14 protein-coding genes, 16 tRNA genes, 2 rRNA genes and 3 pseudogenes (2 of these 35 only partly in view) are annotated in these 57671 nt (G+C 37.5%); 34 read left to right on the top strand and 1 reads right to left on the bottom strand.

Annotated features, from left to right (window positions below; translation table 11 throughout):
• From ACMX2I_RS17325 to ACMX2I_RS17220, 22 genes and pseudogenes are all read left to right on the top strand, one after another.
• A 23S ribosomal RNA gene (locus tag ACMX2I_RS17325) occupies positions 1 to 2652 on the top strand (it extends 276 nt beyond the left edge of the window).
• Between the two features lie 110 nt (positions 2653 to 2762).
• Positions 2763 to 2878, top strand: a 5S ribosomal RNA gene (gene rrf, locus ACMX2I_RS17320).
• A gap of 8 nt (positions 2879 to 2886) precedes the next feature.
• Positions 2887 to 2961: transfer RNA gene (locus ACMX2I_RS17315), tRNA-Asn, on the top strand.
• A 5-nt stretch (positions 2962 to 2966) separates the two neighbouring features.
• Positions 2967 to 3058: transfer RNA gene (locus ACMX2I_RS17310), tRNA-Ser, on the top strand.
• A gap of 34 nt (positions 3059 to 3092) precedes the next feature.
• Positions 3093 to 3164: transfer RNA gene (locus ACMX2I_RS17305), tRNA-Glu, on the top strand.
• 9 nt (positions 3165 to 3173) lie between these two features.
• A tRNA-Val gene (locus tag ACMX2I_RS17300) sits at positions 3174 to 3249 on the top strand.
• A gap of 7 nt (positions 3250 to 3256) precedes the next feature.
• A tRNA-Met gene (locus ACMX2I_RS17295) sits at positions 3257 to 3333 on the top strand.
• A 61-nt stretch (positions 3334 to 3394) separates the two neighbouring features.
• A tRNA-Asp gene (locus ACMX2I_RS17290) sits at positions 3395 to 3471 on the top strand.
• A gap of 12 nt (positions 3472 to 3483) precedes the next feature.
• Positions 3484 to 3559, top strand: a tRNA-Phe gene (locus ACMX2I_RS17285).
• A gap of 5 nt (positions 3560 to 3564) precedes the next feature.
• Positions 3565 to 3637: transfer RNA gene (locus ACMX2I_RS17280), tRNA-Thr, on the top strand.
• A gap of 21 nt (positions 3638 to 3658) precedes the next feature.
• Positions 3659 to 3743: transfer RNA gene (locus ACMX2I_RS17275), tRNA-Tyr, on the top strand.
• A 7-nt stretch (positions 3744 to 3750) separates the two neighbouring features.
• Positions 3751 to 3824, top strand: a tRNA-Trp gene (locus ACMX2I_RS17270).
• Positions 3825 to 3848: 24 nt separating this feature from the next.
• A tRNA-His gene (locus ACMX2I_RS17265) sits at positions 3849 to 3924 on the top strand.
• A gap of 9 nt (positions 3925 to 3933) precedes the next feature.
• A tRNA-Gln gene (locus ACMX2I_RS17260) sits at positions 3934 to 4005 on the top strand.
• A 49-nt stretch (positions 4006 to 4054) separates the two neighbouring features.
• A tRNA-Gly gene (locus ACMX2I_RS17255) sits at positions 4055 to 4129 on the top strand.
• Between the two features lie 5 nt (positions 4130 to 4134).
• A tRNA-Cys gene (locus tag ACMX2I_RS17250) sits at positions 4135 to 4205 on the top strand.
• A 7-nt stretch (positions 4206 to 4212) separates the two neighbouring features.
• Positions 4213 to 4301, top strand: a tRNA-Leu gene (locus tag ACMX2I_RS17245).
• 278 nt (positions 4302 to 4579) lie between these two features.
• Positions 4580 to 4661 (top strand) — tRNA-Leu (locus ACMX2I_RS17240).
• Between the two features lie 173 nt (positions 4662 to 4834).
• Positions 4835 to 5814: pseudogene (locus ACMX2I_RS17235) on the top strand (tyrosine-type recombinase/integrase).
• A 960-nt stretch (positions 5815 to 6774) separates the two neighbouring features.
• Complete coding sequence (locus ACMX2I_RS17230) at positions 6775 to 7278, top strand: DNA topology modulation protein (RefSeq protein ID WP_394716881.1); 504 nt, start codon at positions 6775 to 6777, stop codon at positions 7276 to 7278.
• Between the two features lie 93 nt (positions 7279 to 7371).
• Entirely contained in the window at positions 7372 to 7767 is a 396-nt protein-coding gene (locus ACMX2I_RS17225; RefSeq protein WP_414957642.1) for an NUDIX hydrolase, read from the top strand.
• A 129-nt stretch (positions 7768 to 7896) separates the two neighbouring features.
• Positions 7897 to 8640: an HNH endonuclease gene (locus ACMX2I_RS17220; protein WP_414957640.1), complete on the top strand. Its 744-nt coding sequence runs from the start codon at positions 7897 to 7899 to the stop codon at positions 8638 to 8640.
• Positions 8641 to 9318: 678 nt separating this feature from the next.
• On the opposite strand, the gene ACMX2I_RS17215 is transcribed toward ACMX2I_RS17220, so the two are convergent.
• Entirely contained in the window at positions 9319 to 10209 is an 891-nt protein-coding gene (locus tag ACMX2I_RS17215) for a tyrosine-type recombinase/integrase (RefSeq protein ID WP_414957638.1), read from the bottom strand.
• Between the two features lie 417 nt (positions 10210 to 10626).
• Between ACMX2I_RS17215 and ACMX2I_RS17210 the strand changes: the two genes are divergently transcribed.
• The 12 genes and pseudogenes from ACMX2I_RS17210 to ACMX2I_RS17155 all read left to right on the top strand — a co-directional run.
• Entirely contained in the window at positions 10627 to 10908 is a 282-nt protein-coding gene (locus tag ACMX2I_RS17210) for a helix-turn-helix domain-containing protein (RefSeq protein ID WP_394716884.1), read from the top strand.
• A gap of 3 nt (positions 10909 to 10911) precedes the next feature.
• Positions 10912 to 11202, top strand: coding sequence for a hypothetical protein (locus tag ACMX2I_RS17205; protein WP_414957636.1), 291 nt, complete (start codon positions 10912 to 10914; stop codon positions 11200 to 11202).
• Positions 11203 to 11610: 408 nt separating this feature from the next.
• Positions 11611 to 12216 (top strand): TetR/AcrR family transcriptional regulator, encoded by a 606-nt coding sequence (locus ACMX2I_RS17200; RefSeq protein ID WP_394716887.1) that lies wholly within the window; start codon positions 11611 to 11613, stop codon positions 12214 to 12216.
• Between the two features lie 1008 nt (positions 12217 to 13224).
• Positions 13225 to 14196, top strand: a complete 972-nt coding sequence (locus ACMX2I_RS17195) for an acyltransferase domain-containing protein (protein ID WP_414957634.1) — start codon at positions 13225 to 13227, stop codon at positions 14194 to 14196.
• The gene (fabD, locus tag ACMX2I_RS17190) at positions 14193 to 16475 is read left to right on the top strand and encodes an ACP S-malonyltransferase (protein ID WP_268399756.1); all 2283 of its coding nucleotides are present in this window, start codon (positions 14193 to 14195) and stop codon (positions 16473 to 16475) included. The genes ACMX2I_RS17195 and fabD overlap by 4 nt, the downstream gene beginning before the upstream one ends.
• Positions 16450 to 21000 (top strand): annotated as a pseudogene (locus ACMX2I_RS17185) (SDR family NAD(P)-dependent oxidoreductase); the annotation flags it as partial. The gene fabD and the pseudogene ACMX2I_RS17185, both read left to right, overlap by 26 nt.
• 27 nt (positions 21001 to 21027) lie before the next feature.
• Positions 21028 to 22656 (top strand): annotated as a pseudogene (locus ACMX2I_RS17180) (type I polyketide synthase); the annotation flags it as partial.
• 39 nt (positions 22657 to 22695) lie between these two features.
• A complete protein-coding gene (locus ACMX2I_RS17175) occupies positions 22696 to 24366 on the top strand; it encodes a polyketide synthase dehydratase domain-containing protein (protein ID WP_414958350.1) in 1671 nt (556 codons plus the stop codon).
• Positions 24341 to 32419 carry an SDR family NAD(P)-dependent oxidoreductase gene (locus tag ACMX2I_RS17170; RefSeq protein WP_414957632.1) on the top strand — a complete coding sequence of 2693 codons (8079 nt, stop codon included), beginning with the start codon at positions 24341 to 24343 and terminating at the stop codon, positions 32417 to 32419. Before ACMX2I_RS17175 ends, ACMX2I_RS17170 begins: the two co-directional genes overlap by 26 nt.
• A gap of 15 nt (positions 32420 to 32434) precedes the next feature.
• Entirely contained in the window at positions 32435 to 43384 is a 10950-nt protein-coding gene (locus ACMX2I_RS17165; RefSeq protein ID WP_414957630.1) for an SDR family NAD(P)-dependent oxidoreductase, read from the top strand.
• A 19-nt stretch (positions 43385 to 43403) separates the two neighbouring features.
• Entirely contained in the window at positions 43404 to 53870 is a 10467-nt protein-coding gene (locus ACMX2I_RS17160) for an SDR family NAD(P)-dependent oxidoreductase (RefSeq protein WP_414957628.1), read from the top strand.
• Positions 53854 to 57671, top strand: partial view of an SDR family NAD(P)-dependent oxidoreductase gene (locus ACMX2I_RS17155; protein ID WP_414957627.1) — the beginning only. Its footprint extends 4846 nt past the window's final position; 3818 of the gene's 8664 nt are visible here — the first part of the coding sequence; its start codon is at positions 53854 to 53856; its stop codon lies beyond the right edge, outside the window. The genes ACMX2I_RS17160 and ACMX2I_RS17155 overlap by 17 nt, the downstream gene beginning before the upstream one ends.

The following is a 57671-nucleotide window of genomic DNA, read 5'->3' as shown; positions in this document are numbered from 1 at the left end:
CAAGAGGCTTGCCTCTTGGGGTTGTAGGACACTCTGTACGGAGTTACAAAAGAACGAGGTAGATGAAGAGGTCTGGAAAGGCCCGCCATAGAAGGTAACAGCCCTGTAGTCAAAACTTCGTTCTCTCCTGAGTGGATCCTGAGTACGGCGGAACACGTGAAATTCCGTCGGAATCCGGGAGGACCATCTCCCAAGGCTAAATACTCCCTAGTGACCGATAGTGAACCAGTACCGTGAGGGAAAGGTGAAAAGCACCCCGGAAGGGGAGTGAAACAGATCCTGAAACCGTGTGCCTACAAGTAGTCAGAGCCCGTTAACGGGTGATGGCGTGCCTTTTGTAGAATGAACCGGCGAGTTACGATCCCGTGCAAGGTTAAGCAGAAGATGCGGAGCCGCAGCGAAAGCGAGTCTGAATAGGGCGCATGAGTACGTGGTCGTAGACCCGAAACCAGGTGATCTACCCATGTCCAGGGTGAAGTTCAGGTAACACTGAATGGAGGCCCGAACCCACGCACGTTGAAAAGTGCGGGGATGAGGTGTGGGTAGGGGTGAAATGCCAATCGAACCTGGAGATAGCTGGTTCTCTCCGAAATAGCTTTAGGGCTAGCCTCAAGGTAAGAGTCTTGGAGGTAGAGCACTGATTGGACTAGGGGCCCCTACCGGGTTACCGAATTCAGTCAAACTCCGAATGCCAATGACTTATCCTTGGGAGTCAGACTGCGAGTGATAAGATCCGTAGTCGAAAGGGAAACAGCCCAGACCGCCAGCTAAGGTCCCAAAGTATACGTTAAGTGGAAAAGGATGTGGAGTTGCTTAGACAACCAGGATGTTGGCTTAGAAGCAGCCACCATTTAAAGAGTGCGTAATAGCTCACTGGTCGAGTGACTCTGCGCCGAAAATGTACCGGGGCTAAACGTATCACCGAAGCTGCGGACTGTTCTTCGAACAGTGGTAGGAGAGCGTTCTAAGGGCTGTGAAGCCAGACCGGAAGGACTGGTGGAGCGCTTAGAAGTGAGAATGCCGGTATGAGTAGCGAAAGAGGGGTGAGAATCCCCTCCACCGAATGCCTAAGGTTTCCTGAGGAAGGCTCGTCCGCTCAGGGTTAGTCGGGACCTAAGCCGAGGCCGAAAGGCGTAGGCGATGGACAACAGGTTGATATTCCTGTACCACCTCCTCACCATTTGAGTAATGGGGGGACGCAGGAGGATAGGGTAAGCGCGGTATTGGATATCCGCGTCCAAGCAGTTAGGCTGGGAAATAGGCAAATCCGTTTCCCATAAGGCTGAGCTGTGATGGCGAGCGAAATATAGTAGCGAAGTTCCTGATTCCACACTGCCAAGAAAAGCCTCTAGCGAGGTGAGAGGTGCCCGTACCGCAAACCGACACAGGTAGGCGAGGAGAGAATCCTAAGGTGATCGAGAGAACTCTCGTTAAGGAACTCGGCAAAATGACCCCGTAACTTCGGGAGAAGGGGTGCTCTGTTAGGGTGCAAGCCCGAGAGAGCCGCAGTGAATAGGCCCAGGCGACTGTTTAGCAAAAACACAGGTCTCTGCGAAGCCGTAAGGCGAAGTATAGGGGCTGACGCCTGCCCGGTGCTGGAAGGTTAAGAGGAGCGCTTAGCGTAAGCGAAGGTGCGAATTGAAGCCCCAGTAAACGGCGGCCGTAACTATAACGGTCCTAAGGTAGCGAAATTCCTTGTCGGGTAAGTTCCGACCCGCACGAAAGGCGCAACGATCTGGGCACTGTCTCAACGAGAGACTCGGTGAAATTATAGTACCTGTGAAGATGCAGGTTACCCGCGACAGGACGGAAAGACCCCGTGGAGCTTTACTGCAGCCTGATATTGAATGTTGGTACAGCTTGTACAGGATAGGTAGGAGCCTTGGAAACCGGAGCGCTAGCTTCGGTGGAGGCATCGGTGGGATACTACCCTGGCTGTATTGACCTTCTAACCCGCCGCCCTTATCGGGCGGGGAGACAGTGTCAGGTGGGCAGTTTGACTGGGGCGGTCGCCTCCTAAAAGGTAACGGAGGCGCCCAAAGGTTCCCTCAGAATGGTTGGAAATCATTCGCAGAGTGTAAAGGCACAAGGGAGCTTGACTGCGAGACCTACAAGTCGAGCAGGGACGAAAGTCGGGCTTAGTGATCCGGTGGTTCCGCATGGAAGGGCCATCGCTCAACGGATAAAAGCTACCCCGGGGATAACAGGCTTATCTCCCCCAAGAGTCCACATCGACGGGGAGGTTTGGCACCTCGATGTCGGCTCATCGCATCCTGGGGCTGTAGTCGGTCCCAAGGGTTGGGCTGTTCGCCCATTAAAGCGGTACGCGAGCTGGGTTCAGAACGTCGTGAGACAGTTCGGTCCCTATCCGTCGCGGGCGCAGGAAATTTGAGAGGAGCTGTCCTTAGTACGAGAGGACCGGGATGGACGCACCGCTGGTGTACCAGTTGTTCTGCCAAGGGCATCGCTGGGTAGCTATGTGCGGACGGGATAAGTGCTGAAAGCATCTAAGCATGAAGCCCCCCTCAAGATGAGATTTCCCATTCCGCAAGGAAGTAAGATCCCTGAAAGATGATCAGGTTGATAGGTCTGAGGTGGAAGTGTGGCGACACATGGAGCTGACAGATACTAATCGATCGAGGACTTAACCACACTTTGAATGTGTCACATCTGTTATCTAGTTTTGAGAGAACAAGTTTTTTCAAAAAAACACTTGATTTTCTTAAGAATACATAGTATAATGTTAAATGTCACTGAAATTGTCTGGTGATGATGGCGAAGAGGTCACACCCGTTCCCATGCCGAACACGGAAGTTAAGCTCTTCAGCGCCGATGGTAGTCGGGGGGTTCCCCCTGTGAGAGTAGGACATCGCCAGGCAGATTTATTCCGCAGTAGCTCAGTGGTAGAGCTATCGGCTGTTAACCGATCGGTCGTAGGTTCGAATCCTACCTGCGGAGCCATCATTGGAGAGCTGTCCGAGTGGTCGAAGGAGCACGATTGGAAATCGTGTAGGCGGTCAACTCCGTCTCAAGGGTTCGAATCCCTTGCTCTCCGCCACTGATACTTATACATAATTATAATTAAAAGTCTGGGCCCGTTGGTCAAGCGGTTAAGACACCGCCCTTTCACGGCGGTAACACGGGTTCGAATCCCGTACGGGTCATTATATGATGGAGGATTAGCTCAGCTGGGAGAGCATCTGCCTTACAAGCAGAGGGTCGGCGGTTCGAGCCCGTCATCCTCCACCATTATCATCGCGGGGTGGAGCAGTTCGGTAGCTCGTCGGGCTCATAACCCGAAGGTCGCAGGTTCAAATCCTGCCCCCGCAACCAAATTATATGAATGAAATAAGGAGTGCCCGAAGGGTGCAACCAAAATAATTCATTTCAATATGGTCCGGTAGTTCAGTTGGTTAGAATGCCTGCCTGTCACGCAGGAGGTCGCGGGTTCGAGTCCCGTCCGGACCGCCATTTGAATAATAAGGCTCGGTAGCTCAGTTGGTAGAGCAACGGACTGAAAATCCGTGTGTCGGCGGTTCGATTCCGTCCCGAGCCGCCACTTATGCCGGTGTAGCTCAATTGGTAGAGCAACTGACTTGTAATCAGTAGGTTGGGGGTTCAAGTCCTCTTGCCGGCACTGTTTTTCAAAACTTAATGTGGAGGGGTAGCGAAGTGGCTAAACGCGGCGGACTGTAAATCCGCTCCCTCAGGGTTCGGCAGTTCGAATCTGCCCCCCTCCACCATTTTTATAGGGGCATAGTTTAACGGTAGAACAGAGGTCTCCAAAACCTCCGGTGTGGGTTCGATTCCTACTGCCCCTGCCAAATTTATGACATCTTGAGATTATGGCGGTTGTGGCGAAGTGGTTAACGCACCAGATTGTGGCTCTGGCACTCGTGGGTTCGATTCCCATCAATCGCCCCATATTATCATTGGGCTATAGCCAAGCGGTAAGGCAACGGACTTTGACTCCGTCATGCGTTGGTTCGAATCCAGCTAGCCCAGTATCACTTTTTTATATCAATTGCATATCATGTATTAAGTCCCTTAAGATGCGGAAGTAGTTCAGTGGTAGAACACCACCTTGCCAAGGTGGGGGTCGCGGGTTCGAATCCCGTCTTCCGCTCCAATTACGGCGGCATAGCCAAGTGGTAAGGCAGAGGTCTGCAAAACCTTTATCCCCGGTTCAAATCCGGGTGTCGCCTTTCTTTTGCCGGGGTGGTGGAATTGGCAGACACACAGGACTTAAAATCCTGCGGTAGGTGACTACCGTGCCGGTTCAAGTCCGGCCCTCGGCACCAATTTTACTTACATGATAAGTCGAATTGGTGTTTTTGTTTTATCATTATAACTAATCATATTAATGATCTACACAAGTGGATCATTTTTTTATTGCTTTGATTTATCATAAACAGAAGTTCTGATACATGATCATAAAGCTACTTTACCATTATGTTTAGCCAAGTCTCTTAACACTTTTTTTTTATTATCTTTCCAAAAAAACTTTTTTGAAATACGTTGACACTTAATAAGATCCGTGATATATTTATATTCGTCGGTTAGATACGACGTAAAACTTGCCGGTGTGGCGGAATTGGCAGACGCGCACGACTCAAAATCGTGTTCCTTCTGGAGTGTCGGTTCGACCCCGACCACCGGTATCGATTTTCAAAGTTTAATAATCGGTAATTGAACGTGAATATACCGTCAAATCAACGTTTCTCCATTGTGGGGAAGCGTTTTTTTGTGTTTAAAATATGTTAGTTTATAGTGTTTTCCTATCGTCTCTAATCGTGTGCGTTAATCGTGCGAATAGTTACGAAGGGGGTAAGCTATGGCAAGACGTAAAAACAATCTAAATGAACGTGAATTATCAGTAGTCCGAAAAAGTGAGAAGTCGTATGCAGAAACGTTCAAAGAAGCGTTGCAACTCTTTATTGATGATTGTGATTTACGTAATTTAAGACCATTTACTATCCGTTATTATCAAAATGAAATTCAAGCGTTTCTTAATCAATTAGAAGAACAAGGAATAGATACAAGGGAGTTAAAGCCGTATAACGTAACGGAAGAACATATCCAAGAGAATGTTATTCGTTATATGCGTATCTACAAAGGGATAAAGATTGTTTCAATCAATACCCGCTTCGTTCGTTCTTCAATTTTCTTTACAAGAAGAAGCATATTCCTAAGAATCCAATGGAAAATATAACTTTATTGAAAGATAGGAATCATGTAATTCCTACGTTCTCAAAAGAACAATTAAATACGTTGTTCAATCAACCCGATTTAACGACGTTTACGGGAGTTCGTGACTATACGATAATGATGGTTTTCCTTGAAACGGGAATACGCGTAAATGAACTTGTAGGGCTATCACTTGCCGATATTCAATGGGAAGATAGTCTATTGAGGATAAGGAACGCTAAGACGTATAGAGAACGCTTTGTCCCTATTCAAAGCGAAATGAAGAAGCAATTAAAGAAGTATATCTCCATTAGGGGAGTAGTCGAAAGTGACGCTTTATTTATAACCATAGACGGAACACCTTTGTTAAGAAGGTCAGTACAACAACGAATCGACATATACGGGGTGAAAGCCAAAATAAAAGACGTTCGTTGTAGTCCTCATACATTCCGCCATACGTTTGCAAAGTTAAGTGTCCAACAAGGGGCTAATATCTTCGAATTGCAGACCATTCTAGGACATACAAGCATGGAAATTGTTAAGACCTATGTAAACCTATTCGGAAATGATGTTAGAGAAAGGCATAAGGATTTTTCACCTTTGAAGGTGTTAAAGAAAAGAAGATAAAAGAAAAAGCCACGCGGTGCAACGCGTGACCAAACTTAGCTACAACTAAATACGGATAACCGTCTTAGCTACTTACATATATTAACGAAAAAATTAGTATATGCAAGGCTTATTAAGTAATGCCTTTTTTAGCAGCCATGCAGGTTTTCCCGTCGTGGATTGCCGACTAATACGACGATAATATAACCTAGAAAGGTTCGCCCTGCCGACGCAATAACAAGGGCTAGGACACAATTAAACGTTCCCTATTGCGTTTTGTGTCCGAAGGGTGAAAGCTACCTCTAAGTGCTGAACGAAGGAAGGGTAGACCGTTTACGGACGGTGTAGGACAAGCCACAACTAACATAGAATCCATTTCTAGTCCCACAATAAAAGGGTGTCGAATTAGCTAACTGAAAAGCCAAAGCGTAAGGTTAGGGGCTGTGTGAACCTGCTAGGGCTACTTGTTGCAGTAGGCTTGTTAAGGAGAAATCTTTTCGTTTAATAGGGATACACTACGGAAACCTCAGTAATTCCTGACGGATGTTGACCAAGTATAAGCGACTATATCTTATAGCAGATAATTATTTTATCTAGCTTATAAGGTAGTCGTTCTTATGCCTTCCGTTTTCCTCGACTAGCCTTCAAGATGTTGCCTAAGAGAAAAACAAAAAGCAAGGATAAAAATGAAATAAGCATAAGAAAACTTAATAAGATTTACAAGTGTTAGGAATAGCTTATTCAGTTATAAAACTTAAGAGGGCTATGTAATTCCAATTCAATATGAAAACGGAAGAGGAAGCCGAGGAACCTAGGACATGATTGATAAAACGAATTATTAGAATAATAATTTCAGTTCGTAAATATTTCAAGTAAGACCTAGAAAATTGGTTTTTTATGTTAAAATGATAGTAGTACATTACAAAGTTTGTGAATTGGTGCACTTACACTAATGAATCAGGATTGTTATAAGGGGGATTTATGAAAAAGGTTGTACTTATTGGTTCAGGGGGTTCAGGAAAATCCACACTAGCTAGGCAATTAGGAGAAAAACTAAATATAAATGTTTATCACCTAGATTCTTTATTTTGGAAACCTAATTGGGTAGGGGTTCCAAAGGAAGAACAAAGAAAAGTTCAAAATGACTTAGTAAAAAAGGAAGATTGGATTATTGATGGAAACTATGGTGGGACAATGGATATTAGACTAAATTCAGCAGATACAATAATTTTCCTTGATATTGATAGAAAAATTTGTACCTACCGTGCTTTCAAAAGAATTATAAAGTATCGAAATAAAACAAGACCAGATATGGGAGAGGGCTGCGAGGAAAGATTTGAGTTAGACTTTTTTAAATGGATATGGAATTATCCAAAAACTAAAAGACCAGTCATTTTAAAAAGACTTGAACAATTGTCTGAACATAAAGAAGTTATCATTTTAAAATCCCCGAAAGAGGTTCAAAAGTTTTTAGAAAATGTTTAATGGTGGCGAATATTGAACAAGGGTTTTCGTCTTTTCTTTTTGAATTAAGTGGAAGAATTCTTCAATAAGACTTAGTCATAAGGGGTTATCGTAATGCGAGATAGAGGTTCGGTAGTAATAGTAGATAAAGAAAAGGTTGGACTAATTCAAAGAATTAGAGATGGTTCTATTTATTATGTTTTTCCTGGTGGAGGATTAGAGGATGATGAAACACCAGAAGAAGGTGCGAAAAGAGAAGCCTTTGAAGAATTGGGGGTAGAAGTAAAGGTTAATGAGTGCATAGCAAAAGTTGAATTTAATGGAACGCAATATTTTTACTTATCCGAAATTGTAGAAGGAACATTTGGAACTGGGCAAGGCGAAGAGTACACCAACGAAAAGAGAGATAGAGGAACATATTTGCCAATGTGGATAGATATAGAAAAGTTAACGTCTATTGATGTTAAACCGAAAGAAGTCGCATTAAAAATTCAATCATTATTCAATTAAGGCAGGACATAGTATTTTTTTGAACACTTTCATGGGGTGTTCTTTTTATTTGCTAAACAAATATCGTAAACTTGCCAAGTGAATAATACTAATTGAAATATAGTTCCTATCAAGGGAGGATTACATAGTATGAAAGGTGAAGTTTATCGAAGTGGTGAATCTATTTATATAAATAAACCCAAAGCAAACAAACTAGCATACACTGAATACAATGAAGAATTATTCAATATTTTAAAGTCTTATATTTGGACGGTTAAAGGGGATTATCTCTATTCTAACAAGCTAAAGAAATACCTTCATAGATATGTGATGGAATTCTATTATGGCAAAGAAGCAATAGACGAAGCAAATAAAAAGAACTTTGTTGTTGACCATATAGACAATAACGGTTTCAATTGTCGAGTAAGTAATTTATGTTTTATCCCTAACAACTTGAATAAGGCTAAAGGATTAACTTTCGACAAAAGAAGAATCGAAATGAAAGAGGACATGACCTTAACTTTCTATAAAGACTTCAGTACGGGACAATTCCAGATAACAATCGCTTTCCATAAAGAGTATTTTTACATTGTTAACGAAAAAGCTATTCAAGTTGATAAAGTTTATTTTGTTTATGAGGATGACTTTGAACTTGTATTAAATGATTCAGGGAAAATTCTACAACAAGTAAATAAAAACGGGGAGTTCGACGAAAATAAGTTAAGTTGTAAAAAAATGCTATATCACCCCTCAACCTATATTAAGCTAACACCCGAGGAAAAGGGAAGCCCTATAATCGAAAGGGATGGAAAGCAATATTTAATTCTAAATGAACATACCCGTTTAGGAGAAATTCCACCTGATAAAAATTTATATGATGAGGACAAAATATAAAAAATGATTGATAATTTTAAGGGGACGTTTTAGAAAAACTGATATGAAATGTTTCTAATGTTATTAGTCACAAATACCACTTGTTTTGAAGAGGTATTTAAAGAAAGGAAGTAATTTCCTACAAATGTTACGACCCTTTGTCACAAAGATTTAACAATTGCTATAACCGTTGGGGAACAAGGGGTTTAGCCGTTTTGAAGAAAGTGCATAGAATTTTTTTAATTCAGCACTTGTATTTTAGCCCAATACAATGCCTATATAATAGAAACATACGATAACTTACAAAGTTAAAGTTAATCGTTGTTAAAACAAATCGCGTTAGCGATTCGGCGAAGCCGATAAGGGTTTAAGGCGAAGTATATTCTTTTGTAAAGAATCAAAAGAGATTACGCCTTCGGCGTGTTACTCACTTCGTTCGTAACTGAATTTATACAAAAATAGATATTAAATAATTATTGTTTACAATATAAAAGAATAAGACGGGTTATCCCGTTTTATATAGTCAAGTGTTTAAAAGCCTTCGCCACAAGCCCCATGCCCCACATGGAAACGGCGGGGGCTAACACTTTTAATTATTCTTGTTATATCTTTATGTGAGTGTTTACATGGTATTATTTCTCCTTTCAAAGACGAAGAAACCCCCGTTTCCTTAATTGGATTCGGGGGCTTTTTTCATGTCTAATAATCTAGTTTGTTGACGGAATCTAATAGGTTTTCTTGACTTGATTTTACATAACGGGCGGTCATTAACGTATTTGGAGTTCCGTCATTCCTCATATGTCCAAGCAGAACGGCGACTTCCTCAATAGAAACCCCTTTATTAACTAGCGACTTAGCGAAAGTGTGTCTTAGCATGTGGGCGTGTAGCTTTTCTATTGTAACCTTTCCTTTTGAATCAGATACACCGTTGAACTTTGTTAATAAATGATTAACGGCACGGGTTGTCATTTTGTCGCTTCGGTTTGTATCAAATAAATAGCTTCCCTTCGGCGTGTATCCTTCTTTATATGCTTTTAAATCCTTGTATAGACTATCGTTAATAGGAACTTCGCGGAATACCCCGTCTTTACCGTTCCGAACTCTTATAAAGCGTTTATTTAAAACAACGTCCTTAGATTCTAGGTTCGTTAATTCCTCAACACGTAAGCCCGTATAAAGTAGCGCCGTTATTACCGTATATTCTCTTAGCTTCGGGCGTTTACGGTCTAAGAACTCTATATAAGCCGAACGTAAAAGTAAATCAGTTTGTTCACCAGATAACCACTTCACGGACGTATTAACTTCACGTTTCATTTTAACTTGCTTCGTAATATCTTCCTTCATGTGTCCATTAACTTCTAACCATTTAAAGAACACCTTTAGGCGTTTAACATGCGTGTTAATAGTTCCTACGGTTCTTCCATCGTCTACTAATTTCTTTTGGTACTTTGTTATATCGCGAGGAATTAAAGCCTTTATATCGCTTCCAACGGTTTCTAGGAAGTCGTTAAGTGTTGCCTTATGTCCTCTTATTGTATTGTGGCTTTTATTTTCCGATTCTAAGTATTTAAGGTATGTATTTACTAGCATTAAGACAATTCCTTTCAGTCATTTAATGATTTAATTATATATGGGAATCAGACGAAAATCAACTAATAGAATTTTTGTCACAATATCTCTAATAAAACCACAACTATAACTAAGGACGTTATAAACGTTCACATTTAAGACAAATTTAATAAAAATTTTTTCTCCTTACACTTGTATTTTAGCCCGTTACAAAGCTAATAGAGTGAGGAAAAGAAATCACCTTTTCCTACGGTTAATAACTTTTTTCTGCGAAGTGTTTAGACCGATTAAAATTGGCATTTTGTGTTTCTTTGGAACGGATATAAAACGGAGGTTGAGAGAATGGGCGTTTTTAACACCTTCCTTCGTTTTTTGTCATTCTCTTTTTTTACTCTAAGTTGCACAAAGTAACACATTTAATAAACGGGAGGTATTGGAATGAAAACAAATCAAGTTGACGGTGCGTTAACTATGGATAGCAACGTGGTTATTCGAGGAAAAACAATTAAGGTTCTAAGAACAATTAAAAACCAAACATTAACGGACATGAGGGAAGCAACGGGTTTAAATATCTCAATGCTTTCAGCTATGGAGAATGAAAAGCGTTCGCTATCAGCTAGAAATCAAATAAAACTATCAAGGTATTTAGTTCGCGACTTAGGATATACGGCGGACGAAATTATCGTAATTCAAGCATTCATAAACAATAAGGAGGTTTAAAACATGGCTAAAGATTATCGCGAGTTATCGCCCAAAGATATTGAAGAACTAACCGAGATTTACCAACGGCGATTCCAGGGCGAAACAATTGTTTCTATTTGTAAAGAACTAAACGTTGACCGTCGGACATATTACCGAAAGAAGGAACACCCACAATGGAAGAAAATCGAAAAGGAACTAACCGACAAGCTAATTGATAACGCCTATGACGAAATCATGCAGACGGTAGTACAAAAGGCGATTGGACGTAATCATATGGAATGGAATAATAACATTCGATCAATTTGGATGTGATAGTTCAGTTGAACTTTGCTTATTTCCAATCCGGAAGTTTGTAACGTGTTTGAGGAAGCTGTTGAAGGTAGGATTTCTCTTCTTTCCTGAACACTTTTTACAAGAACCTGGTCTTTTTTTGATATTTAAATGCATTTCGTTGTCCTCTATAAAACTTGAAAAGTAATTTTTTGGAATAGGGAGTAATTTAATATTAGTAGTTATTTAACTTAAAATTATTTCTATAATTTTTTATGAGTAATAAGCCGTGTTTGAGCTGATTAAAAAAGGAAGTATGTTGACAATAGCGTATGATAAACGTATTATGAATATATGAGGATAGTAATTATATATTCATATAAATAAAATATATTGGGGCTGTCTTTAGTGGAAAATTAGGCTATCTCAAATGTAGAGGAGGGAAAATATATGGCAAGAGGTTTTACCCATCATGAGAAAGAAGTCATACAAGAGGCTTTGTTAAAGCAGGGACAAGAGCATTTTATCCGTCATGGTTTTAAAAAGACAAATATAAGTGAACTGTCAAAGTTAGCTGGGATTGCTCAAGGTACTTTTTATAAATTTTACGATTCAAAAGAAGCCCTATTCTTTGATATATTAAATAAGGAAGAAGCTAAGGTTAAAAAAATACTATTAGATGAAAATATGACGGGAGGCGAGATAACTCGTGCGTCCTTTAAAAAGTTCTTGATGAAAGCGTTGGACCTAATTGATAATAATCCTTTCATTCAGATGATATTTATTGGTGGTGAATATGATAATCTTTTCAGAAGACTGTCACCTGATCAGATGCAAAATCATATTGACCGAGACGAGAAACAACTTATTCCTCTTGTGGAAATGTGGCAAGAAAGTGGTAGGTTAGTGCAGGAGGAACCACATGTTATCGTTGGGACTTTGCGTGCATTCTTTCTGTTATTCTTACATAAGAAAGATATAGGTGAGGAGATTCATGATCAGACTATGGAATTTATGGCCACATGCCTATCTAATAGTTTAATAATTGAAGATTGATAATACTTCAGCAACAGGCAACAAAATGTATAATATGGTAAATATTCCACTTAAGCTGGTTATCAAATATAGTATTTCTGTTGGGATTACTTTTATTATATACTGAAAACTTTGTTTTTAATAAAATAATATAATATTCAATTTACAAATCCTAGGTATAACTTCAACGGTCTCTAGATAGTATTAGCTTTTTAGTCCTATCTTTAATTGTCCATATTAAACATGAGATGGAAGTATGGATGAATATAGAAAAGTAGCCATGAAGTTTATGTATCAATCATGTTATTGATTATATGGATAACTAAATACAGATATAAGGTCTTCATTGCCGGATAGCTAGAAGAGCAAAAGAACTAATCAGGTAAGAGTTCGAAGCGAAAAGAATTACACATGAACAGGGTAGTATTGAATAAATTCATATTCATTATTACTGCCAGAACACCAAGTTTATCGCTAGTTAAATATTACAAAAACTTAAGGGCGATCATCAAGATTACTGAGAATGAATTTTCAGAAATGAAGAAAAAATTGAGAACAACACCACTTATGAGTAAGAGGTTACTTTTGTGCCAGTAGGAACTGTAGCAGAAGAAACAACCCGTAACTACACTGCTAATCAGCTCCATGAACATAAAGATGAAATATTCAAGATTGATAAATGATTTCAGTCAGTCTTGTGTCTATTAACCCCTGGCCATACTGCTGGAGGAATGTGTTTCTTGTTATCAGATCATATTATAACAGGGGGGTACAGTTTTTATTGAAGGATGTGGCAAATGTAATACTGACGGTGGATCAGCAGTAGACATGTTTAATAGCTTCCAAAAGATGAGAAATATGGTTCCTTTAGATGTCCAGGTCATTCTTATGGGAAAGAAACCGGGTTAACGTTTAAAGAAGTCCTAGAATACAATCTTTATTTTCAGATTAGTAAGAAAGAACATTTTGTAAGGTTTAGGATGCGTAAGTATCAAACTGGATTGTATGAGTTTAAGTAGGGGGAATAATATGGAACAACGTGTTGTTTTTATGTTCTCAGGTCAAGGTTCACACTACTACCAGATGGGCGAACAACTGTTCAATCACAATAATACTTTTCGTGAAGTGATGATCGAGCTTGATGGGATGGTTAAGAAGCTGATTGGTGAATCTATTATTAAAAAAATATATCAAAAAAATAAGGGAATGATGGATTCGTTCAATCGTCTCATTTATACCCATCCAGCGATTTTTATGGTTGAATATTCATTAACTCAAATGTTGATACAGAAAGGAATAAAGCCAGACTGTGTTTTGGGCGTTAGCTTGGGGGAATATTCCTCTGCTACCATAGCGGGAATATTAAACGTCGACGAAGCATTGGAATCAATTATCGTACAAGCTAATGCGGTTGAAAGAACGTGTCCTGCTGGCAAGATGCTGGCGGTACTAGGTCCCTTCAGTATTTTTGAAGACCCTAAGGTGAATCAAAATAGTGAACTAGTTTCAATTAATTATGATTCTCATTTTGTCATTTCTGGTGAAAGTAGAAAGCTTGATAAAATCGAGCGATATTTACATAATAAAGGGATATATATCAGTAGATTACCAGTTTTGTTCGGCTTCCATTCATCAGCAATTGATCCTATTTCTCAACAATTCAAAAACTACTTAGACTATAAATCTATTCAATTACCACAGATTGATTTTATTTCCGGATTATATGGCGAAAAAATGGAACAAATCAATACTGATTATTTGTGGGACGTCATTAGACAACCAATGAAATTTTCTGAGGCTATTCGTTTTCTTGAAGACAAGTGTGACCATTTATATTTGGATGTCGGTCCTTCAGGTACCTTATCGAATTTTGCTAAACATCATATTAATTGCCATTCACACTCAAATACATATAGTATTATGACTCCTTTCAAAAGAGAATTATATAATTTGGAATATCTTGAAAATGAAATAATACGAGAAAGGATGGGGAAGAGATGAAAGCGTTTATTTTCCCTGGTCAAGGTGCGCAGAAAAAAGGCATGGGTGCCGGTTTGTTTGAACAGTTTAAAGGCAAGGTAGCATTAGCTGATCGAATATTAGGTTATTCTATTGAAGAGCTTTGTTTAGAGGATCCACAAAATGTACTAGGGCAAACTCAATATACACAACCCGCTCTTTACATTATAAATGCCTTTCATTATTTTAATAAAGTTGATGATTCAGGGCAGCTACCTGATTTTGTTGCGGGTCATAGTTTAGGAGAATATAACGCTTTATTAGCCGCCGGAGCTTTTGATTTTGAAACAGGGTTAAAACTTGTGAAAAAAAGAGGCGAACTGATGAGTCAAATCTCTGGAGGAGGTATGGCTGCTATAGTGGGACTAAACGTGGAACGTGTGGAGCAACTACTTCGAGAAAACTATATACAAAATATTGATATTGCTAACTATAACACACCTTCTCAAACGGTTATTGCTGGACCAATTGAAGATATTGATCGAGTAAAACCCATTTTTGAAGATGCTGGCGGGATATATATTACCTTAAAAGTAAGCGGTGCTTTTCATTCAAGATATATGAATAAAGTAAAGGAAAAATTGTTAGTATATTTAGATGGTTTTGAATTTGACGATCTAAATATACCCGTCATTTCCAATATTCATGCTCAGCCCTATCGTACCAATGAAATCAAAACAAACTTAATTGAACAAGTTGATCATCCTGTAAAGTGGACGGACAGCATCCGATATCTTCTTGGACATGGCAATATTGAGATTGAAGAGGTAGGGCCAGGTCAAGTTCTTTCTAATATGGTTAAGGGAATCAAGAAGGAAGCAAAGCCGTTAATAATACCAGAAAAAACAAAACCAAAGCTAGATAAAGAACCACAAAAACAACAAGCGATTATTACCGCATCCTCCTTGGGAAGTGAAAGTTTTAAAAATGATTACAACATTAAGTATGCTTATGTTACGGGATCAATGTACCGAGGTGTAGCATCTAAGGAATTAGTGGTCCGTATGGGTAAAACAGGGTTGATGGGATATTTCGGATCCGGTGGGTTGAAAAAGTCTGAGATAGAAGATGCTATTTTATATATAAAACACGAATTAAAAAATGGACAAGCTTACGGTATCAATCTTTTATCAACACCTGATAATCCTCAAAAAGAACAAGATATCGTGGATTTATTGCTTAAATATAATGTTAAAAATGTAGAAGCTGCAGCTTATATTAGTATGGGACCTCAACTAGTCAGATATAGAGCTCATGGATTAGTTAGAGATAGAGATGGAAAAGTAATATCAACTAATAGGATTTTAGCTAAGGTATCTCGTCCAGAAGTAGCTGAAGCATTTTTGAGTCCTGCCCCAGAGAGAATTGTACAAAGATTACTTCAGCAAAATGTCATCACACAGCAACAAGCTGCTATGTTGAAGGAAGTTCCGATGGCAGATGATATTTGTGCGGAAGCGGATTCAGGTGGGCATACAGACCATGGAGTGGCATTTGTTTTACTACCAGGTATGTTACGTTTGCGAGATGAAATGATGAAAAAGTATCAATATACAAAGAAAGTAAGGGTTGGGGCTGCTGGAGGAATTGGAACAGCGGATGCCGCCGCTGCAGCCTTTATACTAGGGGTAGACTTTATTGTAACAGGTTCGATTAACCAATGCACGGTAGAATCAGGTACGAGTGACGAAGTAAAAGATATGTTAAATAACATGGATATTCAAGATACGGCGTCTGCACCTGCAGGTGATATGTTTGAAATAGGTGCACGTATTCAAGTGTTAAGAAAGGGGCTATTTTTTCCAGCAAGAGCAAACAAACTGTATGACTTGTATCGTAGTCATCAATCTTTGGAGGAGATTGATGAACATACGAAGGTACAAATCCAAGAAAAATATTTTAAAAGAAGTTTTGAAAGTATATACGAAGAAGCTAAGAAAAAGATGCGTCCTGAGGTAATTGTCAAGGCAGAACGTAATCCCAAAAGTAAAATGGCGCTGGTTTTCAAATGGTATTTCAATCATACCTCACAACTCGCCTTAAATGGTGATCCAGACCATAGAGTAGATTATCAAATACACACGGGGCCAGCGTTAGGAGATTTTAACAGATGGGTAAAAGGAACTGCATTGGAACATTGGAAAAACCGTAATGTTGACATTATAGCCGAAAAAATTATGGAAGATACGGCGAAAATACTGAATGAACGGTTTAAACTCTTGACCGAGACAGGTAATGGAGGGGGTGAACTTTATGCATAAATATACAGGGGGTATTGCAATAGTAGGGATGGCTTGTCGTTTTCCTGATGCGATTAACTATAACCAGTTTTGGAATAATATTCGGAACGGGGTTCAGTCTGTAAAGGATATCCCTCAGGAAAGATGGGATAACGACCAGTTTTATTCGGATGATATAAACACTCCAAATAAGATGAATATTCGTCAAATGGCCATGCTAAAGGGAATTGATTTGTTCGATCATAATTTCTTTAACACTTCCCCAAGAGAAGCGAAGAATATGGATCCGCAACAAAGAATATTATTGGAAGAAGCGTGGCATTGCATAGAAGACTCAGGAATTTCACTAGAATTGTTGCAACAAGCAGTTACTTCGGTGTTTGTAGGTGTCATAAATACTGAATATCGTCATATTATTACCGAAAATGAAGCAGATATTGACAGTTACATGAACCTGGGGACGTTTGAATCTGTATTGGCCAATCGTATATCTCACATATTCAATTTTAGTGGGGCAAGTATGCCAGTAAACTCAGCTTGTGCTGCTTCTCTAGTTGCTGTGCATGACGCAATGCGATCGTTGAGGTTAGGAGACAGTGATTATGCACTAGTAGGAGGAGTTAACGTAGCATTAGATCCTGGTAGATACATTTCCTATAGTAAGGCTAGAATGTTAAGTCCGGATGGAAAATGTAAAACGTTTGATAAAGATGCTAATGGTTTTGTGCCGGGTGAAGGTGTTGGGGTTCTTCTTTTGCAACGCTTAGAGAATGCGCAATCACAAGGTAATTATATATATGGAGTTCTAAAAGGATCAAATGTAAATCATTCAGGAAAAACAGCATCAATTACAGCTCCAAGTGTTGCGGCTCAGAAAGATCTAATATTGGGAGCATATGAAGATGCAAAAATCAGTCCTGATACCGTCTCATATATCGAAGCACATGGAACAGGGACTAACTTGGGAGACCCAATTGAGATGGAGGCACTGATTCAATTGTTCCAGGAATATACGAATCGAAAGCAATATTGTAAAGTCGGGTCAGTAAAAACAAACATTGGACATTTGGAGTCTGCATCAGGAATAGCAGGGCTTATTAAAGTGGTAATGATGATGCGTTATAGAAAAATAGCTCCTACGTTAAATTGCAATAACATAAATCCGATTATTGATTTTGAATCTTCGCCATTTTGTTTAGCCAATGAGCTAGTTGATTGGCATCCTACACAAGGACACTTACCCCTCCGGGCAGGAGTGAGTTCGTTCGGTTTTTCAGGGGTCAATTCCCATGTACTTGTTGAAGAATATACAAATCATGCAATTACTAAAGTTACAGAAAAAGACGATGAAATCTTTATATTATCAGCTAAAACGGCTAAAAGCTTGGAAGGGCAAATTGAAGAATGGCAATCATTTGTTGAAGAAGATATATTTAAAAACAATAATTTGAAAGATATTTGTGCCACTTTACAAACAGGGAGAGGGGCTTTTGCATACCGATATGGGGTTCAGATTAATAGTAAGGATGAGTTAATGTCTCAGCTAAAAAACGCGACTATATCTAATGTAGAAGATAAACCATGGCACTTATGCATAGGGGAAGTCGACTTAACGGGGTATTCAGAAGAGATTGAAAAACTTATTAATGGTAACTATAGGTTTAATAAACACTTGACTCATGTCTTATCACTGGTAGATAGCAAAGAATTCTGGAATAAACATTGGAGAAATGAAGTTCGTTCACAATATTCGTTTGCAGTATATTATGCATATGTACAAATGTTGATGGAAATCGATTTTATACCTGATTTGATTTCATCGAAGCAAAGTGGTTTATGGGTTAGTATGGCCATAAGCAATATTTTGAAATTAGAAGATGTTTTGGATATATTAAGTGGTAAAAAGGGAGAAGAAAAGGTGGCATTTTATCGGCCAACAATGCCTTTTTATGATTTGGTCGATAATAAAGTTGTTTTGCCATGGCATTTTAATGAGGATTATTTACTACAGCTGCGATCAAGGCTATTCGAAGATGAAAACTTATACCTTAAATATGTACCAACATATATTGAAAAAGCTCGGCTACTCTTAACAAGTCAGTTTACTTTCAAAAGATACATTGAAGAATGGAATGAATATACGAAAAAAGAATTGGGATTGGATCTTATCCTGTTTTTATATGATGATTCATTACTTCATGTTAAATCTAAGGAAAAAGGTATTAAAAGATTATTGTTGATGACCATCATGAGTTCCTTAAATAAGTTGAATCTTAAATGGGGTTTATCAGAAAAAAAGCAATTTGAACATGATGCTTTTTATGAATTACTTCATTTAACTATTGATGAAGTGTTAACAAAACAGAGGTTTCTTCAATTTCTTATGGGTTCAAATATACATTACAGAGAGATTGCCGAATCACTAAACGAACGCCAAAGTAATCTGAATAGAGATCGTGAATACCCTTTGGCTAAAGCATTAAATAAGAGGGTTACGGAATTTGGTAATGCTTCTAAATGGTTGTTAAGTGCAATTTCTGAAACAAACATTCACGTTAATGAAGATATGCACAATATTGTACTGGCAAACCATAATAATAGAACCTATGATTCGGTTAGTTGTGGGATTAACCTGAATATGAAATCTACATTTCTTCAACTTTGGCAGAAAGGGGTTAACATAGAATGGAATAGACTCTATGAACAAGAGGACTTCCAAAAAGTACCGTTACCTGTCTATAACTATACACGTCGATCATTCTGGCCATCTAATGGTAATAAATCTGTTCCTCAACCAATTAAAAAAGATAGTCCAAATGACGGGCATTCAGTTAGGACATATTATCAAACAATATGGAAGGAAACTGATTTAAGGGCTGAGATGTCCCCTGACAAGTTTAAGGGTACCTTGCTCTTATTTGATGATCAGACTAAATTGTTTGATACGTTAGATGAACAACTAAAAAGTAATTTAGAAGCACAAATTATTCTTGTTCAACCAGGAACTAAATTTGTGGATAAAGGAAATAATAAATATGAAATAAACCCAATGCAACAAGAAGATTTCACACAATTATTTAATCACCTAAAACATAGGATGCTCATTCCTTCCGCATTTATTCATCATACGTCTTATACTACATCCTTTGCTGAAGAAAATATATTACGCCAACAACTTTATCTGGGGTTTTATCCATTATATTACATGACCCAAGCATTTATGAATTACAAACTAGATAAAATCACACTACTGACTTTGTCAGCAAAGAATACTTTTCATCCACAGCCTCAGCATGAAGCTTTAAGCAGCTATATTAAAACAATTCAACAAGAAAATCCATCGTATACATGTAAATATGTACAGATTGATAGTTCATATGAACTGGCAGATTGGAGTCAAATTATTTGGAATGAATTATTCATTTCCGGGGATACGGCCAATCATATTCAATACACAAAAAATAAGCGGTTAATAAAAAGATTTGAAGAAGTGGAAGTTGAAAATCAACGAACCTCACATATTCAACTTCACGAGGATGGAGCATATATCATTACAGGAGGTCTAGGTGGGCTGGGATTAATCATTGCCGAGCATCTGACCAAACAATCAAAAGTATCGTTAGTACTGACTGGGCGCTCTCCTTTAGATAAAGTAAAGGAACAACAGATAGATAAATTAAGAAGACTTTGTACTAATGTTACCTATATTCAGGCAGATGTTTCGGATAAATCTGATGTAATTAAGTTAATAAAACAAGTCAAAAAACAATTTAATTGTATTCGAGGTATTATACATTCTGCTGGTTTACATAAAAGCGGAATAATTATGAATAAGACTATTGATGAAATAGAAGAGGTACTTGCACCAAAAGTCTGGGGTACCTTTTACCTCGATGCATACACAAAAGATGAGCCATTAGATTTTTTTGTTATGTTTTCTTCTATAGTTAGTGTCGTAGGGGAAGTTGGTTTAAGTGACTATGCTTATGCTAACAGCTTTATGGATCACTATACAGAATGGCGAGAAATGCAACGGCAAAAACAGCAACGTTCAGGAAAAACACTGTCAATTAGTTGGCCAATATGGGAGGAAGGGGGAATTCAATTATCAAAGATTGTAAATCAACAATTTTTCGAGCAAACAGGTCTTAACCCTCTCCCTGCACAACAGGGCACTCAGTTTTTTCATAATCTAACATTTAACGCAGCAACTTCTACTCATTGCTTAGTAGGCTATGGTGATAAAAATAAGGTTCAATATTTTTTGGATAAACATTTTGGTCAAGAAAAAGTACTTGTTCAAGAAGAACAACAAGTACAACATGAACAGGTAGATTTAGATTTATTGTATGAAAAAACTTCACATTTATTAAAGACAATCATTGCGGAAGAATTGGGTGTAGCAGTCGAAGAAATAGACTTGGAAGTAACTTTTGAGGAATATGGTATCGACTCGATTATGATTCACCATTTTAATGCAAGATTAGAAAGTGAATTTGGTTCCATTTCAAAAACTCTGTTTTTTGAGTATCGATGTTTGAAAGATTTGATTGATTATTTTGTACAAAATAATGTGCAATTACTCGTTTCTCACTTTGGTTTAAACATAGAAGAATCTTTAGTAAATATTGAAGAACAACAGGTAATAGTTAATTCTGAGATTCAGAATGATAAGGCGTCTGAAGCGCAAATACAAAAAGCAGAGCATGATGAAAGGCCAAAAGTACCTATTAATAAGAGATATCAAAATGATGATATTGCAATTGTAGGTGTAGCTGGACGTTATCCAGGAGCTAATAACCTAGATGAATTTTGGAATAATCTTGTTTCAGGTAAAGACTGTATTACTGAGATTCCTATTAGTCGTTGGGACTACCGAGACTATTATGATCCTAACCCTGATAAAGCAGATGAGGGAAAAATATACTGTAAGTGGGGTGGATTCCTTGAAAATGTTGATTTTTTTGATCCCTTGCTTTTTAATATTTCGCCTCGTGAAGCAGAAAGAATGGATCCCCAAGAGCGCATATGGCTACAAACTGTATGGTCTACACTAGAGGATGCAGGATATACTCGGGATCAACTTCGAAAATATGTTGATCACAAAGACCAAGCAGATATAGGTGTTTTCGTTGGTGTAACCACCAATTCTTATCAATTGATTGGTCTAGAGTCTTGGCGAAATGGAGATAATCGTATTCCGCATTCCTTGCCATGGTCACTAGCAAATCGTGTGTCATATATTTTTAACTTCAATGGACCAAGCATGCCTGTTGATACAGCATGTTCATCGTCACTTACTGCCATTCATTTAGCATGCGAAAGTATACGTAAAGGAGAAAGTTCAGTTGCAGTGGCTGGAGGAGTAAATTTATTGCTTCATCCTATGGAATATGCCTTTAGATGCCAAAAAAGAATGCTTTCTCCAACAGGTAGATGTCACAGCTTTGGGGAAAAGGGAGACGGCTATGTGCCGGGTGAAGGGGTAGGCGCTATCTTGTTAAAACCACTTCATGATGCAGTTGCAGATGGTGATCATATTTATGCAGTAATAAAGGGGACTGCGATTAATCATGGTGGTAGAACAAATGGGTATACTGTTCCAAACCCAAAGGCTCAAGCAGATGTTATTACTCAGGCACTAGAGAAATCTAATGTAGATCCCCAGGAAATCAGTTATATAGAGGCACATGGGACAGGGACATCATTAGGTGATCCAATTGAAATCACCGGCTTAACACAGGCATTTAATTCTTATACTGGGCTTAAACAATATTGTTCTCTCGGCTCGGTAAAATCAAATATTGGTCATTTGGAAGCTGCAGCTGGGATATCCGGTCTAACTAAAATTTTGTTACAAATGAAATATAAACAGTTAGTTCCAGCTCTTCATGCAGAAAAAATTAATCCGAATATAGATTTACAAAATACGCCTTTTTATGTACAAAAACATTTCACCGAGTGGAAGCAACCTGTCATAACACAAGACAATGAAACCAAAATATATCCACGCATAGCTGGAATAAGTTCTTTTGGAGCGGGGGGAGCCAATGCCCATGTTATTTTGGAAGAATATAGTGTGGCTGATTCAAACATCTTGAGCAGGAATAATACGCATTCTTCATACGTTATTGTTCTATCATCTCAAAACGAGGACCGATTAAAGGAAAACGTGAAAAGCCTTTATCAATTTCTCGCTAGAGATTTAGACAATGTACCACATGCAATCGATAAGAATGATTTGATTCATCGTATTGATCAGGACTTGTTAGATATTTTTGAAGAAATATTTAACGTGAGCAAAGAATCCTTGCCTGAATTAGATTTTGGTGATTATTTTGTTGATCCTATTCACTTAAAGCAATTGGCAGACCGTATGAATGAAGAATTTGGTTTTGAAATATTGCCTTCACTTTTTTCTGAATTTAATGTGCTGAGGGATCTTGCGGAATATTTATACACTGAGTATAAAACAAAACTTCAATCATATTACAAAGATAATTTATTGAATAATAAAAATGTAAAAACAGCAGATCGTATAAGCCTAGCTGATGTCGCCTACACATTACAGGTTGGCAGAGAAGAAATGGATGAACGCTTTGCTGTAGTTGTTTCCGATATGGAAGATTTAATGGAGACCTTATATGAATTTTATAATGGTCGTACTCTGCCAAAAGTATATAGGGGAGATGTTCAACGGGATAAAAAACGTTTTAGTCTTTTAACCACAGGCAGGGCAGGGAAAGAATTTTTAAAAATTATTGTCCAAGATAATGAATGGGATCAATTGGCTAAGTTATGGGCTTCCGGAATTAAAATCAACTGGGAACTGCTTTATTCTAAATATCAACCGAAACGAATATCTTTACCAAGCTATCCGTTTGCACAGGAGAGCTATTGGTTGAGCAATCAAAAGTCACACAGCACTAATCAAGTACAAAAATTACACCCGCTTTTGGATCAAAATTTGTCCCATTTTTATGGACAGAAATATGGTACGACATTGCAAAAAAATAAATTTTTTGTTTCGGATCATGTAATTATGGGGGAAAATGTATTTCCTGCGGCTGCCATGTTGGAAATGGCTCGAGCAGCTGGGGAGTTTGCGGAAGATAGAAAAGTGCATAAGATTATAAATGTTGTTTGGCCAGAGCGGATAACAGTCGGGCAGGAACACCAAAAAGTTTATATTGGATTACGTACTAATGATGAAGGTGGTGCGGACTTTAAAATTACTTCATCGGAGCGTAACACTACGGAGCACCTTCACTCAGAAGGTAGAATAGAATTTTCTGAAGAAAACGGATCATCAAGCGAATTTATTGACATAGAAGCAATTAGCAACAGATGTACACAAAAAATATTTAAACAGCAATATTACAATCGTTTAAATGAAATCGGACTACAGTACGGGCCATGCTTTCAAGCGATTCAATCGGTTTCTTATGGAAAAAACGAAGCTGTTGCACATCTACTTTTACCAGACGAACTTTCTAATAATCCTGAATCAAGTCTTGAAAGTTTAGTGTTGCATCCTTCTTTAATAGATGGGGCTTTACAATCATCTTTAGTATTACTTAACGAAGCAATGATAAATCATACAGTACTGCCTTTTGCTATCGGTGAAATGAAGATCATCCGACCACTAAAAGAGGAATGCTATGCTTATGCAACCCTGCATGAAAAACAGCCAGGAAATGGTATATACAGAATGAATGTAAATATTACGGATCAGCAGGGACAGATATTAGTAAAAGTACAAGATTTTACACTTAGAATATCTCGTCAAGGTGTAAAGAAACGTGAAGAAGTATTGAAACTATTCCAAAGTCTAGAACGGAATGAAATAGATATCGCTGATGTTGAACGTTTAGTGGAGGGATACTATGAAAAATCATATGTATTTGAATAGGCGAGAGATATTAGAAAAAATTAAAAATCGTCAAATTACCCCAGAAGAGGGGATAGAGTTGTACGAACAGTTGTACACTCAAAATCACGTTACCTCTAATAGTGATCAAACAATATATTATCGTACGGATTGGAAAAAGTCACAAATTCAATCCTCGGTAAAAAAGAAACATGTAGAGGGGCCAACGCTCATTTTTGATAGAAATACGGATTTATTTGATCAATGGAATCAAGAAAATGTGGAACGTGAGCATCAGGTTATTCTAATTACTCCATCTGAAAGTTATAGGGCCGTTAATAGAACTCATTATCAAATAAATCCATTTGATAAAAGGGATTATCAGAAATTATTAGCAGAATTAAGTAGTTATCACAATCAGCCAACTCAAATTATTTATAATTGGTCTATAAATGAACCGTTATTTGATAAGACTAAAGAATTTTATCCGGTTTTTTATTTATCACAAGTCTTGATAGAACAGAAATTGAACAAAGAGGTAACTTTACTTTATTTTTATTCAAATGAGCAGGGACAAAATCCTCAATGTGCAGCAATAAGTGGTTTTGCTCAAACAGTACGCCTAGAATATCCTTTACTTAAAATTAAAACAATTGAACTAGGTGAAAATACCTTTAAGATGGCTACACAGTTGTACGTCAAGGCAAAGAACGAGTTTCGGGCCGGAGATGATTCCATAGTTATCTGTTATAAAGGAAATTACCGTTATATAAGGATCCTAAAAGAATACCAAATCGAGAAGGGACAATCCACTACTTCAGCATTTAAAGAAAATGGAGTTTATCTTATAACCGGTGGGGCCGGTGGGTTGGGATTGACTTTTGCAAAGTATATAGCAGAGAAAATTAAAGGTAAGTTGGTTTTGGTAGGCCGTTCTTCACTTACTCAAGAATTAAAGCAAAAAATTCAAGTTATAGAGGATTTCGGTTCAGAAGTTATGTATATTCAGGCTGATATTTCTAGGTGGGAAGAGATCGAGGAAGTCGTTCGTCAAACAAAATTACGATTTGGAAGCATTAATGGTGTTATCCACTGTGCCGGCGTTATTCGGGATTCCTTTATATTGAAAAAAGATGTTCAACAAGTCAAGGAAGTACTATCACCAAAACTACAAGGAACATGGAATCTTGATGAAGCAACAAAGAATCAAGATTTGGACTTTTTTGTTCTCTTCTCATCGATTACTGCTTTGATTGGTAATGTAGGACAAAGCGATTATGCTTACGCAAACCATTTAATGGATCATTTTGTTTATATGCGCTCCCAGGCGAATAGGTCAGGTAAATCACTGACTATCAATTGGCCCTTTTGGGAAGAGGGTGGTATGAGTATCGATCAAGAATTAATAAAGGATATGTATAACAGAATGGGAATTGTTCCTCTTAAGAAAGATTCTGGACTAAAGGCATTTGAATATGCTATCCAATCATCTGCAACACAAATATTAGTTGTTGAAGGTGATAATCAAAAAATGAAAAAGGCTTTGGAAATGAATTCTTCACATACCATTACACGAGAAAGAAAACAGATATCTACAAAAAAAATTGTACCCAAAGTTGATTTTAAAGGGGACTTGATTCACTACATTAAGAACTTGCTATCAGAAGAAACACAATTTCCAATAAGCAAAATAAACGCTAAATTTCCATTGGAGGAATACGGAATTGATTCTGTTATGGTACTACGCTTAACAAGTGAATTAGAAGACCAATTTGGTAATTTATCAAAAACATTGTTTTTTGAATATCAAACCATCGAAGAATTAGCTACTTATTTTCAAACCTATCATCACGAACGATTGGTTGAAATGTTCGGAGTTAGAACAGAGGAGTCTAAACAATCTGAACAAAGTCAGCCTCAGTATCAACTAGTGACTCACGATGAGATAAGTAGCACAACAGATGAGATAACAAACGATAGCAACTTGTTACATCAGCATCGTTCCAGTCAACAGAATTTGGATCAAATTGATGATGAAATAGCTATAATTGGCGTTAGCGGTCGTTATCCAATGGCTAATGATATCGAGGAATTCTGGAATAATTTAAAGAGTGGAAGGGATTGTATTTCAGAGATACCCAAGGAGCGATGGGATTTAAGGAAGTATTACGATCCCGATAAGCATAAAAAAGGAAAATCCTATTCAAAGTGGGGGGGCTTTATTGACAATGTAGACAAATTTGACCCGTTGTTTTTCAATATATCTCCACGTGAAGCAGAATCAATGGATCCACAGGTGCGTTTGTTTATGGAAACAGTTTGGAAAACAATTGAGGATGCAGGCTATACAAAGGATTCGTTACGTAATGTGGGGGTTTATGTGGGTGTTATGTACGGACACTATCAATTATTCGGCGTAGGCGGAAGACGAAATAATATGGACTATGTTCCTGACTCAACGTTTTCCTCTATAGCCAATCGCATTTCCTATCATTTCAATTTTCAAGGGCCAAGTATGGCAGTAGATACAATGTGCTCTTCCTCTTTGACAGCTGTTCATCTTGCCTGTGAAAGTATTCTCAAAGGGGAATGTGAAGCTGCAATTGCAGGAGGCGTAAATCTAACGATACATCCCAATAAATATCTTCAACTAAGTCAAGGTAACTTTGCTTCAACAGATGGACGTTGTCGAAGCTTTGGAGCAAACGGGGACGGATATGTACCGGGTGAAGGGGTAGGCTCAATCCTATTGAAACCAGTTAAGAAAGCTATAGAAGATGGGGATTATATTTATGCTGTTATCAAAGGAACGACTGTAAACCATGGTGGGAAAACTAATGGCTATACCGTACCTAACCCTAATGCTCAAGCACGTTTGATAGCGAATGCATTAGAAAAGTCAAACATTGATCCAAGGACAATAAGTTATTTTGAGGCACATGGCACAGGAACAGCATTAGGAGATCCAATTGAAATTACGGGATTAACAAAAGCTTTTGAGGAAAAGACCAGGGACAAAGGTTTTTGCTCAATAGGTTCTGCTAAATCTAATATCGGACATTTAGAGGCGGCAGCTGGGATTGTTGGCATCACTAAAGTTCTATTGCAAATGAAATACAAGCAACTGGTACCTTCAATACATTCAGAAGAGCTAAATCCAAATATAGATCTGGATGCCTCTCCTTTTTATATACAGCACAAATTGGAAGAATGGAGACGTCCAATTATAGATGATAATGATGTTGCAAAAACTCTCCCAAGAAGATCTGGTATTAGTTCCTTTGGTGCTGGAGGATCAAATGCGCACATTATTATAGAGGAACACCAAAATCAACATCGTTTATTATCACAAGAAACTGAGCAGGTACCATACCTAATGGTATTATCAGCTAAAAATGAAGCTAGACTTCGTAAGTATGCCCAAATATATACTGAATTTTTAAAAGAAACTTCAAGTTCCCTTCGTGATATAGCATACACTCTACAAGTAGGAAGAGAAGCTATGGAAGAAAGAGTGGCTATGGTTGTCTCTAGTAAGGAGGAATTTGCAGAAAAACTATCTCGCTTTTCTCAAGGTCAAGAGGATATTGAGCAAGTATATCATGGGAATTTAAAGGGGCAGTTAGAAAAGGAAAACATCATTGACGGGGAGGAGGGCGATGCATTTATCCGTTTGATTATAAAAAATCAGAACTTTGTTAAACTAGCACAGCTTTGGGTAGCAGGTGAAGAGATTGACTGGAAACTGTTGTATTGGGGGCAAAATCCTTACCGTGTTTCTCTACCTACGTATCCTTTTGCTAGTGAGAGCTATTGGGTTCCCGATGTAGAGGATGACGAGGAAAAATCTTTAACGGTGAATGGAGAAGTAGGAAAAATACATGAATTGTTGGATGTGAACGAATCTACTTTATATGAACTACGTTTCAAAAAAGTGTTGAAAAGTGATGATCCACTATTAACTGATAATCTCATCCATGGTAATCGAGTGGTTCCAAGTGTTGTCTTTATAGGAATGGCCAAAGTGGCAGGTCAACTCGCATATAGTAATAAACAGGTAACACAGATTCTTAATGTAGAGTTTTCTAACCCACTTGTTATAAACAAAGAAAAACAAGATATATGGGTCAATCTATTTACAGATGATCAGCAAGTATATTTTGAGATTACTACTATGGATGAAGACCAAAAAATCATATGTGCTCAAGGGGAATTAATATATGAGAAACAGGATCAAAGCAACTCTATCACGAATAGAAGTATTGAAGGTATAAAAGATAGGTTTACGAATCATTTAATTGATAAGGATTTTTACTCCGTATTGGATAAATACAATTTTCATTACGGACCGACGTTTCAGGTCATAAAGGAATATAGATATATGCAAAAGGAATTATACGGTTATTTAGAATTACCACATCTAGTAGAAGAAAAGTTTTCAGTTGATTCTATGTATCTACCATTTATGAAGGGGGCTTTACAAACATTATATGCATGGGTATCAAAGGAGATGCCTTTAGCTAGGTATTCATACGTGTTGGATTCCTTAGGAAACATTAATATTCTTGCCCCAATGTCTAAAACATGTCACGTTCATGCTGTTTTACTAGAGAAGGAAAGTAGTGAAAGCCTCAAAGTGTTTGATTTGTTTCTATATGATAATACTGGTCAACCTGTACTCAGTATGAAACATGTGAAATTAACTCCTAATCAGGAAATCATTCATCAATCTCCTGAAAAAGAAATGTACATTGAAACAGGTCAGCATATGTTAGTTAAACAATGGAGGGAAAGTAGTGGAAAGCAAAAGCGAACTGAAAAGCATGTAGACTCAGTACTAATCGTTGTTAACGATAGGACCCGGATACTAGGGGAGCAGTTAATTAATCAGTGGTCTGTCAATGGCACAATCTTAGATTATGCAGAATTAGACAATGATATTGGTGAGTCGGAAATATTAAAGCAAAACTTTAATACTGTTGTTGATTTTTCTGATTTGTATGGTTCTACTGAGGACTCAGCTAAGAGAAGTATGGGAAAACTGGTACTATTACAAAATATTATAAAAAACAATCAGCAACAGCCACTTGTTATTTTGCATGCGACAGGGGGATTACAAACCTTCCGAACCCAACATTCGATACTGGCTGGAGCGGAGTTAGCGGGTGTTGTTAAGATGTTAGGGGCTGAATATAGCAAAATACAAGCACGAACTATAGATGCCGATTTTTCCGTGACCGACGTGGATTCCTGGTTAGAAATGCTTACTAATGAAATAGCTATTGTGGATTCAGAAAGTGAAATTTGTTACCGTGACGGAAAAAGATATATCCCGTACATGACTAAGGCCGGAGCCGAACATCAAAAATTGAAAAAGACAAAAATAGACAAAAATAAAGTGTATGTAATTACAGGTGGTACCCGTGGTATAGGGATGGAGGTGGCAAAACACTTTGTCTCAAAAGGTGCACGTAAATTAGTATTAATGGGGAGACAACAATTCCCACCACGGAATGAATGGAAAAACATATTAGAAGATCAACATGTTGATACGAGTTTGAGCAATAAATTAAGAACAATTTTGGATTTGGAAAGACACGGAACTCATGTCTATTTATATTCCGGCTCATTAACTGAGGAGAGCAACTTAAGATCATATTTCAATGAGATTAGGCAACATGGCGGTGAAGTAGGTGGGGTTGTTCACTGTGCAGGAGTTGCGATAAACAATGATCTAGCTTTTATTAATAAGAAAGTAGAAGACATTGAACAAGTTTTCGAACCTAAAGTAGAAGGATTACAAACATTGCATCGGATTTTTGTTGATGATTCACTTGATTTCTTTATTCTCTCTTCTTCTGTCTCAGCACTTATTCCTGTTTTAGGTGTAGGGGTCAGTGATTATGCCGCTGCGAATTCATTTATGGACTATTTTGCGGCTTATCAGCAGAGTCAAGGTTATAACTATTATTTATCGATTAATTGGCCAAGTTGGAAAGAAGTCGGTATGGGAGAAGTCACAAGTTCTGTGTATAAAAATTTAGGTTTGCTCGCTCATTCAACAGTAGATGGATTAGATATGTTGGACAATGCAATGGAATTAAATCAAGAAACTTGTATGCCTTGTCTGGTCAATTTAAATCAATTTGAATTGCAAGATTTACTGTATTTTCAGGGGAGTGAGAATAGCGATAACGATAATAAAACCTTTTCAGTACAAAAAACAAAAGAAGGGAATCATTCGATAAATTCGACAGGAAATTCAACTTTTCAAAAATGGCTGACAGAACTTTTTTCTAAGGAATTACGTATCCCTGAAGAAAAGTTGGAGGCTAATACAGACTTTGGTGAATTTGGCTTAGATTCTATATTACTGGTAGGTATCATTAATAAAGTTGAGAAGAGATTAGATACCAATTTAGATCCTTCAGTATTCTTAGAGTACCCAACATTGAAAAGACTAAGTGAATTTTTAACAAGCAAATACTCAATTCAGATTAATGAAGAAGAGAAAAAACAGAGACAGGGAGATGAAAATGAAACAAGTAAGCGCCAAATGGGTTCTAACTATTATCAAGATATTGAGCTAGATTTTAACAAGAAAGCTCGAAAAACGTTAACCTCCTATTCCCAACGTTCGGATTCCCTTTATAAACTGTCGACCGAAAAGAAATTTATTACTCCGAAAATAGCAGTAATTGGGATAGGGTGTCACTTCCCTGGAGCCAGTAATAAAGAGGCTTTTTGGAATAATTTAATAGAGGGTAAAAGCGGTATAGTAAAGGTACCATCAACGCGTTGGGATGTTGAACAGTTCTATTCCCCATATCATGAAACAGGAAAAAGCATAAGTAAATGGGGTGGATTTATTGATGGAATAGAACTTTTTGATCCAGAATTTTTTGGTTTTAGTCAAGAAAGTGCTGCTCAAGTTGATCCTCTAGTTCGTCAGTTTTTGGAAGTAAGCATTGAGACAATTAGAGATGCCGGATATGAACATAATGAACTTTCCAATAGACGAATTGGTGTGTTTGTTGGATCAAGAGTAAGTGACTATTCATCCCGCTTTACCCGCTTAATGAAGAATAGTATTGTAGGAACGGGTCAGAACTTTATCGGGGCCTATGCTTCTCATTATTTTAATTTCAAAGGCCCGAATATTGTCGTTGATACTGCTTGTTCTTCGTCTTTGGTCAGTATACATTTAGCTTGCCAAAGTTTGCTCTCCGGTGAATCTGAAATGGCTTTAGCAGGCGGAGTGGATATTTTACTCGATGAAAATCCTTATCTTGTTCTCAGTGAAGGTCGCGCACTGTCCCCTGATGGAAATTGTCATACTTTTGATGCCAAAGCTAATGGATTTGTTCCAGGCGAGGGAAGTGGTGCTGTTTTACTTAAGCCTTTTGAACAGGCTTTAAAAGATGGTGATCAGATTTATGGTGTCATTGATTCAACAGCTATTAACAATGATGGACGTACAATGGGTGTCACAACACCGAGCGAAGAAGGCCAACGTGCAGTAATATTAGAAGCATTGCATAAAGGAAAGATCAATCCTAATACTATTAGTTATATTGAAACACATGGTACGGGAACGATGATCGGAGATCCAATAGAACTAAAGGCTTTGACAAAAGTATTTCGTGAATTTACTGATGAAAAACAATTCTGTGGGGTAGGAAGTGTAAAAACAAATATTGGCCATCTCTTAAGTGCAGCTGGTATTGCAAGTTTTATTAAAGTTATGCTTTCACTACATCACAAAAAGCTTCCACCGACCTTAAATTGTGAAACGCCTAATCCGCGGTTTGAGTTTTCTGAATCACCCTTTTATCCAAATATCGAGTACAAAGATTGGGATGCATTCAACGGTATACGGCGTACAGGCATCAGTTCCTTTGGATTTGGCGGAACAAATGCTCATGTAATTGTTAGTGAACCAGATCAACAGCTACTTGAGCAACATCAACAAAAACGAAAGCCGTTATTGCCCATAGAATTTAACCGAAAGCGATATTGGTTAGAGAAACAACCAGATATCAAGCAAGAAAAAGAGGGGCAGCTTCCTTCATTATTCGAATTTGATATTATTTAGAAAGGAAGTGATCACATGGATCAAGCTAATAAGATTCGATGTTATATTGATGTTAAAAATGAGAATTTTGTTCTTCGGGATCATCGGGTTCATCAAGTGCGGATTATGCCCGGAGTAACATTTTTAGATCTCATATATAAGCTTTTACAGGCAAAAGGATTCAATCCTGAACAGGTTGAGTTACGACATATTCTCTTTAAAGAAGCGGTTGCAACTACCGAATTTTATGACAAAAAAGTATATATTAACATTTATCGTGATGAAACAAATCCATTTTGGACAGTAGTTGCCAAAAGTAAAAAAGTGAAAAATGGTCTTGAGTTAGAGGATGAATGGGTAGAAAATCTTCAGTGTGAACTTCACTTAATAGAAGCAAAAAAAGAACAACCGATTAATATTGAAGAATTAAAACGTTCTGCCGATGAAGTAGTTGATTTAGATAGCGTGTACTCATTAGCTCGCCAATTGGATATCAATCATTATGAGTTCATGAAAGGGTTAGGGACTTTATATAAGGGAGAGCGATTTGTCCTAGCTGAAGTTTCATTAAGTCCTTTGTCAAAAAAGTATATGGAACAGTTTTATTTACATCCAGCTTTCCTAGATTGTTCAACTTTAATTCCTTTCTTTCATGATGATAACATTAATATTTCAGAGCCATTTATACCTATATTTATCGAAAAATTTCGGACGGTCGATTCATTAGGTGAGAGATGTTATATCTATATTAATGATCCAGCTAGAAGGCGTTTGACGGATGATATGATGACTGCTCAATATGCAATATACAACGAAAATGGGGATATGGTTGCTAAATTTGAAGGTTTTTCATCAAAAAGAATTCGTTCGAAGGAGTTTATTACCAAATATTTGGATCATAAGAGAGAAGATTATTTGAGCTATAAAGAAATAAATGATGAGGTTGATGCAATTTCTATATCTCATAATGATATGGATTCTGAGGAAGTGACGATTGAAAATGATTTGCGTAAAATGATCGCCACCGTTCGTAATTGCAGTATAGATGATGTTGATCCAAAAATAGCATTCTATGACCAAGGCTTGGATTCTACCGAACTATTAGATTTGGTTATGAAAATTGAAGAAAAATTAAATTGCCAACTATACCCTACCCTCCTTTTTGAATACCCGAATATTAAAACATTATCCAATTATCTAATGGAGGAGTACGGAGAGCAATATAAGTCTTATTTGGAAACGAACTATAATAATGTAAGTGCTAAACAAGTACAAGAAAAACAAAGTATCAAAGAGAGTAAGACAGCATCACAAGCTCGACCATTACAATTAAAAAGAAGTCATGCTAAGTATGACAACTCAACGGATATTGCAATAATTGGTTTGTCAGGTAGATATCCACAATCCCCAGATTTGTACTCTTTTTGGGACAATATTTCAACAGGACGGAATTGTATTATAGAAGTTCCTGCAGATCATTGGGATGTAGAAACGGACTTAGATCCTAATCCATCAAGCCAAAATAAGAATTATAGTAAGTGGGGAGGCTTTTTGTCCGAAGTCGATAAATTTGATCCTGTTTTCTTTCGAATTGCTCCCAGTGAAGCAGAAAAGCTTGATCCCCAATTAAGGATTACGCTGGAGACTGCATGGCATACTGTTGAGGATGCTGGCTATACTCCTGATAAACTCTCCAAAGAAGATGTCGGGGTTTATGTCGGGGTCATGAATAATGACTTTACTTGGGTGGCCTCTGAGAACTATATTAAGACTGGAGAATTTAGCTCCCCGGGCAATTTTAATCATGAAATAGCTAATCGTATTTCGTATTGCTTAAATTTAAGTGGTCCAAGTTTAACCGTTGAAACAGCTTGTTCTTCTTCATTGACAGCTATTCATTTGGCTAGAAATGCAATCATTAGTGGAGAATGTACAGTTGCACTAGCTGGAGGTGTAAATTTAAGTTTGCATCAGAGTAAGTATCTGATGTTAAGTGGACTTAAAATATTATCTCCTGACGGAACGGAAAGAACTTTTGATGAGGAAGCGAATGGATATGTGCCTGCTGAAGGAGTAGGTATGGTTCTATTAAAGTCGTTACCGCAAGCGATTGCCGATGGTGATCATATATATGGCGTCATCAAAAGTTCATCTGTTAATCATTCTGGATCAGAAGCAGGGCAGCATGTTCCAAATGTGAAGTCTTTGGCACGTTTGGCGCAAAGATGTATTGAGCAATCGGGTGTGAACCCAGAACATATAGGATATATTGAAGCGCATGGGACAGGTACTTCAGTGGGTGATACATTGGAATTGAAAGCTTTAGGGACTGCTATTCGAACTTTTACCAATAAAAAGAGCTTCTGTGCGCTTGGTTCGAAGGCTAACTTTGGTCATTTAGAATCTGCATCGGGAATATGTTCTTTAACCAAGGTGTTGCTCAGTTTGAAGCATGGCAAAATACCAAAGTGTGCTAACGTAAACCGTGTGAATTCTGCTATTTCATTAGATGACTTTCCTTTTTATATTCCTCAAGAAACTATGGAATGGGAGAGTAATAACCGTCCGAGAGTGGCAGCAATTAATTCTTTTGGTATCGGAGGGGCTAATTCTTTCATGGTAATAGAGGAATATGTGAAAGAAACAAATCATATTGAACAAAATGATTACTCCAATCAGCATGTGGTAGTTCTATCTACGCGTAAAGAAACTAATTTGAAGCAATATGCGCAATCGGTTATTGAATTTTTAGATCAAGAAAGTGAAAACTTGAGAGAACGAAATACTAACTCCTTTTTGTCTAGCATGGCGTATACTTTGCAAACAGGACGCAAGCCTTTTCAAGAACGGTTGGCAGTTGTTGTGTCCAGTCCCGATGAGTTAAAGAATAAACTTGTCCGTTATGTTTCGGGGGAGCAACAAATAAACAATTTGTTCGCTGGAAATGTGAAAAAGGGATCTACTAAGCTTAAATCATCCCAATGGAGAGCAACTATAGAATCCGATAAACTAAGCGACATGGCTGAAAAATGGGTATCTGGAGGGGAAGTGAATTGGGAGTCTTTATACGAACGTCCTCCGCAAAAAATGTCACTTCCAAACTATCCTTTTGAGAAAAACTCATTATGGATTGGACAGATAACGGGATTACACAGCTCTGATAAATCAAAAGATGAAGTTGTGTTTCCACCTAGCGTGAACTCAGAGTATTTAGAAGGCGTGAATCGAGTATACCTACGTCATGTTTGGAATAAAAGTGATTCAATGCTGAGTAAGCATGAATCATGGCATGGAGAATCTATTCTCATATTCGATACAGACGAACATTTACGAGATATCTTACTAGAAAAGATTGCTAGAGAAGGAAGTAAAGTAAAAGTAATCTTGGTAAAACCAGGTGATGCTTATCGCTACGTAAGTTCAGAGGTATTTGAAATAAAACCAAATCAATTCAGTGACTATGAGCGGTTAATCACAACGCTTAAGCTTAATAATGCTCTTCCTTCAAAAGTTCTATATTTATGGTCAAAAGAAAGGTTTAATGATGAAACTCCAGAATTAGACAAACATCTGCATAAAGGGTTATATTCAGTATTTCCATTGACACAAGCGCTTATGAAGATGAAATTAAAACATACCGTTAAATTATTGTATGTACATAGTGAAAAACAAAAACAGATTTACCACGGGGCATTGGCTGGATTATTTAAGACCGTTCAAATTGAAAATCCACGTTTTGTATATAAGTCTGTAATGATTGATTTTCCTTTGACAGAATCGGAACTACTCATCGACTTATTGCAACGTGAATATCAAATGAGTGATAGTGCAGTCGAAGTTAGATACACCCAGGGGGAAAGACATGTAAGAACATTAAGGCAGTTTGATCCGCCTGTTGATCAAATGCAGTTCAATATGCTGAAAGATCACGGTGTTTATCTTATTACAGGAGGTTTAGGTGGCTTAGGTTTCAACTTTGCACGTTATATTGCAGAGCAAGTTCATGCCAAGTTAGTGTTGGTAGGTCGTTCAGTGCTTAATCCAGGTAAAGAAGCCAAACTAGATGAATTGAGATCTTTAGGGGCAGAGGTAGTGTATATCCAAGGAGATATCACTAGAGAAGAAAGTGTAAAAGAACTGATAAGAGAAGTGAAAGCTATGTATGGTGAATTGCATGGCATCATTCACAGCGCAGGAGTAATTCAGGATCGTTTGCTCATCCAAAAAGAACAAGATGAAATAAAGAAAGTGATTGCTCCCAAAGTGTACGGCAGTGTTTATCTGGATGAAACAACCAAAAATGAGCCGCTTGACTTCTTTGTGCTATTTTCCTCCACAGCTGGTGTTATGGGGAATACAGGTCAGAGTGATTATGCTTTTGCAAACAGTTTCTTGGATAGTTTTGCAGCGGATCGTGAAGAAAAACGCCATTTTAGAAAGAGAAATGGAAAAACAGTCTCGATTAGTTGGCCCTTATGGAAAGAGGGTGGAATGAACGTAGACGAGCAAACTAAACAATATATTCTAAAAAAGTATGGTATGTCACCAATGAATACCAAGACGGGACTGGAAGCCTTTCAGTATAGCTTGTCAAATTCCCAGAGCCATATTGTTGTAGTTGAGGGGAATCGTCAAAAAATAATAGAGGCAATAGGTGACAATAATGAAAAAACTACAGAAGAGTCAGAGTTAATTATTCAAACAAATGATAGACAGGTCCTAAATTCAGAAGAACAACATGTACAGTCAAGTCAATTAAATAAGTATCTTTATAAAGATGTTCTCTCTATTGTGGTAGAAATTTTAAAAATAAATGAAGACGATATTGATATGGATACTGAACTCAGTGATTTTGGATTTGATTCAATATTATTGACTAAATTTAGTGAGCATTTAAGTGATTTATATCATGAGAATATTTATCCTTATATTTTCTTTGAATACCGAAACCTTGGTTCTTTGATAGACTATCTTGCAAATGAATATAGAGGGAAAATGGTAGAGCGATATCTGGAAAATTTTAAGGATTTACAGGAAGATTCAGAACAACAACTTCAATCTATTTCAACTGAAAAAATAGTAGAACCATCTCTACCTGTTGATGAAAAATCAGTGGAAATGGATAGAGGATCTACATTTGAACCTGTTGCTATCATTGGGATGGACGGTACGATGCCACAGTCGGAAGATTTAAATTGTTTTTGGGGAAATATTGAACAAGAAAAAGATTTGATTACAGAGATACCAGAGAATCGTTGGCACTTAAATAATGTTAGTGAAGAATTTGACGGTGAACAACATTCCTTTCCGAAATGGGGAGGTTTTATGGACGAGATAGACAAATTTGATCCATTGTTTTTTGGCATCTCACCCTGGGAAGCAGAATTAATGGACCCACAACAGCGTCTTTTTATGGAAACAGTTTGGAAAACTATAGAAAATGCAGGATATAAACCTTCAGATCTTTCGGGAACTAGAACGGCATTATTTGTTGGTGTTGCTACAACGGATTATCGTGAACTTTATCAAAAAAATCATACTGAAATAAATGCTCAGACTACCACAGGAACATCCCATAGTATTTTGGTAAATAGAATTTCGTTTTTGCTCAATATTCATGGTCCAAGTGAGCCAATTGATACAGCTTGCTCTAGTTCTCTTGTTGCAATTCATCGAGCTGTTGAAGCCATACAATACGGCCAGTGTGAGATGGCAATTGCTGGTGGAGTTAATATAATCGCAAGCCCTAACCTTAATGTTTCATTTCACAAAGCTGGAATGTTAGCTACTGATGGGCGTTGTAAAACATTTGACAATAAAGCTAATGGGTATGTACGTGGAGAAGGTACTGGCGCACTACTTTTAAAACCATTAAGACAAGCTGAAGCTGATGGTGACCATATATATGGTGTGATAAGAGGAACAGAAGTGAATCATGGTGGACATGCAAATTCATTAACTTCGCCAAATCCAATAGCACAGAAGGACTTGTTAGTAAGAGCCTATCGGAAGGCAGGTGTGAATCCTGCTACACTTGGCTATATTGAAGCACATGGCACAGGTACGTCTCTGGGAGATCCTATTGAAGTTGAAGCCCTTAAAAAAGCTTTCCAACAGTTACATGAAGACTGGGGAATTTCACACCCCCCACAACAATACTGTGGTTTGGGTTCAGTGAAAACAAACATTGGTCATTTAGAGACCGCTGCTGGTATAGCAGGCGTATTTAAAGTTTTATTAGGAATGAAACATAATCAAATACCAGGAACCCTACACTTTAATGAGTTAAATCAATATATTGAGCTTGAAGGAAGCCCATTTTATATAGTAGATAAAACTCAGTCATGGGAACGGTTGAAGGACAAGAATGGTCGCCTAATTCCGAGAAGGGCGGGTGTGAGTTCTTTTGGATTTGGTGGGGTTAACGCCCATTTGATTCTTGAAGAATATGAACAACCGGAGCCCTCTGTAGCTCAGAATCAACAACCAGAGTTGATTGTGTTATCAGCTAAGAATAAGGAAAGACTTGCTGAATATGCAAATAAACTTAGACTTGATATCGAGCGGAAGAAAGAACAAAATATTAACTTAAGTGCTATGGCATATACTTTACAAATTGGACGAGAGACAATGGATGAACGATTGGCTATGGTGGTCTCATCTGTACAAGAATTAAAAGCAATATTAACAGATTATCAAGAGGGTAAAGAAAAGGTGAACGTCCTTTACGAAGAGAACACATCTGACAGTAAATTAAAAAACTTACTTTCAGGTGAAGCTGGAAATGAATTTATCGCAAGACTAGTGAAGGAGAAGGAATATGAAAAACTGGCAAGGCTGTGGTTGTCTGGTTTAGAAATTGATTGGAATTTGTTACACACAGAAAACAACCGTAGACGGCTACCTTTACCGACTTATCCGTTTGCACGAGAAAGATATTGGGTTCCTAGTCCTGTTTTGTCGAAAAAGAAAAAAAATAATACTTTTTTACATCCCTTACTTGACACAATTGATATGAAACAAAGCCTTGGTAATGGGATAGTACTACGTAAACATTTCAATCGATTGGATCAAATTGTTCAAGAACACAAAGTTAATAATAAACCAACGTTACCGGGGGTTGGTTATTTGGAGATGGTGTATGCAGCAGCTTCAGAAATTACCAACGATTTGCCCCAATCCATATTGGACGTGTACTGGTTGCAAACACTGATTGTTGAGGATGAAAAGACGGTAAGTGTTGTAATAACAAATGATGAGGACCAACTGAATTATGAAGTTGTTAGTGAAGAACAGGACAATACTATTATCCATGGAAAAGGCCGTATTGATTTTAAAGCTACCGCTTCTGAAGAACAGGAAATATCTATAGCAGATATCAAAACAAGGTGTACAGAACAAATAGACCAAAATAAAATGTACAATGCCCTTGCTAAAGTTGGCTTGGTATATGGTTCTTCGTTCCAAGGAATACAAGAAGGTTGGAAAGGTACAGACGAAGCACTTAGTTATATTGAGTTACCTGAGAGTTGCTTAGAAGAAAAATCGTCGTATACATTGCATCCTATGCTGATGGATGCTGCTTTGCAAACATTGACTTGTATATATATGGAAAATATGGAAAAGGGAACGTTAAAAATTCCTTTTGCTGCATCGAGAATAGAAATTTTACGACCTTTAGAATCTAATGTTTATACTCATGTACGTATGGTGGATAAGGATTGTTTTCAACTGGCAATTACAGATGCTAAAGGGGTTGTTTGCATAAGGGTATTTGATTTTATCATCAAAGAGGTGAAGGAAACAGACAAAAACTTTTTGTACGCCACTAATTGGGAAGCAGAACCAGTTTTTTCAGAAAGGAATAAGAAAGACGCGGGATCAGCTTTGATTATTCATTCAGATCAGGGGACGGAACTTGTCAATGCTTTATGTGATAAACATCAAGAAGTGTTTTGTATTCAGCTAGGGTCAGAAACTCGACAAGTAGGCCCTTACAACTGGGAAGTCCAATCAAATGAAGAGAATTGTTTTGATTCAACCATACAAAAATTACCAAAAATTGATACCTTATATTATTTAGGTGGGATTCAGCAATCTACTTACAGTATGTACCATTTGAAAAAAGGAGATGGCGGTCAGGAACAGGTAGTGCTTTCGCTTTTTAGGTTGATTAAGTCATTACAACGAACAAGTTATGTAGAGGATCCTTTGGAAATTAAAGTGATAACGAATAATGTACATCAGGTAATGGATGAGTATCTTGCATATCCTCAAGCTGCAAGTTTGTTCGGCTTTGCAAAGTCTGTAGCCTTAGAACATACAAACTGGTCTATTAGTTGTATCGATGTGGACTTATATTCTGAGGAAGCACAAAACATAGTCGAATCTATTGTGGAAGAAAGTGGTAGTCTTCCAGGGAGTGCTGTTGCTATTCGCAACGGTGTACGCTATATACAAAGGATTAGACCACTACAACTACCCAACAAGGAAGAAATACCTTTTAGACAAAATGGGGTTTATGTCATACTCGGTGGTACTGGTGGTATCGGTTTGGAGTTAAGTCGTTACCTGGCTAAGAGTGTCAAAGCAAAGTTGGTTTTATTGGGACGAAAGCCATTATCCGCAAAACAAAAAGAACAAATTACGCATATTGAATCAATGGGCGCTGAAGTTCTCCATATACAGGCTGATGCTTCCGACTTTTCGAGTATGGAACAGGCAATCAATCAAGTAAAAGAAACCTTTGGTAATATTCATGGAGCAATTCATTCAGCCATGGTGTTAAATGATAAAATGCTGGTCAATATGGATGAAGAAACACTCCTGTCTGTACTTAAACCTAAATTATCAGGAAGTGTTAATTTATATGAAGCTCTTAAAGATCAACCATTGGACTTTATGATGTTCTTCTCTTCGGCTATTTCATTTTTAGATAGTGCAGGTCAAAGCAATTACGCTGCTGCGTCTACATTTAAAGATACTTGGGCTAGGTACTTGCACAAAAACGCACCCTTTCCTATAAAACTAATCAATTGGGGTTATTGGGGAGAGATAGGAGTTGTCGCTACAGAAGAATATAACAAACGAATGGCGGCAAGGGGAATTAAATCGATTCAATGTGAAGAAGGAATAGAAGTCATTCAGCAAGTTTTATTAAACCAAGTTACACAAGTCATGGCATTTAAAGCAAATAATGATTTTCTGAGACAGATGGGAGTTCAATTACAAAAATGTGATCGAATTTACGCTGTAGAAATACCTTCGCTTATTGATACAACTGTACAAGCAGTTGAAAAAGAGGGCTTGGATAGCTTAAATGCAACAAGTCATACTGAAGCCCTTAAAAAACTTAAACATTTTGCTCGTTATTTATTACTTTCGGCATTTCAACAAATGGGTGTTTTTAAACGAAGCAAAGAATCGTATAACAAAGAATATCTAAAAAAGAAAATGCAAATTGATTCTACCTATTCAGCATTATTTGAGACATTGCTAACTATTTTAGAAGAAGGTGACTTTATTCGTACAAATTCGCATCAGGTTACCACAACACATTATTTAGACAGTCAAGAACTACAACAAAAGACGAAAGAAATTTCCGAACTTAAAAATGATTTGCTATATCATTATCCTAATCTTGAACCTTATGTGAATTTAATGTGGGTTTGTGTAAATTCTTATCCTTCAGTACTTACAGGGAAAAAGTCACATATGGAAGTGCTGTTTCCATCGGGGTCAACAGATCAGGTTAAAAACATATACGGGGGTAACGACAGTGCAGACTATTACAACTTGTTGGTAGCTCAGTTTATTAAAAAATATATTAAGCAACGTCTTAAAAATAGTACCAAGAATAAACTAAATATACTAGAAATCGGTGCAGGTACAGGGGCAACAAGCCATCTTGTATTTAAGGCCATAAAAGAATATGCCCCATATATCCATTACTATTATACTGACATTTCACCAGGATTTACTAAGCAAGCTGAAAAAGTATATGGGGAACACTACCCGTTTGTGGATTTTAAGGTACTTGATGTAGAAAAAGATATAGTATACCAGGACTTTCAAATGAATAGCATTGATATTGTTCTAGGAAGTAATGTCTTACATGCCACTAAGAATATTAAAAATACTTTGGAACGAATCAAATTCCTTCTTAAGACAAATGGAATCATGGTAATTAATGAAGTAACGCAGAATCAAGAATTTTTGACTTTAACTTTTGGACTAACAGACGGTTGGTGGTTATTCGAGGATCCAGAATACCGACTCCCACATTCTCCACTACTAAATACAGATAAATGGCAGTCATTACTTGCTCTAACAGGATATAAGCATACGAAGCTATTGGGTCTTCCTAACAAATCGGATCATGTCAAGAACCAGAGCATTATTATTGCAGAAAGTGACGGACGAGTTTCGACAACCATTACTGAAAAGCTAGATTCAATAAATGAGGACCAGGTTGATAAGGAAAATGAATCAACTTTATTTTCTCAAAATGCAAATATTAACCAAGATCTTTCACACGTTGAATTGCAATCTAAGACGACTGATTATCTAAAAGAACAATTTGCTAATGTATTAAAAATTAATAAAGATAGAATAGATCACAAATCAACATTTGAAATTTATGGTGTGGACTCTCTTGTGATGGTGAGGCTAATTTCTCACCTAGAAAAAGAATTTGGTAAGCTTCCATCAACATTACTATTTGAACATATGACGATTGAAAAACTAAGCGAATATTTCACGGTAAAGCATCCAGACCATCTTAACAAACTCTTTACACCGCAATCAGTCGAATTAATGGAGGAACAATCTTACGAATCGTATTATGAGGACGTGGTCGTCGCTTCTAAAGAGACTCAACCATTTGCTACAGACCATTTACAAACAGATGAAATGGAAAATCTTGTTGACAGCTTATCTGACGAAGAGATCGATGAGTTGTTTAATAAAATAGTGGGTTTAAATTGAATGTATGGGAGAGATCAATATGCATACACCTAATCAACAACAAAAAAGGGAAATATTGAAACGCCTACTGGATAAGACAGAACAACCTCCAATAGATATTGCCATCATAGGTGTTAGTGGACAATATCCAATGGCCAAAAATCTTAATGATTTTTGGGAGAATATTAAGAATGGAAAAAATTGTATCAGTGAAATTCCTAAAAATCGCTGGGATTGGGAAGAGTACTACAATCCAGATAGCTATGAACAAGGTTTAAGTTATACTAAATGGGGCGGTTTTATAGAGGATATCGATAAGTTTGATCCAGCATTTTTTAACATTACACCGAAGGAAGCAGAAGAAATTGACCCTCAGGAAAGGTTGTTTTTGCAAACAGCATGGGCAACTTTAGAAGATGCAGGCATCACTAGATCTACACTAATTGAACAAAGCTCGAAAGTTGGGGTTTTCGTAGGAATAATGAATAACTTTTATGTGCGCCAGGGGGGGACTTCGGCATATTGGTCTCTTGCTAATCGTATTTCGTACTTTATGAACTTACAAGGTCCTAGCCTAGCGGTAGATACAGCCTGCTCTTCATCGCTGACTGCTATTCACTTGGCTTGTGAAAGCCTAAAAAAAGGGGAGTGTCATACAGCGATTGCTGGAGGAGTAAACCTAATACTTCATCCTGACCATTATGGGAATTTGTCACGAATGAACATGCTTTCTAAGGATGATAAGTGTAAAGCTTTTGGTGCGAACGCCGATGGATTTGTGGATGGTGAAGGCCTAGGTGCTGTTCTACTCAAACCATTGCATAGAGCAATAGCAGATAACAATAAGATATATGCGGTAATCAAAGGAACTTCTATTAATGCTGGAGGGAAAACCAGTGGATATACAGTTCCTAATCCGAATGCTCAAGCAGACCTGATTAAAGCAGCCCTTAAGGAAGCTCGTATTTCCCCAGAAACTATTTCCTATGTAGAGGCCCATGGAACTGGAACATCTTTGGGTGATCCGATTGAAATAGCAGGTCTAACTACAGCGTTTCAGGGGGAAGACAAATTTAATCAAAGTTGTCCAATTGGTTCTGTTAAGTCAAATATTGGTCATCTCGAATCAGCCGCGGGTATAGCCGGTTTAACCAAAGTGCTTTTACAAATGAAACACAAGAAATTGGTACCTTCATTGCATTCAGAAAAGTTGAATCCGCGTATTGATTTTGAGAACCCACCTTTTTATGTGCAACAACAGTTGGAAGAATGGGAGAGACCTGTAAAGTACGAGAATGGGGAAAGGAAAACATTGCCTCGAAGAGCTAGTATTAGCTCTTTCGGGGCAGGAGGTGCCAATGCCCATATCATTGTGGAGGAGTATAATGAACCCTTAGTTCAAAACAATTATGTTAAAGAAGAAGAATACTTGTTTTTACTTTCAGCCAAAAATGAAGCGAGATTGCGTGACTATGCTAGTGAATTGCAGACTTTTTTAGTGCAAAACAGGTCGGAAATCAATATTGCTGATATCACCTATACACTTCAGATTGGTCGAGAAGCAATGGAGACACGGTTAGCAATTGTCGCTTCTAATATAGACACGCTAATAGAGAAGTTAACATTTTTCAATAAAGAGCAAACAAATATTGAAAATCTGTACTATCAAAAGGAGTCCGAAACCCAACAGGAACAGGATATACAAAAAAGTCTTCAACAAAAGAATTTAAGCCTACTGGCTAAATTATGGGTTTCTGGTATAGATATTGATTGGTTAGGGTTATATCAGGGAGAAAAACCCAAAGTGGTCTCACTGCTCACTTATCCATTTGCAAAGGAGTCCTATTGGATATCAAGGAGTAACAGTATACCTAATGATAATAGAGAGAAATTACACCCTTTGCTAGACAATAATATATCAACTTTAAAAGAACAAAAATTTACTGTACGGTTGAGAGGACATGAATTTTTCATGGCTGATCATAAGTTAGGTAATCAAATGGTCTTACCAGGTTCAGCCATTTTAGAAATGGCTAGGGCTGCAGGTAGTTTTTCCACAGAGAATAAAATTTGCAGTATAAAGGATATCTCCTGGAATCAACCTATTGTTTTGAAACAAAAAAGTAAAGAATCGGCTAATAAGGATGTTTTTATAAGTCTGTTTATGGTTGAAGACGGTATCGAATATGAAGTGTGGACTTTTATCGAAGAAGAGAAAAAACTAATTCATGCCGAGGGGTTAATGACGTATGGTGTATCTGATAAACCAGGAAATTTAGATTTAAATTCTATTAGTTCCCGATGTAATCAAACTATGCCACAGGACGAGTGTTACAACCATTTTCAAAAAGCAGGTCTTAATTATGGAACAAGCTTTCAAACCATACAGGGAATATATTTCAATCGGGAAGAAACTCTAGTAGAGCTATCTTTACCTTCCCACTTAAAGGAAAACCAATCGGAATATGGCTTACATCCCTCCCTGTTGGATGGAGCTTTTCAAGCTGTTATAGGGTTATTAATCGATAAAAACTCTACATCAACTTATTTACCTTTTTCACTAGGTGAAGTTATTCTCGTTCGGCCATTAACAGATAAATGTTATGCTCACGTCACTTGGGCAGAGCAACAACCAACTGGGCCCGAAACGATGTATAGCTTCATGATTAACATTATGGACAAAGAAGGACAAGTACTTGTCCAACTAAATAATTTCACTGTGAAGATGTCTTTAACAAAAAGCACTTCGATTAAAGAGTCTGAGACTTTGTTACTGCAAAAGGTTTGGCACAGAAAGGAGATTGATTTTTCAGAAGAAAGCCAACAGTTATCGGGAAATATCTTATTATTTAGTTCCGATGTTAATCTTCGTAATATACTGAATGGACAATTGAGTGAGCATGATAAAAGAATTATCCAAGTTAGGAAGGGTGACCGATTCACATGTGTAGGACATGACACATATGAAATTAATCCTTTACAACCGGAAGATTATCGGAACTTGTTGAAATCTATAAAAGAAGAACATTTTATCCCAAACCACATTATTCATTACTGGTCAAAAGAGGAAGACAGCAATTCTAACAATCTATTAAGCGAACAATTGCAACAAAGCATATATTCCATAGTGCATCTTAGCCAAGCACTAATAAGTGAAAAATATCAAAACGGCGTCAATTTACTATATGTATACCCGTTTGAAAAGGAAACGCCCGTACCAACATATGAAGCAGTCCACGCACTAGTAAAAACAATTGAATTAGAGAATCCTAGAATTGCAACCAAAACAATCGGAATCTCAAGAGACCAACGGTACACATCCATATGTAAAATCTTTTCCAAAGAATTGACAGTTGACGCTAACCACCATTCAGATATTCAGTATATTTCTGGGCAGAGATATGTTAATTCATTTCAGGAAAAGCAATCTCAGAAGGAAGAATCTGTACCTTTACGGAAGAATGGGGTATATATTATTACCGGGGGGACCGCTGGAATAGGTTTTCTGTTCGCAAAATACTTTGCTGAAAAATACCAACCTAAACTAGTCCTCGTTGGACGACGGGAATGGAGTCTCGAAATAGAAAATCAGGTAAGAAAACTGGAGGACATGGGAGCTGAAGTTGAGTATATTTCAGCAGATATATCGAATCAAGATCAAGTAAAACACATCATCAAACATACAAAAAATAAATTTAAGGAAATTCACGGTATTATTCATAGTGCAGGGGTAATACGAGACTCTCTCCTCTATAAAAAGACGAAGAAAGATATAGATGACGTATTGGCACCAAAGGTTTTTGGCACAGTTTGGTTGGACAAATATACAGAGAATGAAAAACTAGACTTCTTTTGCTTATTCTCTTCAATAGCTGCACTGTTAGGTAATGTAGGGCAAGCAGATTACGCTTATGCAAATAGTTTTATGGATCATTTTGCTCACCTAAGAGACATAAAACAAGCACAAGAACAACGTTATGGAAGAACACTTTCGATTAATTGGCCTTACTGGGAACAAGGTGGGATGCAGTTAGATACTGATGAGCAGAACTGGCTGAAACAGACGTACGGTCTTCTACCTTTACGTACAAGAAATGGGGTAAAGGCATTTGAAAAGGGATTAACAGCCTCTTATACACAACTCGCTGTAATGGAAGGGAACAAGAACAAACTATTACGGTCAATACAAAATTCACTTCCAAAAAATGAAGCAAGTTCTTATGAACCACTAGTGGGTAACGACATACAACAACTACGCCAAAAGACAGAACAATATTTAGCAGTTATACTCTCGGAAGAAACGAAGATACCTGTATCAAATATAGATGTCGAGAAAGAGTTTGAAACATTTGGAATAGATTCAGTTATTATTATGCGAATGGTTCGCAAATTAGAAAAAGTTTTTGGTGAACTGCCTAAAACATTATATTTTGAATATCAATCCATTGAAGAATTAACAACATATTTTATGGAAGAGCATTATGATAAATTAATTCACATACTCGGGATATTAAAGAGGGAAGAAACGAAAACTTCCGAAGAGAATCATATTGAAGAACCGTTTTCTAGAAGTAAGAGACAACGTGTACGATTTGAAAAAAATGATCAGCAACAAAATGATGATATTGCTATTATTGGTTTAAGTGGACGCTACCCTCAGTCTGATAACTTAGATGAATTTTGGGAAGTACTCAAAAGGGGGCGTGATTGTATTACGGAAATTCCCGCAGAGCGATGGAATTATATGAAATACTACGATCCAGAAAAGAAAATCGGAAAAACTTACAGTAAGTGGGGAGGTTTTATTAGCGATTTCGATAAATTTGATTCGTTATTTTTCAATATATCCCCAAAGGAAGCAAGAAATATTGATCCCCAAGAACGTCTGTTTTTGGAAACTGTATGGCATACAATAGAAGACGCCGGCTATACAAAAAGGGAGCTTGAGAAACGGAAAATAGGTGTTTTTGTTGGAGTGATGTATGGTCAATACCAATTATATGGGATAGAAGAGGAGGCAAAAGGAAATTTTGTTCTACCAAACTCATCCTATGCATCTATTGCCAACCGTGTTTCTTATTTCTTTAATTTCCATGGCCCAAGTTTGGCTTTGGACACGATGTGTTCATCTTCGTTAACTGCCATACATTTGGCAATTAACAGCCTCCATCAAGGAGAAAGTGAAATGGCGGTAGCAGGTGGTGTGAATCTAACTATTCATCCGAACAAGTATTTACTATTAAGTGGTTCCAACTTTGCTTCTAGTGATGGACGCTGTCGAAGCTTTGGAAATGGTGGCGATGGTTATGTACCTGGTGAAGGTGTTGGAGCTATCTTATTAAAGCCCCTTAACAAAGCTATTGCCGCGGGCGATCATATTTACGGTGTGATAAAAGCTAGTACCGTAAATCATGGCGGTAGAACCAATGGTTATACAGTGCCTAATCCAAATGCTCAAGGAAATCTCATCAAGGAAGCAATGAAAAAAGCAAATGTATCTCCACAAGATATTAGCTATGTGGAAGCTCATGGAACAGGAACATCATTAGGGGATCCAATTGAAATCAACGGATTAATCCAAGCTTTTGGTAAACAGCATGCCAAGCAGTATTGCTCAATTGGTTCAGTCAAGTCTAATATTGGTCATTTGGAATCGGCAGCTGGTATTGCAGCCCTTACTAAAGTGTTGTTGCAAATGAAACACAAGCAACTGGTTCCTTCGATTCATGCGTCTGAACCTAATCCAAACATCAATTTTAGACAGTCACCTTTTTACTTACAGCAATCATTGGAAGAATGGAGGCAACCAACTGTTTTACAAGATGGAAAAGAGAAAAAAATTCCTAGAATAGCTGGAATTAGCTCTTTTGGTGCAGGAGGTTCCAATGCTCATCTCATCGTTGAAGAGTACATCCAACAAAAATTACCGGTTGATGTCAAGGAAGAGCCACAAATATTCATTTTATCAGCCCGTAATAAGAACAGACTACAAGTATATTCGAGAAAAATGATAGAATTTCTTGATAAGACGATTAGCAACAAAAGATTAAATAGTAAAAACCCAGAGTCACAGATTTCCTTTGCTGACATTGCCCACACTTTACGATTTGGGAGAGAGGAATTTGATGAGCGATTAGCCATTATTGCTTCAACTATAGAGGAATTTAGAGATAAATTGAGCCAATATATTCAAGGTCAGCATTCTTCATCCATTTATTTAGGAAATATAAATGAGGTTACAGAAGTTACAAAGATTTCTGATTTACACTCTCATGGAAGAGATGTACAAAGTATTGTAAGTAAGTGGAGGGAAAATGGAGAGTTAGGTAAAATAGCTGAGTTGTGGGTGGCAGGTGTAAAAATTCATTGGGACAAACTATCGCTAAATAAAGATACAAAGCAACCACTCCCTACCTATCCATTTCAGAGAGAGAGGCATTGGATTTTTCAAGAAGATGCTAAGCCCAATAATACCGCATTCAGTAATTTAGAGATTCATCCTTTGGTAGAATTCATTCATCCTGATTTAAGCCTAAAAAACAACGGTATCGTGTATGTGAAAAAATTGAAATACAATGATTTAATCGTCAAAGATCATCTTGTAGATAAAAAACGACTTCTTCCTGGTGTTGGCCAATTAGAAATGGTAATGGGTGCAATAACTCATTTAAAACAAAGTAACGGTTATAGTCTATCTAATGTAGTTTGGTTACAGCCAGTACTCATGAACCAAAAGGAACTGGAACTTCATATCTTGATTAAAGAAAAAGATGGACAACTTACCTTTGAAATTCAAAGTACTCCCGAAGATAAGACTATTACCCATTCAAAAGGGATCATCCGTAAGGAGAGTCTACCTAGGGGTGAGCAGGAACAATATGTTTCTGTTGAAGATGTAAAACTGAGAACGACATTCGAGTTAGAAAAGACGGAATTCTATGAAAGTTTTTCTGAGGTAGGTATTGATTATGGTCCGTATTTTCAAAGTGCACAACACATCTGGGGCAACCAACTAGAAGCATTAAGTAAGTTCCAGATTTCACAGGGACAGGAGGAACAATTAAGACAATATAACTTACATCCATCTTTAGTAGACGGTGCACTACAAACAATTGCGGGTATCCAAGGTCAGGATAATGCTCTGAAATTACCATATTCTGTTGAACGTGTAGTGGTGAAGCAGCCTCTTTCTTCTTCTGGTTATGCCTATGTTCATTCAACAGGGAATGATATTTATCAGGTAGAATTGTTGGATAACGAAGGGCATGTATGTGTCAGTCTTCATGATGTTAGTGTTCGTCCAGCACCTGTGAAAACAATACCATCGACTTCTATCTATTATAAGCCTAGATGGAAGCGCTCACCTTTACCACTCATTTCTCAACTAGATTTTACAACACATCAGAAAGTATTAATTATTTCTCATAATGATTGTGCTGGATTAGACGTTGGTTTAGCGGAAGTGCACGATAGATCACAAGTTTATAATATTCATTTAGGGAAGAAAAACGTTAAATATTCAGACAATACTTGGGAAATTAACTCAAGCGACCCATACTCTTTCAAAGCCTGTTTGCAGGAATTCCCAAGTGATATTGAATTGGTTTACTTCCTCGGAGGGATTAAAGGAAAGGGGATACAACTTACGGACATCGATCAACTGAACAATACACAAGAAATTGGTGTTCTTAGTTTGTTTAGAATTGTTCAAGCATTAAGTGAGCAAGGGTATGATGAACGATATCTACGTTTACATGTCATCACAAATCATGTATATACACTCTCACAAGATGAGCTTCCAAATCCGGAAGTAGCAGGTATACATGGACTAACAAAATCGATGATAAAAGAGTATCCTTACTGGGATATAAGCTATACAGATGTTGATCTAAGATCGTTTATTAATACATCACAATCATCTGTAAAGCAAGGAACGATTAAAGCTCTAATGGCTGAATCTTTTGCTAAATCAAGTGAAGATATTTTAATTTATGCGGGTCAGCGTTATGTCCGTTCACTTTCACAAATTTCACTCCCGCCGGTAAAGGAAAGTGGTTATAGGAAGCATGGCGTATATTTTATTCTTGGGGGTGCTGGAGGTATTGGTTTAGCATTAAGCCAATATCTTGTCCAACAATTTGAGGCAAAAGTTATCTTAATCGGTCGTAGCCCATTAAATGATGAGAAACAGCAAATGATAGATGAAATAAAGAGATATGATGGACAAATATTATATATTCAGGCAGACGGTACTGATCTAAAAAGTATGCAAGATGCTGTTAATGAGGTAAAGTCTCGATTTGGCCATATTCATGGTGTTATACATTCTGCTATTGTTCTCAAAGATAGTACGATAAAAAATATGGATGAGGAGTCATTCCAAGCTGTATTATCGCCAAAAGTCCAAGGCAGCTACATCCTCTATCAAGTGTTTAGAGATGAAGCACTTGATTTCATGATGTTTTTCTCATCTGCCCAATCCTTTAGTGGAAATGCTGGACAAGGCAATTATGCAGCTGCCTGTACGTTTAAAGATGCTTTTGCTCAATATCTTAAGCGGACCGCTTCCTTCCCGGTTAAAATTATTAATTGGGGATATTGGGGTGATGTTGGTATTGTGGCCTCAGGACATTATCAAAAACTATTAAGTTCTCAAGGAATTTATTCTATTGGTTTGCATGAGGGAATAGAAGCGTTAGAGAGAGTTCTTCATTATCCAGTCGACCAGGTGATGGTCATGAAAGCGGAAAAAGACGTATTAGAACATATTGGTGTAGATATGAACTCCTTGATGATTCAACATCGTGTTAATCTGCCATCTACGTTGCATTCAACGATTGATGTGAATCGAAGGCCAAGACTTAATGAAGAATCCCTGCAAAAGTCAAGGAAAGCATTTCTGGAGATTGAAGAACTTAGTGAGCTAATGTTATTGAACATGTTTCAGAACTTAGGGGTTTTTAAGAGTAGTCATGAACAATACAAAAAAGAAGAATTGAAAAGGAAGCTAGGGATTATTGATCGGTATAGTCAATTATTCGAGGCTCTATTAGATATTATGGCACAAAGTGAATTGATTCAAATTGAGGATAAGACTATACGAACCACTTCCAGAGTTGAAAATCCATTTTTACAGGAAGAGATCAAGAGTATAACGCATAGATTTGATCAGTCAGATAGTCTTCTAGACATGAAGGGCCACGTAGATTTACTAAGAACATGTTTCCAAAATTTTGCTGATATTTTAAGGGGTAACGTTCTTGCCACTGACATTATATTCCCTAATTCATCAATGACCAAGGTAGAAAACATTTATCAAAACAATGTCGTAGCAGATTATTTTAATCAATTGATTGTCTGGGGACTACGTTCTTTTATCCAGAAACGATTGCCAACATTGAAGGAAGGAGAAAAAATAAAAATATTAGAAGTGGGTGCTGGAACGGGAGGAACAAGTGCCAAAGTATTTGAAGGAATTCATGAATTTGATGAACACTTGGAGTATGTATATACAGACATTTCCCTAGGATTTATTAATTATGGTCGAAGCAGATATGGAGTTCAGAATCAATTTGTTAAGTTTTCCTTATTAGATATTGAAAAGGATATTCAGTCACAGGGATTTATTCTTGGTGGATATGATGTAGTTATTGCTACAAATGTGCTCCATGCGACCAAACAATTGCAGGAGACATTGAATAACATTAAAAAACTACTAAAAACCAATGGATGGCTTATTTTAAATGAAGCAACGATCGTTAATAACTTTACAACCCTTACTTTTGGATTATTTGAAGGATGGTGGCTGTACGAAGACTCTGAGGAGAGGTTGCCATACTCACCTTTACTCAGCACATCTATGTGGGAAGATCTATTGAAGCGATTAGGATATGAACAAACTATTGCCCTAGAATCCATGTCTCAGGAGAATAGTGGCTTTGTCCAAAATGTTATCATTGGGGAAAGTAATGGACTCTCAGAAATTGTTCAAAACAGTACCTCCACTAAAATTGTGGATACAAAGGAACTTTCCTTTGAAATAGCAGAAGAACAGGTGTCTCAAGAAATGGTAGCAGTGACACAAGAGCCTACTTCACAGTCTCACACAGTTTCGGCACAAAAAAATAATATACGGGATTATATTGAAGAGACATTGGTGAACTGTATTGTTGAAGCGCTTGAGGTGAATATTGAAGACATTTTTATTGAGAAACAGTTCTCTGAATATGGTGTTGACTCTATCACCGGATTAGAACTAATAAAGAAGATTAATGATACATTAGGCATCACTTTAAGGACGACAGTTTTATTTGATTATACGAATGTAAATGTATTAACAGATTATATCTTGAATCAATATGGCGAAAATATTTCTCAAGCAATGTCTGATGGCGTAATAGAAGAGGAGGATGAAGAACTAGAACTCCTGAATAAATTAGCCAATGGTGAATTAAATATTGATCAAGTTTATAAGTTAATGGGGTGGAATTATGGAGCGGAAGATTAAAAAAATACTTGACTTGATACAGAATGGAAAGCTGTCACCTTTAGATGGAAAAAAACTAATTGAAAAGATGAGTCAATCTCGGGCTGATGAAACACTTCAGCCCGATCAAATGGAAACAGATAATGTAAAGGGTTATGAGAAATATAAATCAGTTGTCATACAAAAACCAGGGCCAATTTCAAGTATTCAGACGCATGCAATTAACCCGAAAGATCCCGGGAAAAACGAAGTTCAAATTCTTGTTCATGCTTTTTCATTAAATTTCGGTGATTTACTTTGTGTAAAGGGTCTATACCCGACTATGCCAGAATATCCTTTTTCACCTGGTTTTGAAGTTTCTGGAGTGGTTACCAAAACAGGGTCAGAAGTTTCAAGGGTTAAAGTAGGTGATGAAGTTATAGCATTAACTGGCCCACAACTTGGTGGACAAAGCTTTGTTTTAAATACACATGAAGCATTAGTCGTCAAAAAACCAAAAAATTTGAATCATCAAGAAGCATGTTCGTTACCCATTGTCTATTTGACGATGCATCATGTTTTTAAAAAAGCGGATGTTAAACGTGGTGAAAAAATTCTGATTCAAACAGCTACAGGTGGAACAGGTTTGATTGCAGTACAAAGGGCTCTTCAGCAAGGAGCTGAAATTTTTGCTACGGCAGGATCACAAGAGAAAATAGAATATTTGAAACAACTAGGGGTGCATCATTGTATCGATTACCGAAAAGAAGATTTTGAACAAAAAGTATTATCCTTGACTGAAGGTGAAGGTGAAGGTGTAGATGTAGTTATTAATACCTTGTCAGGCGAATCAATCCAAAAAGGGTTAAACATTCTGAAGCCCAATGGACGGTATCTTGAAATTGCTATGACCGGTTTAAAAACTGCTAAACAAATCGATTTATCATGTTTAGACAATAATCAAATCTTTTACAGTATTGACATGCGTAAAATGATGTTGTCAAACATAGAAAGTGTTACACAGTACCTTGATGAAATGTATGAAGTGCTAGAAAAAGGGATGATTAAGCCGACTGTAGGTAAAGTATTTTCTTTTTCAGATATCCATCAAGCCTATAAATATTTGGAGGAGAGAGAAAATATTGGGAAAGTTGTGGTGACTACACCATCTACCCTATGGAGCGATAAAGATTTAGTACAAGGTGAAAAACAGAAGACAACCTACGATGCAAAGGCTACTGAAACTCCAAAGAGAAAAGATGTTGCGATTATCGGGCTATCTTGTCAATTTCCAGGAGCCAAAAATAAAGAACAATTTTGGTCCAACCTATCTCAGGGTGTCAGTTCTATTCGAGAAGTTCCAAAGGATAGATGGTACCCTGATAAATATTATGATAGTGACCCGAAAAAATTGGATAAAACAAATTGTAAATGGGGAGGATTTTTGGATGACATTGACCTATTTGATGCATTATTCTTCAAAATATCTGGAAAAGAAGCTGAATTGAGTGATCCTCAGCAACGTCTACTATTGGAAGAAAGTTGGAATGCATTAGAAGATGCAGGATATGCCAATGACCAAATTTCAAATAAGTCTTGTTCTGTTTTTGTTGGTCTAAGCAATGGTGACTACGTGGAAAAGATGAATGAAATGGGCGTTGAAAAAGAAGCGCAGTCATTTTGGGGGAACCACAACTCGGTATCAGCAGCAAGAATATCATATTTTCTTAATTTGAAAGGACCTAGCATAGCAATAGATACAGCTTGTTCTTCTTCATTGGTCAGCATTCATTTGGCGTGTCAAAGTATCATTTCTGGAGAGAGTGAAATGGCCTTGGCTGGTGGTGCTTTTATCAACGTTACTCCTCAGTTTCATATTGCTTCTAGCAATGCTGAGATGCTTTCTCCTAGGGGAAGAAGTGCAGCTTTTGACAACGATGCCGACGGATTTGTTCCTGGTGAAGGCGTAGCCATGCTCGTCTTAAAATCTTTGGATGACGCCGAACGAGATGGTGATCATATTTACGGAGTGATTAAAGCTTCTGGAATCAATCAGGATGGAACGACGAATGGTATCATCGCTCCTAGTAGTCTATCGCAAACGGAACTAGAACAATCAGTATATGAAAAAGCAAATATTAACCCAGAAAAGATTACTTACGTTGAAACACACGGAACAGGGACAAAGTTGGGTGATCCAATTGAAATTGAGGCGTTAACGAATGCATTTAGGAAATCAACTGCTAAAACCCAATACTGTGCGATCGGTTCAGTTAAATCGAATATAGGTCATGCTGCTACAGCGGCTGGAGTTGCGAGCGTAATAAAGGTCTTGCTGTCAATGAAAAATAAACAAATTCCGCCTTCACTTAATTTCGATAAACCAAATGAACATATAGACTTTGAGAATAGTCCATTCTTTGTCAATACAGAATTAAAAGATTGGAAAGTGAAGAATGGAGAAAAACGACGCGCAGCAGTCAGCTCGTTTGGTTTTAGTGGAACCAATGCTCATTTAGTTATTGAGGAACCGCCTACACGAGCCAGTATTCCACAAGAAAATCCATTGTACTTGATCCCTTTTTCAGCGCGAAACGAAGAAGATTTGTTCCAACAAATCGCTAACTTAGAAAAATGGTTGCTAGAAGATGAAAAATCCATTGCTGATATTTCCTACACGTTAATGGTGGTGAGAAAACATTTTGGCGTCCGTGGGGGTTTGATTGTGAGGAATGTGGATGAGTTGAGACAGAAATTGGCTGAGATTCTAGAACATGGGGGAGTTGCTAATTATTATCAGGTCAACAACAGAACATCCTCACAAAAGTATGACCAAGCTAAGGAAGACCGAGGTAAGCATATTTTGAATGTCACGCTACAGCTAGTGGGATTGTCAGAAAGTAAATATAAAGAAAAGTTGTCGTTCCTGCTAGATTTATATATCCACGGGTATGACTTGGACTGGGGAAAAATATACGGAGATACCAGACATTACCGTCTATCAATGCCAACCTATCCTTTTCAGAAAAAACGTTTCTGGTTGCCTAGTAATTCTGTACCAAAGGCAAGAACAGTTATTCAACATGTAGATGGTGGGATTAAACAGATCCATCCATTAATAGAACAAAATACCTCTGACTTAAACAGAATAAAATTTACTACCCGAATGTATGGTAACGAATTTTTCCTAAAGGATCATGTGATAGGTGATGAAAGTGTGTTGCCAGGAGTAGCTTATATCGAGATGGGACGCGCTGCGGGTCAAATCGCTGGTAAAGCAAAAGTTGCGAAAATGAAAAATCTAGTATGGATCCATCCTTTTAAAATAAATAATACTTTCAAGGACATTCATATTAAACTGGAGCCAAGACAGGAAGAAGTTCATTATGAAGTATTTTGTGAATCCAATAAAGAGGAATTACTTCACCATGGGAAAATAATATTTGAACATCATGAACAACAAGAGACACAGCCTACGTTTTTAGATCTTGAAGAGGTGATGAGTAGATGCAAACATTTGTCAACAAGTAATGTATTTTACAAGGCTGTTACAAAGACGAAAATATTTTTAGGCCCGAGCTTTCAATCAATTCAAGAATTGTATGGTAATGAGCGTGAAACTTTATCCAGAATTAAACTTCCAGAGGTTGTTCAAGAGGAAAATCATGGGTTCCAACTTCATCCATCCATCATGGATGGTGCATTTCAAACAGCATTAGCAGGCACACAATCTGAAAACTTGTATGTACCATTTTCCTTAGGTGAAATAGAAATTTTACATTCATTATCAAATGTCAGTTACGTATATTCAGTACGCACAGGGCAACACGAACAATCCACGAC

The organism is Bacillus sp. SW14 (assembly GCF_047608225.1).
GTDB lineage: Bacteria > Bacillota > Bacilli > Bacillales > Bacillaceae > Bacillus > Bacillus subtilis_G.
This window is presented reverse-complemented; position numbering and strand designations above follow the sequence as displayed.

What these genes read in the sequence shown, in the direction of transcription:
- ACMX2I_RS17230 (WP_394716881.1), top strand. Translation starts at nt 6,775, where the DNA reads ATGAAAAAGGTTGTACTTATTGGTTCAGGGGGTTCAGGAAAATCCACA.
- ACMX2I_RS17225 (WP_414957642.1), top strand. Translation starts at nt 7,372, where the DNA reads ATGCGAGATAGAGGTTCGGTAGTAATAGTAGATAAAGAAAAGGTTGGA.
- ACMX2I_RS17220 (WP_414957640.1), top strand. Translation starts at nt 7,897, where the DNA reads ATGAAAGGTGAAGTTTATCGAAGTGGTGAATCTATTTATATAAATAAA.
- ACMX2I_RS17215 (WP_414957638.1), bottom strand. Translation starts at nt 10,209, where the DNA reads ATGCTAGTAAATACATACCTTAAATACTTAGAATCGGAAAATAAAAGC.
- ACMX2I_RS17210 (WP_394716884.1), top strand. Translation starts at nt 10,627, where the DNA reads ATGAAAACAAATCAAGTTGACGGTGCGTTAACTATGGATAGCAACGTG.
- ACMX2I_RS17205 (WP_414957636.1), top strand. Translation starts at nt 10,912, where the DNA reads ATGGCTAAAGATTATCGCGAGTTATCGCCCAAAGATATTGAAGAACTA.
- ACMX2I_RS17200 (WP_394716887.1), top strand. Translation starts at nt 11,611, where the DNA reads ATGGCAAGAGGTTTTACCCATCATGAGAAAGAAGTCATACAAGAGGCT.
- ACMX2I_RS17195 (WP_414957634.1), top strand. Translation starts at nt 13,225, where the DNA reads ATGGAACAACGTGTTGTTTTTATGTTCTCAGGTCAAGGTTCACACTAC.
- fabD (WP_268399756.1), top strand. Translation starts at nt 14,193, where the DNA reads ATGAAAGCGTTTATTTTCCCTGGTCAAGGTGCGCAGAAAAAAGGCATG.
- ACMX2I_RS17170 (WP_414957632.1), top strand. Translation starts at nt 24,341, where the DNA reads ATGAAAAATCATATGTATTTGAATAGGCGAGAGATATTAGAAAAAATT.
- ACMX2I_RS17165 (WP_414957630.1), top strand. Translation starts at nt 32,435, where the DNA reads ATGGATCAAGCTAATAAGATTCGATGTTATATTGATGTTAAAAATGAG.
- ACMX2I_RS17160 (WP_414957628.1), top strand. Translation starts at nt 43,404, where the DNA reads ATGCATACACCTAATCAACAACAAAAAAGGGAAATATTGAAACGCCTA.